Here is a 56,992-nt window from a genome sequence, read left to right as displayed (position 1 = left end):
GTCGGGGTACCCCCGAAACATTGACATGGCTTCGTCGAGACGTGCTTGGACGCACTCGCAATCTGCATACCAGCGCTCGCATCGCTCGGCGTACAAGGCTGCGCTTAGCTTGTCCCGCAACTTTGGCATTATGTTACTCAGTCGGTCACGGGTCATCTCGGCATTGACGATGCGATGATGCACGTCGCCGATATCGGGCATCGAAACAAGATCAAGTGATTCAGATCGGAGATTCGTCGCGGTCGCGTCGGCGGCAGCGGCGGCCGCCTCGACTTCGTCAATCAATTTAGTCCACGCCGCACTGCTGGCGTTTTCATCATTGAGCGCAACCGAAATGCGTTGCTCAAGCGAGCATTCTTCGCTTGTCGGTTCTGGGCGCTCGTTCATTTGTGCCTCCACCTCTGAGCGAGTTCGTGGTCGTAAGCGCCATAGACTTCCTGCATAACACGTGAGTGATCGCGGGTCGCGTCGTTGGCGTTTACCGTCTCGAGACGACGTTGAGTTCGCGGCCCTGGCCCAGTGTCTTTAACAACGATGCCGTCGCGCGTTGACCAATTGCTCCGCTGATCCTCCGGAAAGGTCGGACCGCCGTTTTGGCGTGGGCTGCGCCACGCATTTTCGCGCTCGCTATCATAAGCGGAATAAGCCCTTGCCTTTGCATCCTGTGCCGCCTGATCGCTCGTCGCCAACGCATATCCAGGGCGGTGACCTGCTTGACCACCGAACGCGTCGCGGACACGGGCGCGCCGATCAGCATCGGCCGCTACGGCGCGCTGCAACGGACCTAACGACGAGGAGTCTCGCATCGAGGTTGGTACTGACAAAGTTACGCCATCGCGCAGTATCCCATTTGAAAGGGCTTCGTGCTCGTCGATTTCGACGCCGTCGCGATAGTATCTGATCCCTTGTTTCATTTTCGGACTCCTGTCATTGCGGAAAAGGCTTCACCATGTTCCCAACCTGATCGGGCTGGCGATCCGACGCAATTCCTCGTCGCTCAGTGTCGGGTGTGCTGGCCCAGTACTGTCGCCGTCGATCTCGTCGTTCATGATCGCGAGAATGCGTTGGCGGCGCTGTTCGCGGGCATCGGAAGCGGAGTCGTCGCTGTCACCGTCAACCCACCGGTAGCTGCAATCATATCCGTTATGTTGATTGGCGAGCGAACTCAGTCCGGCGACAACGTTTGCGACGTCGTCATGTGCGCCGGGACTATGATCGATGCTATCTCTACCGCCGCGTGAGGTACGTCTTTCCAGTCCGCAAAGTTGGTTGACGAGCTTGGCGTGATCGAGCAGTTCGACACGAGCCGAGTTAATCAATGGCAGTAGATCGCGATACAATTCGGATTTCGGTAGCGCCGACGGTTCGTAGCGAATGCCAAGCTTGCTAAACTGCTCGCGAGGCCATTCACCGCCGTATCTATCGCCAGTTACGACGGAGACACGATACTCTTTCAACGTTCTGCAAAACTTCTCAGTGACGCTTTCCGGTGAGAACGGCGGTTGGACTTCGCGAAGACAATCGATCACGACGGTTTGTCGCGCGTAATCATGGTGCCCGACAGCGAGACAGAAGGAATCCGCGCTGCCACCTGACGGATCGACGAATGCGAGATATGATTTGGCCGGATCGTAAGGACGTTCATAGATTCCTCGTGAGACACAAGCATTCACAGCCTCGATGGAGACAAACGATTCGATATCATTTCTGAATTGCGCGCCAAATTCGGCTGCTGCCGAAGCGGGATCAGCCTCATAGGCATCAGCTATGATCTTCGCGTCGACAATCGGATTGATTGTTGCGGTATCGGCCTGCACGACGAGAACGGAATCATGATCCTTGCCGAAGTGAGCCTTATGTGCCTCGTACAATGCGCCGCGCTTGGCGTAGGGACTCGAAGCACACAGCAGCATGGCGTTCGGAATCGTTGCCATTGCGGGTCGGAGTGCAGCGAGAATTTCAGTATCTGGATTTGCGCAGCCCTCGCCCTGCCAAAAGGAAATTTCGTCGCATAGCGCCGCGACCAGCGTGAATCCACGGCAGGACCTGTAGGAATTGGTGACGACTTCAATGACAATGTCGTTGGTCAGCGAAATGCTGTCAGCAGTCTCGCTCTCAACCATGCGCGCCAACATCGGCGTTTGCGAAATGAAGGCTTTCACGTATCGCAGAGCGACTTTCGCCTGCCTCCTATCACAGGCAATGATCTGCACCACACCCTTTTCGCCGGGTGCGAGATACGGTTTGTAATCGTGAAATGCGGCTAACCATGTCGCGATCAGTGCAAGGATTCTGCTTTTGCCGCCACGTCTGCCAATGCATAACCAAACTTCCTTAGCGATCTTGTTCTGTGCTTCTGTGCGCCCAGTGAGTTGTTGATAGATCGCGAGTTGCTCGGTTGTCATGGGCAGAGCAAAGATCGCTGCGAGGACTACCAGCCATGCTTTCCATGATCTTGGATTCTTAAAGAACGGTTTGAACAACGCGGGATCACGCATCGCATCGAGGATCGTCAAGGCTCTTTGTGCTTGGCTACCTTGTCGAGATGACATGCGGACGCGTTCAATCATCCGTCCGACTCCTCTTCGGATTCGTGCGGATAGTTCTGCGCTATGTATTGATCCAAGCTAGGCGTGATATCGCGAGCGCGGCGTTCAAGCCCGAGGCTTTCGAGTAGACGCCGCAATGTATTTGAGGTGCGCCCATACACTTCTAGCTGGTTGTCAGTAGCCTCGCCCGCTTCTGCGATCACGGCCTCGCGCCGTTCAAGTTCAACAGCTAAGCAGGCCGCGCGCCTTACAAGCATTCGCCTTGCTTCGGAGGCGTTCTCCTCGCCACCCTGATCGGACAGCAACAGCGAATTGAGGTCGCGATAACGCCTAACCCAAAAAGTACGTCCGTCGACATTTGGTAGTAACGACGCGCCGTTTGTCACGCGCGATCTTGCATTTGATTTATACAAGCGTGCTGAGCGTACACCGTTGCTAGCGGTGTTCTTGCCTTTAATTTTGCTTTTGCTTGTAGGCATCTGAATTCAAGACCCTAAGAGCGGCACCTCGCGAAGTGCCGTTTTCCTAGAGGAAACATAGTCAATGCATAGTCAGAAATCCACTGCTTACATTGTTCATACGTAACGTATTGAAATCACGTATAAATTAAGAGTAGGCACATGATACTAAATCACAAACTGGATATTAAGCGTGGTCAACTGACACCGATGCAAAGGGATTTCACAGCAAGGTTAATTCGAGTATTCGCAAGCAAACAATTAGTCGTCGCAACAGGTTGGATTGGGCAAGGCAAAGATTACCCCCTCCTCAAACACGCCCATGAATCCCCATACCAGACACTCCGCCAGGTGGTAATCGGCCTATCGCGCATCTGTGGTGTGGAATGCATGGCACTGTTCTGAGTCCGCCTCGTCTGATTGTCTTGTGCCCAAGAGTTAAGAGGAGATTGTACGCGCGGGAATGTTGGACGTGCGTTTGATCCTTCCGCTTTAAGCGAGGTCGTTAGCGGTGACGTGGTCGTGACTCTTTGGTTTGCGGATCGTTGGCTAGATAATCCGCCAGAGCCGCGAAGGCGACATGTTGCGCTGCGCGAGATCGCTTCCGTCCAATCGTTTTGAACAATTTCACTACGGTGGAATCGGCTGCGATCTGTCGTTCACCCGTGAGAGGAGGGTGGCGGCGGCGAACGCGTACAATGCGCGGGGTATCGTTGTTTCGGTGAGAACCCATGTGTTTTTGCTCCTCGTTGTAAACTTTCCGCCCTTTCCGACCTTTCCGCCCTCCCAGAGAGATTGAGGAAAGAGAGAGAGAGAGAGAAATTAGAATCTACTGTACCGGAAAGTTCATTCTCATACCCTGGGCCGGAAAGGTCGGAAAGGTCGGAAAGTTTCGAAAATCAACCAAAATAGCGGAATCTGCGACGCAAAAAGTCAGCTTGTTGGCAGTTTCGGATTCACGTCCCACCCTTTTTTGGAGCGACCTTTGGTTTTCTCGCTGTATGGACGCAACCAACCGGCGCGCCGCAGGAATTGCATTACCTTATCCGTGTTGGCAGCATCACACTTCCCAAGCGGATTGCGCCGCACCTCTTCATTACGGACTCGTTCTTTCCCGGTGGCGATCAACCATTGTAGTACCTTGCGCGCATCCGCATGTTGTTCATCGCGACCAATCTGTCGCAACGCCGCGCAAGCGTGCGGCCAGAAGAAGTTAAGCACCATGCTCGCAGCATTCTCGATATCGACGCTTTGTATCTCACTCGACTTCGGGCCGCGTTTATCTTCGAAGGCCCACCACAGGAGGGTCAATGTTCCGGCAAGCCGGAGAACGTGTTTGGGTATCTTCGACCACCACTCACGTTCGCGGCCGAAGACAGCATTCATTTTTTCGCTGACCTCGTGCCGCAGCCCGTTGAATTCATCGCGGGCCTGCTTGGTAAGTTTCAAATCCCCCTCGGGGAAGTCGTCGAGATAGGCCAGCCTTTTCAGCACCTTTACAATTTGCGGGTCGACAAGATCGATCACGTCTTCAAGGTCACGATAGGGAGGCTCTTCCGGCCATGCATACAGAAAGCGAGCGCTCATCCCGTCAGCAGACCCCTTGAAGCTCAGCTTCAATTTGTCCGGTTGCAACCCTCCAATCAACCCAATCAACAGATGGGGAATATCAGGCGCGCAACGCCCGAGGCGTATTTGCCGCCAAGGAAGCCCGTCGTGAGCTTCCAACCAAAATTCCTGATCAGAGCCTTGAGAGTGACGGCTCATGTTCGTAAACAGGCGCGCCAACTCCTCGACAAACAAGATCATACCTTGCGGTCGTGCCTTCAATTGCAGAGTTAGAGCTTCGACGGTTGCATCGGAGACGTAGAGGCGCGGCGTTATGAACGTCTCGTCGTAGGTTGCCTCACTCGGCAGCACCGGGGCCTTACGTCCCTCTTTATGTGCTGCCTTAACGTCTTCTTCCCAATGTTTTTGCGCCTGCTTCGCCATCGCAAGTTTCTGCTTGTGCTGCTGCTCTTGGTCGAAGTTTGAGTCACGCTGATCGCTTTCAACAATGTCGAGGGCGCGTCGTGATACAATCATTCCCGGTGTCTTGCGCGATCCTGAATAGCCAACGAGCGCAATCCAACAGGTCAGTGGCTCCACCCAAGAGCGTATCGGACGCGCGCAACGCGCGGCTCCAATCAAGCCGGAAGCGATTCCAAGGAAGGGCACGATCACATGTTCGAGCGTGGTGCCGCTTCCAATGGCAGCACGCTTTGCCCATTTCCGTAGCTTTTCTGATTGCAACGTTTCGAGAGGGAAGGACGGTAGTTTGCCACGGCGGTCGTCAAGCAAACTCAAATCCGGGTCGTCCCATGTATGGAGTGGGGCTGCTGCGCTATTGTTGCCCCAAGCTCTCTCCAATTGACGGGAGTCGGAGCGCCGTGCCCATTCGCCTGCTCGACCTCGGTCGGCAAGAATGGCCGTACATGCTTCCTCATAGGAATCGCCTGCGGCCTTACGCGCGCCCATGAATTCGAAACCAACGCCCGAACCACTCTGATCGCGGCCCGTCAACTTGGCGTTAGAGGTGGTGACGCCGTTCGCCTCAAGAAACTCTGGTCCGGCCTCCTCGATAAACCATCGAACAGTTTCGACGCTAACTGTGGTTATCGTCTCGGGCCAATCTTCCAGCCATTCGCCGGTGACGGTGTAATATCTCTCGCGATCAATCGCCATTTCGTGGTGCGCGTCTACCACGAATGCTTTTCGTGCTTTCCATTTTCCCTGATCGTTGCGTTCAAACAGAGCGGCGACTGCGTCGGCGTCTTCCTGTGCGACGAGGAAGAACAGCTTGACGCCTTTCCCGGAAGGAGAGACTTCGGCATAGGTGTTGAATCGATCAAGCACCTTGGCCGCACACGATTCAATCTTTCCGGTTTTCGGGTCGAGGCAAGAGTCGAGGTCGATTCCCATCAACCATGATCGGTCCTTGAGTTTGCCAAGGACGATTCCAACACCACCACGGGAGCCGTCGTCTAGGTGGTTACGCCAAGCGGCCTCGGCTTGCTCTCGCGTGCCCCATGTCGACGGATCGGTCGAGCTGCCCTTTCTATCATTAACGGGGTCGTAGGGGACTTTTGTAAGCTTTTCGGACCCTTTGCGCTGCTCCTCGCGCCAAGCAACCCACCGGCGCTTTCCTGCAAAATCGTCAAGGGTGGGGGCGCGTTCGACGGTCTCGTTGTTGCGCCGTGTCATGCGTCACCCCCTGACGCGAGAGCGCGCACTTCGGCGGCGCGGTAAAAGGTGACGCCGTTTCGCGCGCGTATGAGCTTTACGGGACGAAGCCTGCCAGCTTCCTCAAGTCGGATGATTGTGGATCGTGAGCAGGACAAGAGGCGCGCGACCTGCGCGCGGTTAACGAGCAGCGCACCGGCATCAGGTGCGCGATACGCCTTGTGGGTCGAGGTTTTAGTGGTTTTTGGTGGTTTGCTAGCTTTGGCCGATTTCGGCATTTTTTCCCTCCGGAAGGTTTCGGAGGGGGGCGGCCTTTACAATAGGAAAGTAGGCTCGCCCTTCATCAATATACGTGATCCGGGACGCAGCAGCAAGGGGCAGGGCAAACTAAGCTGCAAAGAATCGTCATAAAAGACTTGGTAGCCGGTGCCTGACCTAGTCAAATGTTAGTTAAATCGGTTGGTCTTCGGTCGCCAAAATCGGCTACTAAAGCAAGCTATTGTATTACTTGGGGTTTTGGTGAGCGCGGTGGGACTCGAACCCACGACCCCATGATTAAAAGTCACGTGCTCTACCGCCTGAGCTACGCGCTCACGTGCAGCGCTGTGTAGGGGTACCGCCAGCGCGGGTCAATAGCGCCGGGTTTGGCGGGCGACACTTACAACGCAAATTAACCCACCGGAATCCAAGTCTTACAGGCAAATTTTCCAGCAACCTGCAAGCGGTGCAACGCCGGCCGGATCAGGTTATTTCGCGATGAATCTCGGGGCCGACGGGTGGCGACGCGCTGGTCGGCATCGGCGCCGGCCGCAGCCCGATCAGTTCCGCGCTGCGGATGCGGGCGTTGCGCCAGAACGAAAACTTGTTGATGCGCGAGGTCTCGAGGATGGCGATCGCGACGGCCGACAGGAACGGCAGGCTCTCAAGCACCAGCACGCCCGCGAAGATGTAGATCTCGTGGACCTCCTTGTACTGATTGGACACGATCAGCACCGCGGCTCCGACCAGCAGGAGAACGCCGATCACCGCCTCCCAGAATGCCTGAAACTCGATCGACATCCGCGACAGGCCGCCTTTCGAGGTGCGCGCGAAGGCAAGGTTCTCGGTGATGAGTCCCTGCGCGACGGCCCGGGACACGGTCCACTGCACCGACATGGCGGCCACCATGGCTCCCAGCATCTGTGCGGTTTTGACCGGCACGCGCAGGCGGTACAGCGCCACGAAATGGATCAGCGACACCAGAAACGCGGCGATGATTGGCAAGGTCAGGATCTTATCGGGGATGGCGATGTCGGCGAAGGCCACGATCGGCACCCAGATCAGGTTCAGGATCGCAACGAGGACGCCGAGGCTTTCGGCGCCGAGCCAGTTGAGCCAGCCCAGGGCGAATTCGCGCTTCTGGTCTTTCGACAGCCGGCTCGCGCCCGGCAGAAAGCGGCGCCAGTGCTTCTTGACGATCTGGAAGCCGCCATAGGCCCAGCGGTGGCGCTGCTTCTTGAACGCCTCGTAGGTGTCGGGCAGCAGGCCGTAGCCATAGCGGGTGTTGGTGTAGTGCGTAACCCAGCCATGCTCGATCATCGCGAGCCCGAGATCAGTATCCTCGCAAATGGTATCGCCGGCCCAGCCCCCCGCCATATCCATCGCGGTGCGGCGGATCAGGCACATCGTGCCATGGACGATGATGGCGTTGGCCTCATTGCGCTGGACCATGCCGATGTCGAAGAAGCCGGCATATTCTCCGTTCATGGCGTAGTGCATCAGCGAGCGGTCGCCGTCGCGGTGATCCTGCGGCGCCTGAACCAGGCCGACGCGGGAATCGTTGAAGACCGGCACCAGATCCCTGAGCCAGTCCGGCTGCACCACATAATCGGCATCGATGACGCCGATGATCTCGGCGTCGGCAGCGGTGCGCTCCATGGCGATTCGCAGCGCACCGGCCTTGAAGCCTTCGACCTTCTCGGCGTTGACGAACTTGAAACGCTCGCCAAGCGCACGGCAGTGATCCTGGATCGGCTGCCAGAATGCCGGATCGGGGGTGTTGTTGATGATCACCACGCATTCGAAATTAGGGTAGTCCAGGCGCGCGACCGCATCGAGCGTCTGCTTAAGCATCTCGGGCGGCTCGAAATACGCGGGCACGTGAATCGAGACTTTGGGCAGCGGAGTGCCTGCGGTCGCCTGCGTCGCCGCTGCCTCCCTCGTGACCAGCCGCTGCGGGCGCTGTCCGAATGCCACGGCCGCGATCTCCGCGATGCGCGCCATCGCGATCAGGATCAGCGGCACCAGCAGGATCATGCCGAGCGTCATTGCGAAGGCCGAACCGAAAACGAAGTAATGGCCGGTCCAGTAGGCGAAGACGGTTGCGACCCAGGCGCCGACGCCGTTGGCGGCTGCCGAGAGCAGCAGAGCCTGCATCACCGTCGGACGGACGAGCCGCAGAATGGGCAAGGACAACAGGACCCCGATCAGAAGCGCGATACCTGCGAGCTTCCAGTAGGCTGGATTGACGACAGGGCCGGTCCAGGAAAATTTGGGCTCGCGATCCGCGTCGAGAATGCCCCAGTAGGGGCCGACGCCGCCCTCGAAGAACTTCCATGGCTGGTCGATGGCTTCGACGATGTTGTATTCCATGCCGATCGACTGGGCCTTGGTGACAAAATTGCGAAGCGTGACAGCCTGCTGGAGCGGGCCGGGACTGGCGTTCCTGAGATTGTACCCGGCGCTCGGCCAGCCGAACTCGGCGATCACGATCCGTTTGCCGGGAAAGGCATCGCGCAGCTTTTGATAAATAATGAGGGCCTGATCGACGGCCTGCTTGCTGGAAAAGCCTTCCCAATAGGGCAGGATGTGCGCAGCGATGAAATCGACCGACGATGCAAGCTCGGGGTGCTCAAGCCAGATGTTCCAGATTTCGCCTGTGGTCACAGGTACATTCACGGAACCCTTCACGCGCTGAATGAGCTTGATAAGGTCGGCGACCTTTTGATCGCCGCGAAAGATCGTCTCGTTGCCGACGACGATTCCGTTGACGTTGCTGTTGTGTTTCGCGAGATCGATGGCCGCCAGCATCTCGCGCTCGTTGCGCTCGACATGTTTGTCGATCCACGCGCCGACCATGACCTTGAGGCCGAACTCATTGGCGATCGGCGGCACAAGTTCGACGCCGCCGGTCGACGAATACAGACGGATCGCGCGGGTCAAGTGTACCAGCGCTTTCATGTCGGACCGGATTTTCTCGGCAGTGGGGATATTGTCGACGTCGGGATGCGCCGACCCTTCGAACGGCGCGTAGGATACGCTGTTCAGAACACCCTTGAAGTCGGGAGCCTGCTGTCTTTCCTGAAGAACTCCCCAGAGAGCAGCGTGTGCAGCGGTCACAAACAGCAGAACGGCGGCGACAGCGCGCATCGCGACTAAACCATCAGGGGCGAGCATGGCAAGAACACGGACCCGTCCCCTAGGCCCGACCAACACATCAGCAGAGATAATTCCGCCATGTGGTTTTACAACTCGTATGACGCCATGGCGTTTTAAGGGCGACCTGCCGCTTCAACCATGACAATCAGGAAAGGTTTCGTGGCGGTGGCTGCGGCAGCTATTTTTTGGGCGAGGAGGAGGGCGCAGACGCTGGCTGTGCCGGAGGCGGAGCCGCGGAGGCCGGCGGGGCGTTTGCTGCCGGCGGGGAAGCCGCAGCGGCGGCAGGCTCAACCGGCTGCGCGTCCGGATTGATCCAGCAGGTGTGAACGCGGCCGCTCAGCGCATCGGGGGCCTTGGGGTCGATAGGTCCGAATCGGACCAGGCATCGGAATGCTGCCTGAACGTGGCCGCCCGGGCAGCCGAAGCGATCGTAGAGATCGAGATGACGAAAGGCCGTGTCCAGGTCATCGCGCCACATCAGAACAACCACGCGACGGCCGAGCCAGACGCATTCCGGGTTTCCTGCCGGGCCGTTGATGACGCGTGCGGCTTCGACGAATTCGTCGGTTTTGCGCTGGCTGTCCTTGGCGGTATCGGCGGCATTTGTTGCGTTGGCCGCAGCCGGCTTGTTCTGATCCTTAGCGCGAAGATCGCCGCTTTGCGCAATCGCGCCGCCGATGCCGAACAGCAAGGCGAAGCCGGGAACGGCAAGGCCACGCAAAAACGCTTTGTGGAATCCGAACAGCACTCGACGCATAAAGTCCCCCGACTTTGCTGGCCGCAACCGCCTGGCCGCAACTGCAACCTTCATTCAGGTATCAGATGCCGGTCAAATTGGTCCCCAATGCGGCGGAGACGCTCCTGGTGGTCCGGTTCTAACATTCGCAAGAAGGCTCGCTGAAACGGGACGCGCGGCCGGGTGGGTCGAATGTCAAACTCACTCCACCAGGTTCCCATGACGGAGATTCTGGATTTTGTCCAGCAAGCCAGGCTGCCGCTCTTGGCAGAAGCGCCTCGACCCGCTAATCGACGACTCTCGCGGAGGATGGAGCCGATTTCCTTTCGTACGCCACTGGCGCTTCTCGTCATTTCGCTAGGTCTGATCGCGGCGGCGTGGTGGTGGCTCGGCGCGCCGATCCGGCTTGCGCGCGCGCCGATCGATCCGGCGGCGAAACTGGAATGCGTGTCCTATGCTCCGTTCCGGGGTCAACAGTCTCCGCTGGTCGCGACGACCGAAATCCCGCCCGAGCAGATCGCCGAGGATCTTGCCCAGTTGGCCAAGATCTCGAAATGCGTCAGAACCTACTCGACCGAGAACGGCCTCGATCGGGTGCCGGCTCTGGCAGCGAAGGTCGGTCTCAAGGTCATCCAGGGCATCTGGCTCGGCAACAACCGCCTGAAGAACCTCGCTCAGATCAACATCGCGGTCGGTCTTGCGAAGGACCACCCCGACACCATCATCGCGCTCGTTGTCGGCAATGAGGTTCTGCTGCGCGGGGAAATGACCGCCGCCGATCTCGTCGCCAACATCCGGCTGGTGAAGTCGCAGGTGACGGTGCCGGTGACCTATGCGGATGTCTGGGAATACTGGCTGCGCAACCGCGAGATCTATGACGCGGTCGATTTCGTCACCATCCACATTCTGCCTTACTGGGAGGATGTTCCGATCCGCGCGCGCAACGCTGCCGCGCATGTCGACGCCATCCGCAAGCGGGTCGCCGCGGCCTTTCCCGGCAAGGAAATCCTGATCGGCGAAACCGGGTGGCCGAGCGCCGGACGGATGCGCGAAGGCGCGTTGCCCTCGCGCACCAATCAGGCGCGCGTAGTGTCCGAAATTCTCGATATGGCGAAGCGTGAAAAATTTCGCGTCAACCTGATCGAGGCCTACGACCAGCCCTGGAAGCGCCAGCTCGAGGGCACGGTCGGCGGCAACTGGGGCTTGATCGACGCCACCCGGCGCAAGCTGAAATATCCGGCCGGCGAGCCCATCAGCAACTTCCCGCGCTGGAAAATCCAGATGGGCGCCGGGATGGCATTGTGCGTCCTTGTCTTCGCGGTCGCCATGCTGACGTTGCGGCGCAGGCCCTGGAAGCCGCGGCCGATGTCCTGGATTGCGGTTGCTGTTTCGGCGACGGCGGCGGGGATCCTGCTGGGCGTCGCGGCGGACAAGCTCTGTCACGAGAGTTACGGCTTCGGCAACTCGCTGCGCTGGGGACTGCTGCTGGCAGCCGGAATCATCACGCCGTTGCTGGGCGCGAATGCGCTGATGGCCGGACGCGCGCTGCCGACATTCATCGAATTGATGGGGCCGCGCCCCGGCCGCACCGGCTCGGTGCTGACGGCGCTGCTGGGACTCACGTTGCTGGTGACGACCCTGATCGCGACCGAGACGGCGCTCGGCTTCGTATTCGATCCCCGCTACCGCGATTTTCCTTTTGCCGCGCTGACGATGGCGGTGCTGCCGTGCTGGGCGCTGGCGTGGCTCAATCGCCCGCTCGCCGGCGGCCGCCCGATCGCGGAACAGGTTTTCGCCGGCCTGCTGGTGATCGCGGCTGTCTATGTCGGGTTCAACGAAGGTCCGAAAAACTGGCAGTCGCTCTGGACCTGCGTGGTGTACGCCATGCTCGGCGTCACGCTGTGGCGGGCGCGGGCCGCGCAAACCCCATGACAAGCAGGCCGATCGCAAGACCGGAAAGCCCGACATTGTAGAGTACGATTCCGAAGCCGGCGGCAATCAGGCCCGCGGTCAACAGTACGATCGACGGCCGGATCACGTGCAGCACTGCGATGACCAGCGCGGCGATGCCGAAGACGTGGTTGCGAAACAGGTAGGTCGCGACGCTGCGGCCCGTGCACAGCATGGTTTGCAGGCCGGCGTCACATGCCAGCGCGACCGTGGACAGTTCGACCCCGAGATAGCGGAGATAGAGCGCGTAACCGACACTTAGGAAACCAACGATCAGCAGCCATTGCACCTGGTAAGGTGTCAGCCGGAACGGATCTTTTTTCATAAGGCCAATATGATCCGGATCGATCGACCCGACAACCCGGAACCTGGCCCCGGCGCCGTCGGATGTTTCAGTGTGAAAAGAACGAACTGAACGGCGATGGCTTTGGTGGTGGGGGCGGCGGCGGCGGCGCCGGTTCTTCGGCGTGCGCTGATCTCCGGCTGTGCCGATGCCGTGAGGTGTGCGCCGATCTCGGCTTTTTTGTCGTGACGGCGGCACCGCTCTCTTTGCCGTCTTCGTTCATGGCGAGGCGCTGGCCATCGAACACGGCAGTTTCGCAGGTGCGGCCGTTTTCGGACAGGACGGCGCAAATCTTTGCCGCGGCTGCCGCGTCGGCCAGCGGCCCTGCGACGAGACGCATTTGCGCACTGCCCCCGTTGTTACGTTCCTTCAGCACGATGATCGGGTGCAGCGAAGTCAGTTCTTTTGCCTCCGATTTCAGGACGCTCCGCCACAACGCCCGCAAACCCTTGATCGATCTGGCGCTGCCGAGATCGACGCCGAAATCGGTGTGCGCCACCGGACGAGGGGCAGGGAGTGAGGGTGCCTGTAGAGCATCGACGGTCGCGGGAATGGATGCGACGACGATTGGCGCAGTTTTGCTCTCGGCATTCTTGCTCTTGTGAGGCTTCCCGTCCTTCTTCGGCCCTGGCTTCGCGGGCGTAACGGCTGCTGTTTCGTCCGGCCCGCCGGACCTTGTTGCGGGCATATCCTGTGCGGCGGTCGAAGGTTGCGATGCGGCCTGTGGTGTGACCGGCGTCGCGGTGGCTGCGGATGAGTTCGTTGCAAGCGGGGCCGGTGTGGACGACGAATTTGCGGATGGAGAAATCGTGGACGGTGCTTTCGCGGACAGGGTGTTCGCGGATGAAGAATCCGCGGCCGCGGTGTCGGCGGGTGACGGCTTTGCTGCCGCCGTTTCAGCCCTTGCGGATGCGAGTGGCGGCATCAGGCCCGCCAGCGCTTTATCCGGCTGCTGGAGGAGCGGTGTTGCCGTCGGCGGCGAGCCCAAGGCGGCTTCTTTCTGAGAGGACGCCATCCGAGGTCCATTTTGCGCCGCGTTTGGACTTATGGAGCCGGTGACGGAATCGAGTCCCTGCTCGAGTACGGTGACACGGGCAAACAGCCGGTCGCGATCGCCGTTCAATGTGTCGATGGCAGAGGAAATGCGACTGATTTCATTTTCGTTTTCTTTCGCGATCGACTGAAGCCGCTGCGATTGCCTTGCCAGATCGGTTGCGGCGATTTGTTGGTGTCGGAGCCCAGCCCCGAAGTTGTGCGCCAGAAGTGCGACGATGACGGCTCCGACGGAGCCGGCGCCCCACGATCCGAGCCGCCACAGGGTACGGCGGTCGAACGCGCCCTCGTCGGCCAGAAAGCCGCTCGGCCGGCCGCCGCTTTTATCGGCCGGTGCGCTCCCGGCCAAATCGTTCTGATTCTTCGTCACAATAATGACGCCGGACCCCCGCACCTCCGAATCATGGCCGAATGCTAACAGGAAATCCACCCGATCTCAGAGCGCCGGGCGGTTTCCACTTCAGGCAAAAACGCTTAATGACGGCAGCGGCGTAATGACACGCCGGAGAACGAGGATCTGAATGACCGGCCGGAGCTGTCTGACCATCGTGCTTGCCGCGGGCGAGGGGACGCGGATGCGCTCCTCGCTGCCGAAAGCGCTGCATCCGGTGGCGGGGCAGACGCTGCTGGCGCGTGTGCTGGCGGCCGCGCCGAGCGGCCCGGGAACGTCGCTGACGGTCGTCGTGGGTCCGGGCCATGAGGCTGTCACCGATGAAGCGAAACGCGTGCGGCCGGACGTCATGACGTTCGTCCAGCACGAGCGTCTCGGGACCGCGCACGCCGTGCTCGCGGCGCGTGAGGCCATCGCCCGCGGCGCCGACGATCTGGTGATCGCGTTCGGCGACACGCCGCTGATCTCGGCCGATACGTTCGCGCGGATGCGGGCGCCGTTACAGACCGGCGCGTCGCTCGCGGTCCTCGGCTTTCGTGCCGCCGATCCCACGGGGTACGGCCGGCTGATCGTGGACAATGGCCGGCTGACGGCGATCCGCGAGCAGGCGGATGCCAGCGCAGACGAGCGTCGCATCACGCTCTGCAACGCCGGCGTCATGGCGTTCGACGGCAAGACGGCGCTGCAAATCATTGACAAAATCGGCAACGCCAACAGCAAGGGCGAATACTATCTCACCGACGCGGTCAGCATCGTCCGGGCGTCCGGTCTGACGGCAACGGTGATCGAAACCAGCGAGGACGAAGTGCGCGGCATCAACACCAAGGCTCAACTCGCCGAGGCCGAACAGGTCATGCAGGCGCGGCTGCGCAAGGCGGCGCTCGATGCAGGTGTGACCATGGTGGCTCCCGACACGGTTTTTCTCACGGCCGACACCTCGTTCGGCAGGGACGTGACCATCGAACCATACGTGGTGATCGGACCCGGCGTGACCATCGCCGACGGCGCCGTGATCCACTCGTTCTCCCACATCGTTCAGGCGTCGATCGGCAGGAATGCGTCGGTCGGTCCCTACGCGCGGCTGCGACCGGGAACGTCGCTTGGCGAGGGCGCGCGGGTCGGGAATTTCGTCGAGACCAAGGCCGCCGTTCTCGAAGCGGGGGCCAAGGTCAATCACCTGACCTATGTCGGCGATGCCCATGTCGGCGCTGGCGCCAACATCGGGGCAGGCACCATCACCTGCAACTACGACGGCTTCAACAAATATCGCACCGAGATCGGCGCCGGGGCTTTCGTCGGCTCCAATTCGTCGCTGGTCGCGCCGGTGAAGATCGGCAGTGGTGCCTATGTGGGATCGGGTTCGGTCGTCACAAAAAACGTGCCGGACGACGCGCTTGCGATCGGGCGCAGCCGGCAAACCGTGCGCGACGGCTGGGCCAGCAGATTCCGCGAGATGAAGCTGCTCGCCAAAAAGCCGAAATCCGGTTGAAATAAGGGCAAGGGTTGGCAGGCCGGTGTCGCCGGCCGAAACTACTCTTCCTCGAATTCGGAAAACATCGCCCGCGTCAGGCGCCAGCCGCGCGGCTTTGCCCGCTGCGGCTTCTCGTCGGGTTTATGCCGGATGATCTTCGGCTTCGCGGCGGTGCTGCGGAATGGCGGCGGCCAGTTCGCGAGGCGCGACGGCCTTTGTTCGAGCGATCGCGTCGGTGGCGCGGAAAAGCGGTGCAGCCCGGTGCCTTTGGGATCGCGTGTGTTGCTCACGTTCCATGACCCTCCCGTCATGGAAGCTTTCGGCATAAACGTTGCGCGTTCGTTAAAGTGGCGCGGCAAAGTCGAACGGTGAGCGACAGGCCGTCCAATAGCGACCTCTCCAGGTACGCCTGATCAACCGACGACGAGGCCCGCCGGTCCGCCGGCGGGTTTTCCTTGCAGCAGTCTTAGCGAGCCTTCATGATAGCTCGATCGTTTCAACATGGAGTGCGGACGTGGCGACAGGAACAGTAAAGTGGTTCAACGGGCAGAAGGGGTTCGGTTTCATCCAGCCCGACAGCGGCGGCAAGGATGTTTTCGTGCACATCTCGGCTGTGGAGAAGGCTGGCATCGGTTCGCTCAATGAAGGCGACAAGGTGAGCTATGAGGTTGTCGCGAACCGCGGCAAGGAATCCGCAGAAAACCTACGGGTAGGCTGATCTTTTCCCGCCGGTTCACGCCGGCGGGGTTTCCTCGATTTGTTTTAGGACGCGCTCCATCGCGCTGATCACGTTGCGAATTTGGTTCGCTGAAATGACAATCCAAACGTCCTCTTACTCATCCCAAGCCTGCTTGCGCCGGATCACCAAATCGGGTCGCGTGCTAATCATCCAAAACCGATATCGGTCAAAAAACGAAGCCGCTTTTCCAGTTCTCCGCACATTCTCCCGCACCCACGTTGTTCAGGTAGTGGAGGTATCGATGCTGCTGCAGGTCAAAAGGAATATCGGCGGGCGATTGCGTGATCGGAACAAGATGCCGCCCCAGAGTGTGGCGATGCCCGCCTCATAAAACACATTGGGGGTTCGGCCAGTGAAGTCGCATACGACAACGGCGGAACGATAAATCAAACTGATAAAGGCATCATCGCTTGTGGCCTTAAGGTGGCCCGATGAAAAAAGGGCCTCACTTGGCGCCTTTTCAAAACCGCCTAACAGCTTGATTTTGTTTGGCTCCCCGGGCTGGATTCGAACCAGCGACCATTCGATTAACAGTCGAATGCTCTACCGCTGAGCTACCAGGGAACAGGCGAAAATATCTTCGCAGCCGCAGCCTATAACAAAGCCTCCGACGCTTGCAAAGCGGCAAATGGGCAACCCCTCGACAGGGGCGAGCGGCCGGATCGGATTTCACCCGCTGGATGAGCGCACATTGCCTGCAACCGACGGAAAACACTGCGACAAAATGCGGCGGCGCGATGCTTGCTCCAGCAAACGCTTGCATCGGGGGTGGGGGTGCCCTAGTCCTCCCGGAACCTGTTGCATGGGTGAGGGACGATCTCCGATGTCTGACTTTTCGACCGCTCGCGGAAAAATGGTTGATGGTCAGGTACGCCCCAGCGACGTCACCGATCTTCGAATCATCGACGCCATGCTGGCGCTGCCGCGCGAGGTTTTCGTTCCCGAGGATCGCCGGGCGCTGGCTTATCTGGATCTCGATCTCGACGTCAGCGAGCAAGGGGCGCCGAAGCGGTATCTGATCAAGCCCATGGTCGTCGCAAAGATGATGCAGGCTGCCGACATCAAGAGCACCGACAACGTTCTCGTGGTGGGCTGCGCAACCGGCTACACCGCTGCGCTGGTCGCGAAACTCGCGGATCGGGTGACGGCGACCGAAAGCGACCCGGCCCTGGCGGCGAAGGCGGCCGGCATTCTCGCAACGCTCGGCCTCGGCCATGTGAGCGTCGTCACCGCCGCGGCCTCCAAAGGAGCGCCCGCCAACGCGCCCTATGACGTCATTATTCTGGAGGGTGCGACCGAAGTCGTTCCGGAGCTGCTCTACCGGCAGCTCGCCGCCGAAGGGCGACTGGTTGGCGTGTTCGCCATGAGCCGCGCGCAACGGGCAGTCATCGTCACGCATTCGCATTCCGATTTCGGACACAGAGATCTGTTCGATGCGTCGGTTCCGGTTTTGCCGGGGCTCGAGCGGCCAGCGGCCTTCGTTTTTTAACGAGGGTGGTTCCGGAAATCCGCGACTGTTCCGGCGCGCTCCTGACCAAACTAAAGTCATAAGGCTACCGGGTCCTTTACGATACCCGTTGGGGCCTAAATCCTTGTTTTTGCCGCCCCCCGAGCCTACCTTCCGTATAGCTTCGGCCGGACGCCGGCCGCCGATTTGGAGGATTGCAGGATGGGTTCACTGAGCATCTGGCACTGGATCGTGGTGATCGCGGTGATCCTGCTGCTGTTTGGCCGCGGCAAGATTTCCGATCTGATGGGCGATGTCGCGCAGGGCATCAAGGCCTTCAAGAAGGGCATGCAGGACGATGAGAAGACCGCGGAAAAGCCCGAGCCCGTAAAGACGCTCGATCACAGCGAGCCGGCTCCCGGCGCGAGCCGGTCCGACGTCGGCAGCAAGACAACGGTCTGACGCAGCACGGCCGCGAGGTCGCGAATTCCCGCGGAAATGAAGTGAGGGCGGGACCACGAGACGGCAGGGTTGTCGAAGCGCATTGATCCCGGCGGCGGCTTGCGGCAAACGCTGAAGCTTGGCTTTGATTCCAAAGCTGGCCCGGGTGCGTAGCGGAACGGGCGCAAGCCTCGCGTGAGCGGAAAGTTTCATGTTCGACATCGGGTGGAGTGAACTGGTCGTCATCGCGGTCGTCGCGCTGATCGCCATCGGCCCGAAAGAGCTGCCGGGCGTGCTGCGCATGGTCGGGCGGTGGATCGGCAAAGCGCGCAAGATGGCCGCCGAATTCCAGGGCCAGTTCAACGAGGCGATGCGCGAGGCCGACATGGCCGACCTGAAAAAATCCTTCGACGAGGTGCGCGACGCCACCAGCGGCCTGACCAGTGGCAACCTGATGACCAGGCTGACCGACTCGCTCGGCGAGCCTCCCAAGCTTGAGGATCTCGACAAGCCAGCGGCCGACAAACCCGCAGCCGACAAGCCTGCCGCGTCCATCGACGACGTTCCGGCAAGCGGACCAGTCTCGCCGGAGGCCGCGACCCCCGAGACCGGCGCGGAGGCGGACGCCAAGGCCCTGGCATCCGAGCCGCTGGCGATCGCGCCCGAGTTTCAGAACATCACGCCTGAGCCGGCTCCGGTTACGCACGAGACGCCGCACCAGGCCGTCAAGGACGCCAAAGCGTCATGAGCTCCGAAGACATCGAGGCCAGCAAGGCCCCCCTGATGGATCACTTGATCGAGCTGCGCTCGCGGCTGATCAAGGCGCTGGTCGGCTTCGGTATCGCGTTCATCTTGTGCTTCTTCTTCGCCAAGCAGATCTACAACGTGCTGGTATGGCCGTTCGTTTGGGTCGCGGGGCCGGAGAACTCGAAGTTCATCTACACCGCGCTGCTCGAATATTTCATCACCCAACTGAAGCTGGCGCTGTTCGGCGCCGGCTTCATCTCGTTTCCGATCGTGGCGACGCAAATCTACAAGTTCGTGGCGCCCGGCCTCTACAAGCATGAGCGCAACGCGTTCCTGCCGTACCTGATCGCGACCCCGGCGTTCTTCGTATTTGGCGCGCTGGTGGTCTATTTCGTGGTGCTGCCGATGATCGTGCGGTTCTCGCTCGGCATGCAGCAGATGTCCGGTCCCGAAACCGCGCAAATCCAGTTGCTCCCCAAGGTCGGCGAATATCTGTCGCTGACGATGTCGCTGATCTTCGCCTTCGGCATCGCTTTCCAGTTGCCGGTGATCCTGACGCTGCTCGGGCGGATCGGCGTGGTCACCTCGAAAATGCTGCGCGACAAGCGCCGCTATTTCATCGTCGTCGCCTTCATCATCGCCGCCGTGCTGACGCCGCCCGACGTGCTGAGCCAGTCGTCGCTGGCTCTGCCGCTGCTCTTGCTCTACGAGGGTTCGATCGTCGCGGTATCCATCGTCGAGAAGAACGCCGCCAAGTCAGCCGCTGCAAAGGCAGCCGCCGCCAAGGGCGCGCAGCCACCACCCGACGGCACGCCGCCGCCGGCGGAAAACCCGGCGGAGTAGGGTTGACGTTTGGCGGGGCCATGAATCGCCCAATACGTCATGCCCGGCCTTGTGCCGGGCATCCACGTCTTTTATAGCCATTCATCGTTACATGGAATCAAGCGCCGTCATTGCGAGGCGCATCGCGCCGAAGCAATCCAGAAAACTTCGAAGGAAGGCTACTTCGCTTCGCTCGCAATGACGGCACTTGATTGCGTCTCCGTCTAAACGTGAAACGATCTAGAGACCGACGACACGAAGATGGCCGGGGACATCGGCGAGCGGAAGCGACGCCGTTCTTCGAACGGCTATGCCCGGCCTGACACCGGAATTTTATCATGCACGACATCAAAGCGATCCGCGACAACCCGCAAGCCTTCGACACCGCGCTGAAGCGGCGGGGACTTTCGCCGCTGTCGTCGTCGCTGCTCGCGATCGACGAGAAACGCCGCGCGGCGATTCTGGCGTCTGAGCAGGCGCAGGCGCGGCGCAACGCGGCCTCAAAAGAAATCGGCGAGGCCAAGAAGGCGAAGGATGAGGCGCGCGCCGCGAAGTTGATGGCGGAAGTCGCCGAACTCAAGTCCACCATGCCTGCGATGGACACGGCGGCGAAAGCGGCCGACGAGGGGTTGAAAAAGGCGCTGTCTGAGGTTCCGAACCTGCCGCTCGACGAGGTGACTGACGGCACCGACGAGCACGGCAACGTGCAGCATCATCGGTTCGGCAAGAAGCGCGATTATGCGTTCACGCCGAAGCCGCATGACGATCTCGGCGGCGCGCTCGGCGACATGGATTTCGAGGCAGCGGCGAAACTCTCGGGCGCGCGCTTCGTGGTGCTGAAGCGAGGGCTGGCGCGGCTCGAACGCGCCATCGGGCAATTCTTCCTCGACGTTCACACCGGCGAGCACGGCTATACCGAGGTCAATCCGCCGCTGCTGGTGCGTGATCACGCGATGTTCGGAACAGCGCAATTGCCGAAGTTTCGCGACGATCAATTTGCAACGCAAAAGCGGCCAACGTTGGAGTCTGCGCGTGCGGCAATGGATCTGACGTTGAACGCAATGGGATTGCAGTCAGAAAGAGAGATAACCAACAGCAACCGAGATCAATTTACTGAGTTGGCGTTTGAAAACTTTGCTAAGATTGACCGGCTTTGGCTCATCCCCACCGCCGAAGTCCCGCTAACCAATCTCGTCCGCGACTCCATTCTCGATGAAAAAGAACTGCCGCTGCGCTTCACCGCGCTGACGCCGTGTTTCCGAGCGGAAGCGGGCGCTGCGGGACGCGACACCCGTGGCATGATCCGCCAGCATCAGTTCACCAAGGTCGAACTGGTATCGATCACAACGCCGGAAACATCAAGAGACGAACACGAGCGGATGCTCTCCTGCGCCGAGGAAGTGCTGCGCCGGCTCGACCTGCATTACCGCGTGATGACGCTATGCACCGGCGACATGGGCTTCGCCTCGCAAAAGACCTACGACATCGAGGTGTGGATGCCGGGGCAAGGCGAGGGCGGTGCCTATCGCGAGATTTCGTCCTGCTCGGTGTGCGGCGATTTCCAGGCGCGGCGCATGGACGCGCGTTATCGCGCAAGCGACGGCAAGCCGCGCTTCGTGCATACGCTGAACGGCTCCGGCACGGCGGTCGGCCGCGCCCTGATCGCAGTGATGGAGACCTATCAGCAGGCAGACGGCTCCATCGCCGTGCCCGACGTGCTGCAGCCCTACATGGGCGGCCTCAAGGCGATCGGCCGCGGGGAATAATGCAGAGGCCGCACCTTACCGAAAGGCAATTGCGATCGGTCCGGGTCATCTCAACCCGATGGCAGCGGCGAGTCATTTTCGTCGCTGGCGGTCTTGCCGTCGGCGCTGCTGCGGTTGGGTTAACGCAAGCGTCGGACCTGGCCCAGTTTTTATTCGCGCGCCTACTCGAAAAATGGCGCTACGCTTCGTTTGTCATCACACCGCTCGGATTTGTGCTGTCCGTGTTCCTCACCTTGCGCTTCTTTCCGAATTCGCAAGGCAGCGGCATTCCGCAGGCCATCGCGGCGCGTCAACTCGATGACCACGAGGCGCGGGGCCGGCTGGTCTCCTTTCGCATCGGTGTCGGGAAGGTTTTTCTGACGGTGCTGGGCCTGCTTTGCGGCGCATCTGTAGGGCGCGAAGGGCCGACGGTGCAGATCGGCGCATCCATCATGTTCGCGATCGGGCGGATGTCGCCGCGCCGCCAGCCCGGACTGATCCTTGCGGGAGCCGCCGCCGGCGTCGCGGCGGCTTTCAACACGCCGCTTGCGGGAATCGTCTTCGGCATCGAAGAAATGAGCCGCGCCTTCGAAGTGCGCACCAGCGGCCTGATCATCGGCACCGTGATCGCAGCCGGCCTAACCTCGCTGGCGCTGGTCGGAAATTATGCTTATTTCGGCCACACCGCGACCACGCTGGGCACCGGCGTCGACTGGATGGCGGTGCCGATCTGCGGCGTTGTGGGCGGCCTTGCCGGCGGATCGTTCAGCCGGCTTGTGATCCTGCTGGCGTTTGGGTTTCCGGGACGGCTCGGCTCGCTTATCAAGCGCCATCCGCTTCCGTTTGCGTTCGTATGCGGGCTCGGCGTCGCCGTATGCGGATTCCTGTCGGGCGACACGATCTACGGCACGGGCTATGCGCAGGTGAAACACGCTCTCGAGAGCGGGACGCCGCTGCACGAGAGTTTCGGGCTGCTGAAACTTCTTGCAACGCTGCTTTCGACCGTGAGTGGCATTCCCGGTGGTATCTTTTCGCCTTCGCTCGCGGCCGGCGCCGGACTCGGATCCAACGTTGCGCAGTTCTTTCCGGACGCGCCGCTGGGCGCGATCCTGCTGCTCGGCATGGTCTCGTATTTCGCCGGTGTAGTGCAGGCGCCGATCACCGCCTTTGTGATCGTGACGGAAATGACCGACAATCACGAGATGGTGGTGCCGCTGATGGCGGCGGCGCTGATTGCCTACGGCAGTTCCCGGCTGGTCTGCAAGGAAGGCGTCTATCACGCGCTGGCCAAGGGGTTCTTGCAACGCGCCGGAACGGGCGGCGCTGTCGCGACCGGAAACGCGCGGTGAACGGCATAATGATAGTCCGGGGCGGCGTGTATGACGCCGCCCTCGCAGATCTTTAGGGAATACACGTCCCGCCGTTATGGTGAGCGTAGTCCTTGTCAGCTTCGACGATGATCTCGCCGCCGCTGACGTCACTGAGTTGGCTCGCGGTCAGTTCTCGAATATCGCTGTGCATGTCTTGCTCCTGTCGTCAGGCCGGAAGGAGTCCCGGCGTCACCACATCAAGGGTAAACGCGCCAGTCTGCGGGCGATGTGAGATGCCTCACGCGCGCCGGAAGAGTCCGGCGGCGCAAGCGGAACGTCAGGTTTGCCAGCATCGGCGGAGCCGGATAAGAGGTTGCCTAACGGCACTGGGATCACTAGCAGCAGCCGAAAAGGGCAACCTCACGAATGCGGATTCTCTGTACCAACGACGACGGCATCCACGCGCCTGGCCTCGAGATCGTCGAACAAATCGCAAAGGACCTGTCCGACGATGTCTGGGTGGTCGCGCCCGAGTACGATCAGTCCGGCGTCTCGCATTCGCTGTCGCTCAACGATCCGCTGCGGCTGCGCGAAGTCGCACCCCGCCATTTCGCGGTGAAGGGCACGCCGACCGATTGCGTGATCATGGGATCGCGGCACATCCTCGGCGAAAAGGGGCCGGATCTCGTGCTGTCCGGCGTCAATCGGGGCCGCAACGTCGCCGAGGATGTGGTTTATTCCGGCACCATCGCGGGCGCGCTCGAGGGCACGATGCTCGGGCTGCCGTCGTTCGCGCTGTCGCAGGAATTCAGCATGGAGACCGGCGACAGGCCGGTGTGGGAAACCGCGCGTACGTTCGCGCCGCAGATTCTCCGCAAGGTGATCGACGCCGGCATTCCAAAGAACACGGTGGTCAATGTCAATTTCCCGGCCTGCGCGCCGGAGGAGGTGGTCGGGGTGCTGGTGACGCGGATGGGCAAGCGCAATCTCGGTTTCCTCAAGGTTGACGAGCGCCGCGACGGCCGCGGCAACCCGTATTTCTGGATCGGATTCGAGAAGGCCGACGCCGTCGATACCCCGGCGGCGGGTACCGATCTCGCGGCGATTGCGGCGCGGTGCGTCTCGGTGACGCCGCTGCGGCTGGATCGCACCGACGATGCGTTCGTCGAGATCCTGTCGGGGATCTTGAAGTAGAACGCGCCGTCCCGTTCGCTTCAGCCCCGCTTCTGATTCCATTAGAAGCGAAAAGGCTTTAGGCTACAGCGCTGCCTTTGAGCGTGCGCTCGATCATGGCGGCGAGGCCCTCCATCTGGAACGGCTTCTGCAACGCCGGACGGTCGCGATATTCGGGCGGCAGACCCTGCGTGCCATAGCCGGTTGCGAAGATGAAGGGCCGGTTGCGTGCTTCGATCACCTCGGCCACCGGCGAAATCAGCTTTCCGTTGACGTTGACGTCGAGGATGGCGATGTCGAAGTCCGTGGTCTGCGCGAGCTGGAGCGCTTGCTCGATCTCGCCGGCTTCGGCGGCGATGCTGTAGCCGAGTTCCTCCAGCATATCCGCGACCATCATGCGGATCATGGCCTCGTCCTCGACGAGGAACACCGAGCCGCCGGGCGGCTTCGCTGGTACCATGGTGGAAATCCCGATCCTTGCCCAATTGCCAGCATAGAGTCGCAAATTACACGGACGAACGCAATGCGCGTAGTCGTCGCTGGCTCGAACGATAAGGTATTGCCGGCTCGGTTGCAGCCGGCCAAATGGATGCAATTCGAGGGCTCGGGTTGCCTGAGTCGGTGTGACTGGCCCGTTCCGCCGCCGGAACAAAAGTTTGCTACGCTGGATTGACCCGGCTGGCGATCCGCGCAGATTGCATCAACTTATCTTGATATCCGTTGTGGCCAAACGCCAGCGCTTCAGAGTTCGCCCATGCCCCCCGCCGGTCCGCCGCCGCCCGAGAAGATGATGTTTCAGCTCAGCCTGCGGCGACGCGGCATCAGCGATCAGCGCGTCCTGCGCGCGATGGACAGCGTCCCGCGCGATGTCTTCGTGGAGTCGGACGATCGCGACGATGCCTGGCGGGATACCGCGCTCGGCATCGCCTGCGGCCAGACCATCAGCCAGCCTTTCGTCGTCGCCTACATGACCGAGCGGCTGGAATTGCGCGACGACCACCGGGTGTTGGAGATCGGCACCGGCTCCGGCTATCAGGCCGCGATCCTGTCACGTCTGTGCCGCGAGGTCCTGACCATCGAACGGTTTCGCGAGCTTGCCGATCGAGCCCGCGCCCGGCTGGAGCAACTCGGTTGCGATAACGTCGAGGTCATGCTGGGCGACGGCTTCGACGTTCCAGCCGGAGCGGGGCAGTTCGATCGCATCATGGTGACGGCGGCGATGGAGCAGATTCCGGACGCGCTGACGGCCCGGATCGAGCCTGACGGGCTTCTGATCGCGCCCGTCGGCCCGCACAACGGACGGCAGACGCTGATGCTCCTCCGGCGGACCAACGCCGGACTTGTCCGCAAGGAGTTGATCGACGTCCGCTTCGTACCGGCGCTGCCGGGCATCGCCCGCGAACTTTAGCCACCGGGAATGGCCGTCTCCAAGTTCAGTTGCGGCCGCAACGCCTTGTCGCGTCGGCGTTAATTTTCAAGGCGGCGGCGTGTCACGGTTAAAGGCTTGTTTACTGGGAGCATGTTTACTCAAATTGGTAATTATGTTGCGTACGAGTGAGTAATCATGTCCCGTGTCGTCGAGTTGCTTTGCTCGCGTCGCGTACCGCAAGTCGCGGTGCTGGCGCTGGTATCGATCGGTTTTGCCGGATGTAGTGCGGACATGTCCACGCGCCTGGCGCAGATCGACAGTAATCCGCAGCAGTCAAATCATTTCGGATGGCAGCGCGATGCCACCGGCTCGGTGACCGCAGCGCCCGCGGCTCCGATCGAACGCAGCGAGTTGCCGCGTTATTCGCGGCCGCAATATCAATCCCAGCCGCTGCCGCCGCCGATCTCGACGCCAGGATCCTATCCGGTAGCATCGGGCGTATCGGGAGGCAGGCGCGACGCCCACTCGTATGCGCCTCCCGCCCGTCCGATCGCGTCCACTGGCGCTGTCGCGGCGCGGGACGGCTGGAATCACAGCGGCGGCACCCCGATCGTCGTCGGCACCAGCGACACGCTGGAAGGATTGTCGCACCGCTATGGCGTCTCCACCGCCGAAATCCTCAAGGCCAACGGCTACCGCGGTCCGCGCCGGTTGCAGCCCGGCCAGCGATTGATCATTCCAAAGCGCGCGGCGGCCGCGAACACCCATGCCGCCCCGGCTGAGAAGCCCGCCGCGGTCGCTGCGGCTGCGCCCGGAGGAGTCCACTACGTCAATCGCGGCGACACGTTGATGAGCATCGCGCGCCACAATCACATTTCGGTTGCCGAACTTGCGCGCGCCAACGGCCTGCAACGCAGCACGAAACTGAAGATCGGCATGAAGATCACGGTGCCGTCAAAGACAAAGACCGCCGCGGTGGCCGCGCAGCCTGTTGTCGCTGCGGCCGCGTCTCCCGCCGCGCCTGCATCTGCGCCTGCGGTTCACGTTGCGGCGGCGGCACCCCAAGGTCCGGTGCAGAAGGTCAACCTCGCGGTTGCGACGGCGACGCCCGAAGCGGCCGTGGTCAAACCCGCCGTCAAGGCCGCCGAGGCGACCGGCGCATTGCCAAGATTCCGCTGGCCGGTGCGCGGCCGCGTGATCGCAGCCTATGGCGCCAGGACCAACGGCAAATCAAATGACGGCATCAACGTCTCCGTGCCCGAGGGCACGCCGGTGAAGGCTGCCGGGGATGGCGTCGTTGCTTATGCCGGAAACGAACTCAAGGGCTACGGCAACCTGATCCTGGTTCGGCACCCCAATGGTTACGTGACCGCATATGCCCATGCGAGTGAGCTGTTGGTGAAGCGCGGGGATACCATCAAGCGCGGCCAGGTCATTGCCAAGTCGGGTCAGTCGGGCGAAGCGGCGTCGCCGCAGCTCCACTTCGAGATCCGAAAAGGATCTACACCGGTTGACCCGCTTCAATTCCTCAGTGGGGCGTGAGGCTGTGTGTCCCGGATGTGGTGCGTCGCGCTTGCAATGCTCCGCAAATCCGGGACCGTAACGAACCCCAGCGCTTGTGATTGCCCCGGATCAGCAGCGCATCGCTATCTGCTGCGCAGCATCCGGGGATCAGGCCTTGAGATTACTTCGCAGCGAGCCGCACGCCGAGCCGCCCTGCGAGTTCCTGCGTGAACTGCCAGGCGACGCGGCCGGAACGCGAGCCGCGCGTGGTCGACCATTCAAGCGCCTCCCGCTCCAGCTCGGAGTCGTCGAGCTTGATGCCGAAGTGGGAGCAATAGCCGCGCACCATCGCGAGATATTCATCCTGACTGCAACGATGAAAGCCGAGCCAGAGGCCGAAGCGGTCGGACAGCGAGACCTTTTCCTCGACGGCCTCGCCGGGATTGATCGCGGTCGATCGCTCGTTCTCGATCATCTCGCGCGCCAGCAGGTGGCGGCGGTTCGATGTCGCGTACAGGATGACGTTGTCCGGGCGTCCCTCGATGCCGCCCTCGAGCACCGCCTTTAGCGATTTGTAAGAGGCATCATCGCCGTCGAACGACAGGTCGTCGCAGAACACGATGAAATGGAAGTCCGATGAGCGCAGCAACTCCATCAGGCCCGGCAGGCTCTCGATATCCTCGCGGTGAATTTCGATCAGCTTGAGCCGACCTCCGACCTCGGCGTTGACGCTGGCATGTGCCGCCTTGACCAGCGACGACTTGCCCATGCCGCGCGCGCCCCAGAGCAGGGCGTTGTTCGCAGGCAGCCCCCTGGCGAAGCGTTCGGTGTTCTCGATCAGGATATCGCGCATCCGGTCGATGCCCTTGAGCAGGGCGAGATCGACGCGGCTGACCTGCGGGACCGGCATCAATCGTCCGTCGGGATGCCAGACGAAGGCGTCGGCGCGCGTCAGCGCAGCGCGGTTGTCGGGCCGTTCCGCCGCGGAGGACATGGCGGCGGCAATCGCTTCGAGCGCGCGCGCGATCCGCTCCGCGGCGGCGGGCGCCGCGGCCGTTTCCAGACCTTTTGTCGCGCCGACGCCCCGGTTGCCGGAGCGAGCCCTTGGCGCTGCGCGGGAGCCGGTTTTCAGTGACTTTTTTGTCATCTTTGCCTTTCCTGAGCGCGCAGCCTTAGCGGGGTGCCCCGGCTCCTGCAAGCAGCCGAAATCATGAGCCCCGATCGAGGGTCTGGCGGCGTTGCAATTGGGACCGCGGCCGTTATAGTCCGCGCGAATTTGCCCTCGACCGGCCGACCCTGCTGTCGCGCCGGCCTGTCCCGTTTTCCAAGGAATCGTCCGAATGTTCATTACTCCCGCGTTTGCTCAGGCCGCCACCGGTATGGGCGACACCAACAACTTGCTGATGTCGCTGCTGCCGTTCGCGCTGATCTTTATCGTCATGTATTTCCTGATCATCCGGCCCCAGCAGAAGAAGGCGAAAGAGCACAATGAGCTGGTGAAGAATATCCGTCGCGGTGACGTCGTCATCACGACAGGTGGTCTCGTCGGGAAGGTCACCAAGGTTGTGGATGACGACCAGATCGAGTTCGAGATCGCGGACGGCGTCCGGGTGCGGCAGATGCGGCATATGATTTCGATCGTCCGCGCCAAGGGCGAGCCGGCCAAGGGCGAGCCGGTAAAGGGTGAATCGACAAAGGGAAGTGCCAAAGGCGAGGGCGCCAAGGACGACAGCGCCGCGAGCTAAGTGCCCGGAAGCGGTCATTCCTGGAATCTGACGGGTTATCTCGATGTTGTATTTTACGCGGTGGAAGGCACTGGCGATCATCGTGATTGCCCTCGCGATCTGCCTGTGCGCGGTGCCGAACTTCTTCCCCGAGGCCCAGGTCAAGACCTGGCCGAAATGGGCGCAGCGTCATCTCGTGCTGGGGCTCGATCTTCAGGGCGGCTCGTATCTGCTGCTTGAGGTCGATTCCAACTACGTCAAAAAAGAGAAACTCGATCAAGTCCGCGACGACGCACGCAAGGCGCTGCGCGACGCGCGGATCGCCTATACCGGCCTTGCCGCCAAGAACGGCGTGGTCGAGGTGCGCATCAGCAAGGAGGAGGAATACCAGACGGCGCTCGGCAAGTTGCGCGAGCTGTCGCATCCGCTCGGAGGTCTGCTCGGCTCCAGTGGCCAGCGCAGCCTCGAAGTCAGCAGTGCTGACGGCGGGCTGATTCGCATGACGGTTCCGCAGGCTGCGGTCAGTGACCGCATCCGCCAGTCGGTCGAGCAGTCGATCCAGATTATCGAGAAGCGCGTCAACGAACTCGGTACCGTCGAGCCGCTGATCCAACGCCAGGGCACCGATCGCATTCTGGTGCAGGTGCCCGGATTGCAGGACCCGACGCGGTTGAAGGAAATTATCGGCAAGACCGCCAAGATGGACTTCCGCATGGTCGATTCGAGCGTGTCGCCCGAGCAGGCCCTTCAGGGCCGGGTGCCTGCCGATTCCGAAGTGCTGATGAGTTCGCAGGCGCCCAAGACGCCTTACGTCGTCAAGAAGCAGGTGCTCGTCTCCGGCGGCGACCTGATCGACGCCCAGCCCGGATTCGATTCTCGCACCAGCGAGCCGATCGTGAGCTTCCGATTCAACAGCAACGGCGCGCGCAAGTTCGCGCAGGCGACGTCGGAAAACGTCGGACAGCCATTTGCCATCGTACTCGACAACGAGGTGATCTCGGCGCCGGTCATCCGCGAACCGATCACCGGCGGCTCCGGTCAGATTTCCGGCAACTTCACGGTGCAGGAGGCCAACGACCTTGCGATCCTGCTGCGCGCCGGCGCGCTGCCGGCGCCGCTGACGATCATCGAGGAGCGCACCGTCGGTCCCGGCCTCGGACAGGATTCGATCGAAAAAGGCGAACTCGCCGCCTATGTCGGCTCGATCATGGTGATCGTGTTCATGCTGCTGACCTACCGGCTGTTCGGGGTGTTTGCGAATATTGCGGTCGCCATCAACGTCGCCATGATTTTCGGCGTGCTGTCGTTGCTGAACGCGACGCTGACGCTGCCCGGCATCGCCGGGATCGTGCTGACCGTGGGCATCGCCGTCGATTCCAACGTGCTGATCTATGAGCGTATCCGCGAGGAAATCCGCGGCGGCCGCACCGCGATTTCGGCGATCGACGCCGGCTTCAAGCGGGCGCTGGCGACGATCCTGGATTCCAACATCACGACGTTCATCGCTGCGGCGGTGCTGTTCTATATCGGCAGCGGCCCGGTGCGCGGCTTCGCCGTGACGCTCGGCATCGGCATCATCACCACGGTGTTCACCGCCTTCGAGGTGACCCGGCTGATCGTCGCGACATGGGTGCGCTGGAAGCGGCCGCAAAACGTACCGATCTGATGACGCGGAGCCGGCTGTGACCCACTGGATTTTACTCGGGCTCGGTGCCCTCATCGTCGTGCTGACCATCGTCAGTTGCTTCGGCCTGCTGCCGTCGCTGCGGATCGTTCCCGACGATACGCATTTCGACTTCACGCGTTTCCGCCGCATCAGCTTTCCGATTTCCGCTGTGCTGTCGATCGTCGCCATCACGCTGTTCTTCACGCACGGCCTGAATTTCGGCATCGATTTCAAGGGCGGCACGCTGCTCGAGGTGCAGGCGAAGTCCGGCGACGTGGACATCGCGACGATGCGCGCGACGCTGAACAAGCTCGGTCTTGGCGACGTCCAGATCCAGCAGTTCGGCGGCCCGACCGAAGTGCTGATTCGCGTCGCCGAGCAGCCGGGCGGAGATGCCGCGCAGCAGGTGGCGGTACAGAAGGTGCGCGGCGCGCTGGGCGACAGCGTCAACTATCGCCGCGTCGAGGTGGTCGGACCGCGCGTGTCCGGCGAATTGCTCGCCTACGGCATGATCGGCCTGATGCTGGCGATTCTCGGCATCCTGATCTATCTTTGGTTTCGGTTCGAGTGGCAATTCGCGCTCGGCGCCATGGTCGCCAACGTCCATGACATCGTGCTGACCATCGGCTTCATGTCGATCTCGCAGGTCGACTTCGACCTCACCAGCATCGCGGCGCTTCTGACCATTCTCGGCTACTCGCTGAACGACACCGTCGTCATCTACGACCGGATTCGCGAAATGCTGCGGCGCTACAAGAAGCTGCCGATGCCGGAACTGCTCAACGAATCCATCAATTCGACCTTGTCGCGCTCGATCATCACCCACGTCACGGTCACGCTGGCGCTGCTGGCATTGCTGCTGTTCGGCGGACCGGCCATCCACAGCTTCACCGCGGTGATGATGTTCGGCGTGGTGCTCGTCGGCACTTACACCTCGATCTTCATCGCGGCGCCGATCCTGATCTATCTCGGGGTCGGCGATCACCGCGTCAACGTCGAGGAGAAGTCGGCCAAGTCTGAGGCAGCCAATTCCGACAAGGCGGCTAAGCAGCCCGAGACGGCCAAGCTCGAGAAGACAGCCAAGTCGGAGAAGACGGCTAAACCACAGAAGACGGTCAAACCTGAGAAGTCGGCCAAACCGCAGAAGCCATCGAAGCCGTGAGCGCCGACCCGTCGGATGCGCCGCACCTTCCGCGGCCCGCGCCGATCGAGGCCTATGGCAACGGTGGCTTCCGCTTCGATACCATGTCGCATCGCGGCTCGCTGCTATGCCTGCCGGACGGCATCTGGGCGTGGCCGGTGACGCGGCCGGATGACATCGACCGCCATGCCCTGGCGCGGGTTTTCGCGGGCGCCGCCGGAATCGATACCCTGCTGATCGGCACCGGCACCGAGGTGTGGCTCGCGCCAACCGACCTGCGCGAGGCGCTGCGCCGCGCTCACGTCGGGGTGGACACCATGCTGACCGGACCCGCGATCCGAACCTACAACATCATGCTGGGCGAGCGGCGCCGGGTCGCGGCGGCGCTGATAGCCGTTCCATGATTACCTCACCGCATTGGCAGCGCCTGATGGCGCTGATAGCCGTGCCATGACAAACGCGATGTCGAGGCAGCGCTTGACCGCGCTCATCGCCGTACCATGAGCGGTGCGGCATCGGAGAATTCGTCCGCGGCGTTCTGCGCAGACCTCGTGCGTAACCACGATTTCGAAAGCTATGCGACGACGCTGTTCGCGCCGCTCCGTTGCCGCCGCGCGCTGCTGGCGCTTTATGCCTTTAATGTCGAGATCGTCAGGGTCAGGGAGCAGATCACCCAGCCGTTGCCGGGCGAAATCCGTCTGCAATGGTGGACCGATGTACTCGCTGGTGCGGGACACGGTGGTATTGAAGGCAATCCGGTGGCGGCCGAACTGCTGCTGGCGATCCGGGGCCATGGTCTGCCGGTCGAGCGGTTGTCGCGTCTGATCGAGGCGCATCAGTTCGATCTCTACAACGATCCGATGCCGGACTTGGCGGCGCTGGAGCAATATCTCTTTGATACATCGTGCACGCTGTTTTCGCTTGCCTCGTGTATCGCCGGACACCAATCTGATGAGACGGATCATCTGGCGCGTCACGCGGGTCTCGCGCGCGGTATCGCGCAGGTGATCGCGATGCTGGGTTTTGACGCGTCGCGGCGTCAGTCGTATGTACCGCTGCAATTGCTGGAGCAGCACGGCAGCACTCTGGAACAGGTGTTCGCGGGTCGGGACATGCCGTCGCTTCGCGCAGCCCTCAGTGGACTGGCCGATGAATCACGATCGCATCTCGATGCGGCGCTGGCACTGCTGCCGGACCTGCCGCCGGAGTCGCGGGCGGTGTATCTCCCGCTCGCGCTGGTGCGCTCCGCATTGAATCGCATGGCTCAAGCCGACGTCGATCCCTTCATGCCGCAGGTTGCATTGCGGCTGCGCATCCTGTGGACGTTGTGGCGGGCATCGCGCACGACGACGTTTCGTGCCTGAACAAGGTCAGGATGGCAGCGCCTGGTCGGTTGACTCGAAATTAAATCTGTCGCGCAGGTTTTTGCGGCTCTCGAGGATGCCGCGGAAAAATTCGCGGTCCGCGGGGCTGGTAATGAGCGGTTCAATCAAATCGATCTGGTTCATCGCGATGAGCTGAAGGATTTCCGTGCGCACCTTGCCGCTTGCATCGCGCGGCAGGCGCGGCACGATTTGTATGTGTTCCGGCGGCTTTGGATCGTTTGCCGCAGCGAGCGTGGCCCGCAACTGCGATTCCAGCCCGGCCTGATCGGCCTCGACAAAGGCGTAGAGGCCGACGCCGCTTCGACGGTCCGCGAAGGCGACGATGGCCGCGTCGCGTACCGCCGGGTTGTCCTTGATGCGCGCGATCAGCACGGGGGCGTCGCTGACGAGGCGCCGGCCGCCGCCTTCGCGGTCGGTGAAATTGAACACGCCGCGTGTGACGGCGTTGTAGACCTTCTTGCCCGTCATCAGCCATGTCCGCGCCACCAGCGATTTGCGCGCCAGTATCTTGCGCTCGCGGGGCGTCAGTGCGTCCGGCGCGTAGGTGCGCTTGTGCTTCAGAAGATGACGCAGATCCTCGTAGGCGGCGATGCGAAATAGCCGCGACCGCCGGTTGAAGCACGCCGCAAGCTGGAAGTCGGTCAGGTAGGCGCGGCCATCGCTGCCGCGCAACCAGTTCTGTTCCTTGGCGAGATCGTTGTGGCAGATACCGGCGCGATGCAGCTTGCGCAGCGCCGCTTTGGCAGACTGGAAGTAGGCGCGGTCGCCGTGAGGCCTGGCGAGATGCAGCGCCACGCCATCGATGAAGCCGCGCACCAACGCCTGCCGTCCGGACCATAGCAGATCCGGCCCGACGGAGAGGCCGCCGGCGCGCTGCAAGGCCCGGCGTTCGCGCGCGAACAGGTGACGCGCGACACCATAAGACCACCACGGCACCTGGTCGAGCCGCCGCAGCACCGCATCGACCTCGCCGGAAGCAGCGCGAAAACGTCCGCGCTCCACGGTGGAAAACACGTCGCGTTTCAGCAGGACGCCTTCGGTCCACGTTGCGGACAGGAATGCGGCGTCCTGTTTGGGAAGGGGCATGAACGATCCAGAAGCGGTCTGTTGAACTTATGCAGCGGCCGCAACGCGGAGCGCATCCGCGATCCAGCGATCGAGGTCGGCGAGCGCGCGCGCACTGATAGCCTGCTTTTTCGCGATGGTCTTCTCGTTGCCGCGCAGCCGCGTGCCGTCCGGCTTCTTCGCTGGCGGATTGGCAAGCGGCGGAAACAATCCGAAGTTGATGTTCATCGGCTGGAATGAGCGGGGTCCGGCGTCAATGCTCTCGATGTGACCGCCGGTGATGTGGCCAATCAGCGCGCCGAGCGCCGTGGTCGGCGGCGGAGCGGCGAGGCTCCGCGCCCGCGCGTCCGACGCGGCATAGAGGCCGGCGATCAGGCCGATGGCGGCGGATTCGACGTAACCTTCGCAACCCGTCATCTGCCCGGCAAAGCGCAGCCGCGGCTCGGCGCGCAAACGCAACCGGGTGTCGAGCAGCTTTGGCGAATTCAAAAACGTGTTGCGATGCAGGCCGCCGAGGCGGGCGAACTCCGCTGTCTCAAGGCCCGGAATGGTGCGGAAGACACGGGTTTGCGCGCCGTGCTTCAGCTTGGTCTGGAAGCCCACGATATTGTAAAGCGTGCCAAGCCTGTTGTCCTGACGCAACTGCACAATCGCATAGGGCTTCACCGTCGGATCGTGCGGATTGGTCAAGCCGACCGGCTTCATCGGCCCATGGCGCAGGGTCTCGCGGCCGCGTTCCGCCATCACCTCGATCGGCAGGCAGCCGTCGAAGTAGGGCGTATCGGTCTCCCAGTCCTTGAAGTCGACCTTCTCGCCCTCGATCAGCGCGTCCACGAAGGCGTGATACTGCGCCTCGGTCATCGGGCAATTGATGTAGTCCGCGCCGTTGCCGCCCGGACCGACCTTGTCATAGCGCGACTGGAACCAGGCCTTCGACATATCGATGGAGTCGCGGTGGACGATCGGCGCGATCGCGTCGAAAAAGGCCAGCGCGGATTCGTCGGTCAATGCGCGGATCGCGGCGGCGAGAGGAGCCGAGGTGAGGGGACCCGTGGCGACGATGACGTTGCGCCAATCCGCCGGCGGCAGGCCATCGACCTCAGTTCGGCTGATCTCGATCAGCGGATGATCGTCGAGAGCCTTGGTAACGGCAGACGAAAAACCGTCACGGTCTACCGCGAGCGCGCCGCCGGCCGGAACCTGATTGGCATCGGCGCAGCGCATGATCAGCGATCCCAGCCGGCGCATCTCGGCGTGCAGCAGTCCGACCGCGTTGTTGGCGGCGTCGTCGGAGCGGAACGAATTGGAGCAGACGAGTTCAGCGAGGCCGTCGGTCCGGTGCGCCGCCGTCATCCGGTGCGGCCGCATCTCGTGCAGCACCACCCGAACGCCGTGATTTGCGACCTGCCAGGCGGCTTCCGAGCCGGCAAGGCCGGCGCCGACGACATGGACGTCAGCGCGGGAGAATTCGATCTGTGTCATGGGTGAAGAGGTAGCGCGTTTTTCGATCAAGGGGAATCGCGTTTGCGCCCCGCAACGATCGCAAAGACAGCAGCGCTCGCGTTCCTTACCGTGAGCGATTTGCATGAGACCAAGCGTTAAACACAAGAACACCAATAGTAATGAATATATGTTCATTACTATTGGTGTTCTTGCCGGTCCGGCCCCATCAATTGGCAGCGGTCTGGCCGTCCTTTGCGATCATAAGACCCCGGCTTCGGGAGGGCTTAACGTCTCTTGAAGCCGGGGATTGCGTTCCGTTTCAGGTCGCGACCGAAAAACGGAATACTATAGATCGGTCCGTCTCCAGTAGTGCCACTGGAAGAGCACCGACGGGAAGTCGGCGGCGTAGCGCTTTTCCGTCTCCCTTTCCGGGACTTCGTGCGATGGCGACGTCAAGGGGGTCTCGATCGCCTTCCGATAGAGATGCCACGTCGCATGACCGAGCAGCGGCATCACAATCGTGAGGCCGAGGAAGAAGGGGATCGTCCCAAGAACCAGCAGGACGGCAACGATCAAACCCCATTCCGCGGCTGCGACTGGATTTTTCGCGACCACGCGCATCGACGTCAACATGGCATCGGTCATGTCGGCGTGCTGGTGGAGCATCAGCGGGAACGACACGATGCTGATGCACAAGGCGACGGCTGCAAACAGGAATCCGACGCCGCAACCGACCACGATCAGGCGCCAGCCCTCGGGCGTGGTGAAAACCCGCGTGACGAAATCGGGAATCGCCGATGCGGGTGTATTGCCGAAGGTGGACACATAGATCGCGTGCGCGGTTGCCACCCAGACGGCGAAAATGGCAAGCAGAAGCGCGCCCAGTCCAAGCATCGATCCGAACGACGGTGCCCGCAACACGCGGAGCGCGTGCCAGGCGGAGGCCTCCATGCCGAGTTCGCGCCGATAGCTCAGTTCATAGAGTCCGAGCGCCGCAAACGGCCCGATCAGGGCAAAGCCGGCGGCGACCGGAAACAGCAGCGGAAAGATCGAATAACCAAGCACTGCCCGCGCCAGCAGGAGTCCGAGTATGGGATAGATCACGCAAAGGACGATGGCGTGGCTCGGTACCGCCTTGAAGTCTTCCCAGCCCAGCCGCAACGAATCGAGAAGGTCGGAGAAGCCGATATGACGGATCACCGGTCCGTCTACACCGATCGCCCCTGATTGTAGGCGTGTCGTGATGTCTACAGGGTAAGAGGTGGCCATGTTCCTGTCTCCCTTTTGCGGGGCCAATCCTCCGCCAGAAGGCGCGAGTTGGCCCCTTCGGAAACGATCACGATCAAGCCCAGACGCGAGAGCAAGGAACCTGGTCTTGCCGCGACCTGTCAGGCAATTCTAATTCCTATCGTTGATTTTCGTTGCTCACGGTTCAGTGAATTTTTGCCGCCGCAGAGGAGGGCAGAGGACGACCCTATCGAGGCTTTCGATTGCATGCGAGCGGATGCGTTTGCCGGCGAAGCGCAGAATGCGACATTGTGATGTCGTCCGCGGCGCGCGCGGAGCAGAAGCTCCGTCGGCGGCTTGGCATTGCCGCATTGGCAAGCCGCAACGAGGCGGCTACTCTTTTCGGCAATCCAGCGGAAACAGACGCGAGGTTTCGCTTTTGGATAGGCGCAAGACTTGACGCTATTGGGAGCGGTACAATGAGCATATTTGGAAAGATCATGGGCGCCATCTTCGGTACGCAAGCCGAAGCGGCAACACCGACAGGTGAAACAGGCGGCGGTACAGCCGTTTCATCGGGCGGTGCGGTCGCGAGCGTCGATGTCACTGCCATTCTCGACAAGGCCGTCGCCGCCAAGAAGGAAAAGCTGGAATGGCGGACCTCGATCGTGGATCTGATGAAGGCGCTCGATGTCGATTCCAGTCTGAGTGCCCGCAAGGAACTGGCCAAGGATCTGAAATACCCGGGCGACACCAACGATTCCGCGACGATGAACATCTGGCTGCACAAGCAGATGATGGCTGAGCTCGCAACCAACGGTGGCAAGCTGCCGCCCGACATGAAACACTGATGCGATTGTTGCCAAGCGCGAGTGCGCATTCCCTTTGATAACGGAAGGGCGTTCGCATGTGATGAGATCGCGAACGCGAACGCCTGACGCGCGGCTTCAAACCGCGCGGTCGGCTTCTTCCGGATGCTTGTCGAGATAGACGGCCACGAATCCGCAGCCGGCGACCACCTTCAGACCCTCGGCCCGGATCAGCGCCAGCGCCCCCTTCACCAACGCCGAGGCAATGCCGCGGCCGCGCAGTTCGCGCGGCGTTTCGGTGTGGGTTATGACGACCGTACCCGGCGCGAGGCGGTAGTCCGCGAAAGCAACGCCGCCTTCGGCTTCCAGTTCAAAACGGCTCAGGGCTTTGTTGTCGTGGACGGCGGTCATATCTGCGCTAGAGCCTTTTCGCTTCTGATGGAATCAGAAGCGAGGCTCTATGATTTTGAATTGACGCGTTTTCTTCACGCGAACCGGTACCCACTTCGCTTGAAAACGCTCTAAATCCCTCCGGGAACCGACGCATATCGTGAGCCGCGATGGATAGCTCAAGTCCCACCCTTCGCGACGACGTTGCGCGTATCCTCACAAATTCGGCCTCAGCAGATCGGCATAATCCGGATGCTTCTCGAGCCAGTCCTTCACGAAGGGGCATTGAGCGCGAGCCCTGAATCTATCAGCGCGCACCTGATCCAGCGCACCCTGCACGAGTTCCGAGCCGATGCCCTTGCCTTCGAGCTCGGGCGGCACCTGGGTATGGGTGAAGACGATCACTCCGTCCAGAAATCGGTAGTAGGTTGCGGCAACATGCCCGTCCACTTCGATTTCGTAGCGATGTTTTTCCATGTTGTTGACGACTTCGGACATTTCACAACCTTTATATTTCTTGTTCCTGAAAGCCACATTCAGAGTTTTAGCGAGGCAGTCAACTGCCGTGGGCCAACCACGCTCGTCATGGTTGGCGCTGCGGATGGCGTCGGGTGGGGCATCCAAAACATCCGTGGGGTGGGTTAGCCGAAGGCGTAACCCGCCAATATCCGGAGGCCGCGGTTGCGCTGGACAAGACGGCGGCGGGATGCCATCAAATCAGGGTGTCATGACACTTCCGCGACGGATTCCGACAATGAAGCAGTTTTTCCTCAAACTTTTTACCTGGTGGAATAGCCAGACCTTCGGCACGCAATTCTGGACGTGGCGCTTTGGCGAACTGGTCGGCAAGGACAGCCAGGGCAACTGCTATTACCGGACACGCGGCGGGAAGATCGACCCGACGCTCGGCTTCGAGCGGCGCTGGGTAATCTACAATGGCTATACCGAAGCCAGCCGCATTCCGCCGGAGTGGCATGGCTGGATGCATCACATCGTCGATGTGCCGCCGACCAAAGAGAACTATCAGCCGCGCGAATGGCAGAAACCGCACGTGCCCAACATGACCGGAACGCCCGCGGCCTATCGGCCGCCCGGCTCGACGCTGGCAAGCGGCCGTCGTCCCGCGGCGACCGGCGATTACCAGCCCTGGACACCGGGACAATAGACGGCGCGGGCTCGCGACTTCTATCTGTCTACACCCTGATCGTCGTCTTACGGCGCGCCGCAGTGTGGCGTGATCGCGAGAAGGTTAGTGCTTGACTGAAGCAGCGAAGATTCCACTGCCGAGGTAGTTCTGTCCGGCGATGCCGACCTTACCGCCCATTTCCCCCACGGGGTCGGTGCCGCCTTGGAAAAAACTGCCCTGTAACGCCATCGTTCGGTTGCCGACATTTCCGGCAAGCGTTCCGCCGAAATTGCGCGGGTCGGTGTTGAACGACACATTGCCGGAATAGTTGGTGCTGTCGAGATTGGTCACGCTCACCGCGCCGGATCGCGCACCGAAGTCAACGGTGTTGGAGAAGTTGCCGGCGACGAAGCCCGCGCTCTGCACGTTGGCGATGACGTGGCCGGTATAGGTGGCGGTGCCTGTGATCGGCACGTCACTGATGCTGCCCACCGGACGTCCGGCAACCCAGGTACCGACAATTGTCTCAGTGAAAGGCGAGTTCGGAGTGGTATTGGTTACGTGCCATAAGCCCCACCGCGTGTAATCGCATTGACATACTGTAAGATCGGGTACTCCCGAGGAGACGCCGATTTGCTTGGTAGCGTCGTTGTTGAGGACAGCGATCTCGCCGTTAATTGGAACACCCTGGATTGATTGTCCGCTGTCAGTTGGATGGGTCGTTGCTCCACTTGCAGTCGTAGCGCTAAAATTATTGTAGTTCGTGTAGACGCTGTTCGCCGGTCCGGACGATCCCGTCGATCCGAACTCAAATAATACGTTACTGAACGCATTGAGAGCTACCATAAAGGGCCTCAAGGGATCGTAAACGTAAGTGCTAAGTGTCCCTGCCACACGATTGTTGGTGGCATCGAGCTTGATTTCCGAGGTGCCGGTAAAAGGAGCAGCTTGAGAGCTCAAACCTGGGTACGCGATTACATCTATTCCGCTGGCATATCCAGAAATTGTAACGTTTGGACGGACGTTATCGAGCGGCGTGGGCTGGCGTGAAGCCAGCTGCTGCAGCGCAGTCTCCTGACTGGACGTCTGCACCGACTGGGTGAATGTCGACGAAATCGCGTTGATAAGCCCGGCGACCGGATTGGCCGGCGTCGGCATATTCGAGCCCGTGACCGATCCCCCCGATGACCCGGTCGCCTTTTGCTCGGCAGACGCGATATTTCTTGCCGATGCCGCGCCCCGGCGCGCGCCGCCCGTCTGACCGGCGGTGCTCTGGAACGCCACGATCAACTGCTGCACGAACCCGGGCGGCGGCAGGCCGGGCAGGGTCGGCGGCCCACCGGCCTGGGTCTGGGTGAATTCACCGGCATGGAGCGTTACAGTTTGCCCGCCGGAATTCACGGTCATCGTGCCATAGCCGGAATAGATACCGCCCTTGCCGTCGGTCATCATCACGCCGCCGCGGATGCCGATCAAGGCCGACGCGGTCTTGATCTCGGCATCGCCGTTATGGCTGATCTGGCCACCGACGAAACGCAGCGCGCCCTTGCCAAGCGTCGCCGCCAGCTTGCCGGTGTTGGCGCTGGGGTCATAGACGTATTCATCGATCGTGATGTCGCTGTTCGGACCGATGGTCATTGAGGTCTTGTCGAGGAACAGCAGTTGCACCGAGCCGCTGGCCTTGGTCTGGATGCGCTCCTTGTGGGCGATCGACTGACCGATGGTGATGGTCTTGAGGTTGGCGGTCGCGGCCGGATTGACCGCCGATGCCGTGCCGACCTGTTGCGCCTGCGCCGTCGCGCCGCCGAGCGCCAGCCCAGCCGCCGTCATCGCAATCCGAAGCGCCCCCGTCCGGCTCATGGCAATTCCCCGACACGCAAAAACTGAAAAGCGAGTATAGGCTTAAGTATAGCCCTGAATACCCCGAATGCGCCAACCCCGCACGCTTACCAAATACCGCAGGAGATGCGAATCATCGTATCTGTTGCCTCAAGTCCACTGCCCAAAAAGTTCACCGTCCAAAATCCACTGTTTGCTTCGGCCTCTTGGTGCCGCCGTCGATTTTGATGCCGACTTCGATGCCGATGCGCCGTACGCTTCCCGTGTCTCCAGTTCGAATTGTGCCATGGACGGTTCCGCGGCTGTCGCTATGCGGGCGCAGGGGCAGCCGCCCTTTCCCCGCCGTAATCGGCGTGTTAACCGGGACGCCTGCGAGCGGCTTGGATATCTGTACAATGGTCCGGCCCTGATTCGAGCCTCACAAAGCCGCGCAAAGATGTTTCGAACCATTGTCATAGCCGGTTGTGCGGCTTTCGCAGTTGCCGCCCTGGTCGCGGCTGCATCGCCTGCGCACGCGCAAATAGGCAATATCTTTTCGGATCCCCCGCCGCGTCCGCCGGGCGCCATTCCGCGCGGGCAGGTCGCGCCCGAGGACGACGAGGAAGAAGTGCCGGACCTGCCGCGGCAAGGACGCGTGCTGCCGGCTCCGCTGCATTTGCCGCCCGGGCAGGGCGCCCCACCTCCCGGCCCGGTTCAGGCTCAGCCGCTGCCGCCGCCGCCCGGAACTACGGTGGTTCCGCAGAATGCGCCCGGTGGAGTTGCCGCCGCGCCGCCTTCGCCCAATCATACGCCCGCACAGCATCCGCCGCGCTCGGCCCCGCCCACGCCGGCCACGCTGCAACCGGGCGATGAAGTCGTCACCGAGCCACCGGCCCAGAAGGTCATCAACAAGAAGGCCGTGTTCTCGGGCCTCGACAAGATCACCGGCCGCATCATCCATTTCGACGAGGATGTCGGTGAAACCGTGCAGTTCGGCGCGCTGCGGGTGAAGACCGATGCCTGCTACACGCGCCCCGCGACCGAAGCGGCCAATACCGACGCCTTCGTCGAGGTCGACGAGATCACCCTTCAGGGCGAGGTGAAGCGGATTTTCTCCGGCTGGATGTTCGCGGCGAGCCCCGGCCTGCATGGCGTCGAGCATCCGATCTACGATGTCTGGCTGACCGACTGCAAGGATCCGGAAACAACCGTCGTCAACGCGCAGCCGGATCAGCCGAAACCGGCACCGCCGCCCACCAAGCGCCCGCCGCGACAATCCACGCGCCAGCAGCGTCAGGCAGCGCCGCCGCCGCAACCGGCGCCATCGCCGCCGCAGCAACCACGGAGTAATCCGTTCCTTCCGCCGTTCCAGCGATAGTGCTGGTGGAGTGAATTTGATATTCGCTACCCACTTCGCAGCAAACCCGGCAAGCGAATGTCAAACGCGGCCTGCCTGTGGAAGTAATGGCGGCACTGGCGAAACAGCCGACAAACGGAAGGTCCGTTACCGGCTAACCCCGGCATTGTTCAATGCGCTATTCGCCAGGCTGCGTTAGGTCGCTGTGGAGTCTGATTGACCAATCCTCGCCGGGCGTCTCGACTCGAGAAACCGTTTTCCTTTTTCGGTCACGCACCAGGCGATGTGATTGGAAAAACCCGCTATGATCGACCGGGACTTGATTAAGCCCAGAGCCTCCAGTTTATCCCGGATGACGATCGCGCTCTTTTCGTCAAGTTCGCAATAGTCCGAAATGTGAACGTTCTGCCGGTACCAATATCCAACAAGTTCTCGAACGTATGCCTCCGACGGGTTCTTGAGGAGGTGGTCATATAGTCCGACAAAAAGATCGCTCAATGAGATTGTCCGCGATACGGAGTCTGGAAACCCTTCTTCCGATCGATAGACAAGCAATTCCACGGTAACTGAATCGGCTGATGTTACGAGAGTCGGGTTAGTCGATAACTCGTCGCGATTGAGATCGGCGAGCTTCTGACAAAAGTCCGCGTTCTGGATGCGGAGTCTTTCCAATTCCTGGATGACCTTTGGATCGATGGCCTGATCACCGCGTATCCAGCCAACTCCTGGCTTCAAATTCACGGCGGTCGCGACCGCCAGCACGACTTTCATGCAAAGATCGCTTTCGTTGTTCCAAAATTCGACGATGCGGCTGATGCTCAAACGAGCTTTGAAGGCGTCCAGTTTTTCTTTTAGCCGTGCGTCAGTTTCTGTCTTGCCGACCGCAATGCTGGCTGGGTTTTCAGGAAGGAACGCAAGTATAGGAATGTCTCGTGATCGTGCGTATTCAAGCTCTTCTTCTATAAAGCTTAGCCCATTATCGGAGAGCGAGCCGTAACGGCTGCCCGCGATCGCGACGTAATAGTCGCTGCGATCGATGATCCGCTTGATGTAGGCGAGTTGTTGTTGATCTGTTGCTGGAAACAATTCCAGGCCGGCAGGTATGTATCCCGCTTTTGCCAACGTGTTGCTGACGGCCTGTCGTTCGTCCTGCAAATCAATGGAGGTCGAACTAATGAAAACCTGAAAAACCCGATCCACTTGAATTTTTCCTCATCCTCCCAATCCGGCCAACAGCCGTCCTCCTTTATGACGTCCGGAGCGACGCTGACAGCCGTGGTCGATCAGTCCCTGTCCGACATCTTTCCAGACAGCGCGCGGACCGTACAGGTGCACCGCATCCGACTTCTGGATTCCACAATGCGCTGACATCGTAAACAACCGACGTGCAGGATAGGGCGCGGAATTTCGTCAAGCATTGCTGGATCGGCAAGCGCGGCGCCGGCCGCGCATGGATCATTGAGCACCGATTTCCACCAGCCGTCATCCGTCTCGGCCGGCGATTGCTCCGCCCGTGCCCGACCCATCTCGTCGAATTGCTAAGGGGAGGGCACATGCGCCAATGCGCCGACCGGTTCGCTATGAGATGATATATGGAACATAAAAAGAACATTTCAAACGAAGATCTGCGCGGTGCGGCGGTCAGATCAATTGCCCCCAACGGAAATCGAGTTGGATCTTCAGTGCTTTCTGAATGGAGAGCATGCGCCATGGATAGACTTGAATTGAACGCTTGGGGGTAGCCATCTTGTTTAATGAATGCCGACGAACTGACGCGGATTTTCGCGAAAACTTGCACGCGCATCCGAACGAATTGCCAATGCGGGCGTGGTAGTTTTTTGCAATTCGAGGGAGTTCTCGGTCGGTCCGCGTCAGGGGCGCGAGTCCGGCAACGGTTGTCGGCATCGTCATGTCACTCGACATCTCGACTCTTTATCTCGTAGCGGCACTTGTCGGCGTGATGCTCGGGGTCATGCTGTTGTTCTTCGGACGGCAGCAGAAAATTCCCACGCTTAACTGGTGGGGCGCGGCTTATCTCCTCGGCGCCATCTCGATCGGAGTCTGGACGGTCGCGGGCCCGCTGCTGCGCGATACCGTGGCGCTGGCGCTCAATGCGGTGGGCTTTGTGGCCTGCGGCATGGTGTGGAGCGCAGCGCGTGTGTTCCACGGCCGCAAGCCGAATTGGCTGGCGTTGCCGCTCGGCGCCGCGGTCTGGCTGATCATCATCGTGTGTCCGCCCGATGAATCGTCCACCATGCGACTGACGATCGGTGCGGGCATCGTCGCGGCCTACGCGGTTCTGACCGCGAACGAACTGTGGTCCGAGCAACGCAAAGCCATGCGGAAGCGCTGGCCGGCGCTACTGGTGCCCATCCTGCACGGTTTTGTGCTGATGTTGCCCATACTGCTGGGTTATATGCTGCGCGCCGACGGCAGCAGCTTCCGCAGCGCCAAGTGGGTTCCGATATTCGCCTTCGAACTCGTACTCTATGCGGTCGGCACTGTTTTCGTCATCTTCATGCTGGTGTCGGATCGTACCGTGAAGGCCCACAAGGCCGCAGCTTCGATCGATCCGCTGACCGGCATGTTGAACCGTCGGGGTTTTGCCGAGGCGACCGCACGGGTCATAGAACGTGAGGCCAGTACCGGGCGCCTGGTGACGGCGCTCGTTTTCGACATCGATCATTTCAAGTCGATCAACGACCGCTTCGGCCACGCGGCGGGCGACGAAATTCTCAAGCTGTTCGCGATCGTCGTCACCAATACGCTGCGGACCACTGATCTGTCTGGACGGATTGGTGGCGAGGAATTTGCCGCCTTGCTGCCTTGCTCGATTGAGGAGGCGGCTGTTGCTGCGGAGCGCGTGCGCGAGGCGTTCGCCGTTAGCGGCATTACGGCCGAGGACGCGCCGGTCGAGACGACCGTGAGTATTGGCGCGGCAAGCGGTCCGCCAGGCACTGAACTCGAAGTGCTGCTCGCAGCCGCCGATACGGCGCTCTATCAGGCCAAACGCGGCGGGCGCAATCGCGTTCAGGTCGCCGAGGAGGAGCCGCTGTCGCCCGAGCAGGACCGGCGAAGGCCAGCGGTGTGGCCAGCACCCGCAGTCCGTCAATCCTCTGTCATGTGGCCGGTGTAATTAGAAGCCGTTCCCGGCAGGCGTCGCGATGCACAGCCCATTGATCCGGTCCGGCTTCGCAGCAGAAATCGTTAACCTTTTGTTTACCATGCGATACCTAGGATTTGCTCATGATGATCTCACGCAGCAACACCCAGACCGACATCCGGTCGCTCGAAGCCGCCGCGGCGAGCGCGCGCAGTGGCTTTGCCTGCATCTTTTCATCCTCAGACGAGTACGAGCACGCGCTCATTACGGAACGGCGCGCCCGGGGTCGGTATGCCGCCTCACGAAGCGGCTGGCCGACGATGGCCTTGATTGTTCTGGCGGTCACGATCGCGGGCACGGTTGCTTATTGCTTGTAGCAGCGTCCAGGCTGGCGACGGCGCCGGATTTGGCTTGAGAAGTCGGTGCCGCGGCCGGAATTCCGTTCGAAATCGGAATCGGACACCGGATTTTAACTGTGGCGGCACGGCATGGTGGCAGGCTGCAGCCCGGGTGCTAGACTTGTCCGATGATCCGGCTGGTCACAGTTGCATCGGTGATATCCACCTATCAGAAACCGGCGACCACGGTGGATACGAATGACGATGCCCAAACCGACGTTTGGGCGAGCCGGCTGAACGTGTCGCGCGACCGGCTGCTCGCAGCGGTTGCCGATGTGGGACCGTCGCTGGCCGCGGTGCGCCACTACCTCGCAAAATAAAACCTCAACCAGAGCGTTTACGCCGGCGATCCACCATATATTGCACGAAACTCAGGAAGGAGGCGCAACACCTTGGCCGCCCTGACCCGATGTGCTATCTGGCTGATACCGCTTCGATCGCCTGTTACTGCTGTTCGCACCCGGTGTTTAACGGGCTGTGCCGCCAAGGATATTCTGTAGATGAACTCTCCCGCCAAAGTCGCCTCCGCGCCCGATTCCTTCTTTACGGCCACCCTGGCCGAGGCCGATCCCGAGATCGCCGCCGCGATCAAGGGCGAATTGGGCCGTCAGCGTCACGAGATCGAGCTGATCGCGTCCGAAAACATCGTCAGCCGCGCGGTTCTGGAAGCGCAGGGCTCGGTGATGACCAACAAATACGCCGAGGGTTATCCGGGCGCGCGCTATTACGGCGGGTGCGAGTGGGTCGATGTCGCCGAAACGCTCGCAATCGAGCGGGCCAAAAAGCTGTTTGGCGCGCAGTTCGCCAACGTCCAGCCGAATTCCGGAAGCCAGATGAACCAGGCGGTGTTTCTGGCGCTGCTGCAACCCGGCGATACCTTCATGGGGCTCGACCTCGCCGCTGGCGGCCACCTGACCCATGGCGCGCCGGTCAACATGTCCGGCAAGTGGTTCAAGGCCGCGCACTACACCGTGCGGCGCGATGACCACCTGATCGACATGGATGAGGTCGCGCGCCGTGCAGAGGAGGTCAAGCCGAAGCTGATCATCGCCGGCGGCTCGGCCTATTCGCGACCGTGGGATTTCAAGCGCTTCCGCGAGATTGCCGACAGCGTCGGCGCCTATCTGATGGTGGACATGGCGCACTTCGCCGGCCTCGTCGCCGGTGGCGTCCATGCCTCGCCGGTGCCGCACGCGCATGTGACGACGACCACCACCCACAAGTCGCTGCGCGGTCCACGCGGCGGCCTGATCCTGTGCAACGACGAGGCGCTTGCCAAGAAGTTCAATTCGGCGATCTTCCCCGGCCTGCAGGGCGGCCCGCTGATGCATGTCATCGCTGCAAAGGCCGTGGCGTTCGGCGAGGCACTGCGTCCGGACTTCAAGATCTACGCGAAGAACGTCGTCGAAAACGCCAGGGCGCTGGCCGAAAGTCTGCGCGGCCACGGCTTCGACATCGTCTCCGGCGGCACCGACAACCACCTGATGCTGGTGGACCTGCGGCCCAAAGGGCTGCGAGGCAACGTCTCCGAAAAGGCGCTGGTGCGCGCTGCGATCACCTGCAACAAGAACGGCATCCCTTTCGATCCGGAAAAGCCGTTCGTGACCTCGGGTCTTCGTCTCGGCACGCCGGCCGCCACCACGCGCGGCTTCGGGGTTGCCGAATTCAAGCAGGTCGGCGGCCTGATCGCGGAAGTGCTCAACGCCATCGCGCAGGCTGACGACGGCAAGGCCCCGCTGGTCGAGGCGGCGGTGAAGGAGAAGGTCAAGGCGCTGACCGATCGCTTCCCGATCTATCAGTAATCGAAAGGGTCAACGCGTCGTCATTGCGAGCGAAGCGAAGCAATCAAGCATTCAGAAAGTATGGATTGCTTCGTCGCTATGCTCCTCGCAATGACGGATGAACAGGTGAAGTCATGCGCTGCCCGAGCTGCAACAGTCTTGATACTCAGGTAAAGGATTCCCGGCCGACCGAGGATTCGGCCGTCATCCGCCGCCGGCGCGTCTGCATGGCCTGCAATTTCCGCTTCACGACGTTCGAGCGGGTGCAATTGCGCGAACTCACGGTCATCAAGCGTAACGGGCGGCGGGTGCCGTTCGACCGCGACAAGCTGGTACGTTCGCTGCAAATATCCTTGCGCAAACGGCCGGTTGAGCCCGAGCGCGTCGAAACCATGGTGTCGGGCATCGTCCGCGAACTCGAGGGCGGCGGCGAGGCGGAGATTTCGTCCGAGATCATCGGCGAGATCGTAATGGAACATTTGCGGAGCCTCGACGACGTCGCCTATGTGCGCTTTGCCTCGGTCTACCGCAATTTCCGCGAGGCCAAGGATTTCGAGGCGGTGCTGGGCGAACTCTCCAGCGAGGACGACGCGCGGCCTGTGCCGCTGCGCAAATGATCTTCCGCATTCTGGAAGAGCAGTACGGCGAAAAACTCCGGAACGCCAAGGTCGCCGATTTGCGTTTCATGCAATTGGCGCTGGCCATGGGTCGCCGTAGCCTGGGCGCGAGCGCGCCCAATCCGGCCGTGGGCGCCGTCATCGTGAAGGACGATGTGATCGTCGGCCGCGGCTGGACCCAGCCGGGAGGGCGACCGCACGCCGAGGTCGAGGCGCTGCGGCGCGCGGGCGAGGCGGCGCGCGGCGCGACGCTGTATGTCACGCTGGAGCCGTGTTCGCATGTCGGAAAAACGCCGCCATGCGCCGATGCCGTGATCGCAGCCGGCATCACGCGTGTCGTGTCCGCAATCGAGGATCCTACGCCCGAAGTCGCGGGGCAGGGCCATGCGCGGTTACGGGCAGGGGGAATATCGGTCGAAGTCGGACTTTGCGCAGTCGAGGCGGCGCACCATCATGCCGGACATTTCCGGCGGGTCCGGGACAAACGCCCGCACGTCATCCTCAAGCTCGCAGTTTCCAGCGACGGAAAGATCGCTGCGGCCGGAGGCGCGCCGGTCGCCATCACGGGCGAAGCGGCCAAGGCGCGGGTGCATCTGTTGCGCGCGCAATGCAACGCCATTCTGGTCGGCATCGGCACCGTGCTGGCCGACGATCCTCTCCTGACCTGCCGCCTTCCCGGCATGGAAGCGCGCTCGCCGCTGCGTGTGGTGCTGGATCACGCGCTGCGTATTCCGCACGACAGCCGGCTGGTCCGGTCCGCGTGCGAGACGCCGCTTTGGGTGATGGCGTCGGATCCCGCCCAAGCATCCGCAGCCATGAAGCTCGGCGCCGCAGGCGTGCAGGTCGTGCGCGTTTCGGTCGCGGCTGGCGCGCCCGGGCTTGATCTGGCGGCGGTGCTTCGCGCACTTTCCGAACGGGGCGTCACCCGGCTGATGGTCGAGGGCGGCGCACGCGTTGCATCGTCGTTCGTCGCGGCTGGTCTGGTCGACGAAGCGTGGCTGCTGCGTGGTCCCGATCCGATCGGCGACGACGGCGTGGCGGCGCTTGGTGCCTTGCCGCTGACCGCCATCACCCGCTCGCCGCAGTTCAAGGTTCGTGGTAGCGAAACACTCGATCAGGATACTCTCGCGATCTACGAGCGTGTCTAGATCGAGCTACGCTTGAGGCCGTCATGCCCGGCCATGACGGTCGCAAGCATTGGATTTTGGAAGTTCTGATGTTCACCGGCATAGTGACCGACATCGGCGAGATCGAAAGCCTGACGCAGACGGCGCGGAACCGGCTGCACCGGTTGCGTATCCTCTGCCGTTACGATCAAAACACCATCGCCGACGGCGCGTCGATCGCGTGCAGCGGCGTGTGCCTGACCGTCGTTGCCTCGGGCGTCGCCGGCGGCCGGACCTGGTTCGAGGTCGATGTGGGAGCGGAGACGCTCGACGTGACCACGGCAAAGCACTGGGCGGCGGGAACGCGGCTCAATCTCGAGCGTGCGCTGAAAATCGGCGACGAACTCGGCGGCCACATCGTCGCAGGTCATGCCGACGGACTCGCCGTTATCGTCGCGCGCGACGATCAGCACGGCATGGCGCGCTTTGAATTGCGCACCACCCGGGATTTGGCGCGCTTCATCGCGGCCAAAGGCTCGGTGACGCTGGATGGCGTATCGCTGACGGTAAATACCGTTCGGGACGCAGCGTTCTCGGTGCTCATCATTCCGCACACGCTCGGTTTCACCACGCTGGGCGATTGGCGTGCCGGCAGCGAGGTCAATATCGAGGTCGACATGATGGCGCGTTACGCGGCGCGGCTGAGCGAGATGAAGTAGGCTTTCGATAAATGTGTCATGCGCGGGCTTGACCCGCGTATCCTTCCTCTTAACAAGATGGTTTGCCGGGCAACAGGCGAGCGAAGCGGCGCCGTTCTTTTCGAACTGCTATGCCTCGGCAATGGCGAACCGGAGCATGGTATGGCAGAGGCAAGGCGCGCACCAGTCAAGGATCAGGCCGACGTCTCGGGCGCACGCGCCCTGATCGTCGAGGCGCGGTTTTACGATGATATCCAGGATGCGCTGCTCGAAGGTGCGGTCGCCGAATTGAGCGCTGCCGGCGTCGGCTATGACGTCGTCACCGTTCCCGGTGCTCTGGAAATTCCTGCGGCGATTGCCATAGCGCTCGATGCGGCCGAACGGAGCGGCAAGCCTTACGATGCGGTAATCGCGCTCGGCTGCGTGGTGCGGGGCGACACGATCCATTTTGAGATCGTCTCGATGGAATCCTCCCGCGCGCTGATGGATCTGTCGGTGCAGCGGCGCGTGCCCCTCGGCAACGGCATCATCACGGTCAACACCGATGCGCAGGCGTGGGCGAGGGCGCGCGCGAGCGAGTTGAACAAGGGCGGCGACGCGGCGCGGGCGGCGCTGACGATGGTGCGGATCAAGCGCCGATTGGCGAAGGCATAACGGCGCGATGGCGGACATCAGGCAAAACATCGACAAGAAAGCCAACAGGCGCGGCGCGGCCCGGCTCGCCGCGGTGCAGGCGCTGTATCAGATGGAGATCGGCGGCGCGGGGATCAACGATGTCTTCGCGGAGTTCGAAAGCCACTGGCTCGGCAGCGAGGTCGAAGGCGACAAATATCTTCCCGCAGAAGCCGCATTCTTTCGCGACGTGGTGGCGGGCGTGGTCCGCGACCAGACCAGGCTCGACCCGTTGATCGACGATGCGCTGGCGAGGGGCTGGCCGCTGAAGCGGATCGACGCCATCCTGCGTGCGGTGCTGCGCGCTGGCTCGTACGAATTGGAGCACCGCAAGGATGTTCCGGCGCGGGTCGTGGTGTCCGAATATGTCGATGTCGCGCACGCCTTCGTTGAAAAGGAGGAGGTGGGCATGGTCAATGCGGTGCTCGATCAGATCGCGCGGCGTTTCCGCGCCGACGAGTTTGAGCGGGGGTAGGGTAGCGCCGAAGATAAGATGATGTCGTCATGCCCGGCTTTATGCCGGGTATCCACGTCTTGCTGCGGTTCAGACGGAAAAGACCTGGATGGCCGGGACACAGGCGAGCGGAAGCGACGCCGTTCTTCGAACGGCTTTGCCCGGCCATGACGAGTTTGACTGTGGCGAGAATCACGTTCGCAAGGATCAACCGCATGTCCTCCGGTGAAGACGATCTGATTGCGCGCTATTTCAAGCCGATCGCGACCGATCCCGGCGCGCTGGGGCTCGCCGACGACGCGGCTGTCTTGAAATGCGGCGGCGACGATCTCGTGGTTACGGCCGATGCCATCGTCGAAGGTGTGCATTTCCTCGCCGGCGATCCGCCGGAAACGGTCGCGAAGAAGGCCTTGCGGGTCAATCTCTCCGATCTCGCCGCCAAGGGCGCGACGCCTGCCGGCTTCGTCCTGACGCTGGCATTGCGTGACACCAACGAGAGATGGCTCGCGCCATTCGCGCGCGGGCTCGGCGACGACGCAACCGCGTTTGATTGTCCGCTGCTTGGCGGCGACACCGTCGCGACGCCGGGGCCGCTGACGATTTCCATCACCGCCTTCGGCCGCGTGCCGCCCGGCGGAATGGTCATGCGCGGCAGCGCGGAGCCGGGTGATCGCATCGTCGTCTCAGGCACGATCGGCGACGCAGCGCTGGGGCTCGCCATTCTCAAGGGCAAGCTCACGGTCAGCGATGCCGCGGTCCGAGAGACGCTGCTCGGCCGCTACCGGGTTCCGCAGCCGCGCATCGGCCTCGCTGGCGTGTTGCGGAATTATGCGCGTGCCGCGATGGACGTTTCCGACGGCCTGGCCGGCGATCTCGCAAAACTGTGCGCGGCGTCGGGAGTTTCGGCGGTGATCGATGCCGCGTCCGTTCCGTTGTCCGAGGCCGCACGCGGACTGATGGAGCAGGGCCAGACCAGTCTCGAGAGCGCGGTGAGCGGCGGCGACGATTACGAGATCTTGTGTACGGTTCCGGAGGATCGCTTCGAGGCCTTCGCTCGGGCGGCGCGCGGCTTCGGCGTCGCGGTAGCGCCGATCGGGGTAGTCGTCGCGGGCAAGACGGCGCCGAAATGGCTTGATGCGGAAGGCAAGGAGATCGCGCTACCGCGGCTTTCCTACAGTCATTTCTGAAACCGCGCTTCGTCCGACCGCACGAAAACGCCCGGCCAGGCCGGGCGTTTTGGCATTCGAGGGAGACCGGTTCAGGTGCCGCTGCCGAACCGGCGCGACCACCACCCCGCACGGGGCGGCCGGACTTCGGCCGATGCTTCGGGAGGCTGTTGCGGCTCAGGCGCCGATGGTTCCGGCTGGCTTTGAACGATGGGCGCTTCCGGCGGTGCTTCCGAGGCGAAGCTCACTTTCTCCCGCACCGTCGAGCGACGGCGAACGGCTTTTTCGGATTCTGCCTCATCCCTGGCCTCAACCGGAGGGCTCTTCATTTCCGGCTGCGTCGCGGTGTGCTGCGGCTGAGCTTCGATGTCGGGCGAACCGGCCTGCGGTTCAGGGGCGATCGGTACCGAATCGAAGTCCGCGACGGCTTCAACGACCTCCGGCGCTGAGGGAGGACCGAGTTCGTCGGAAATCGAGCCGACAACGCCGGCGTCAGCGCTGCCGCGGCGCCGACGACCGCCACGACGCCCACGACGACGTGGGCGCGATTCTCCGTCCGGAGATTGATCGGCCCGCGCTTCGCCGTCCTGAACTCCGGCGTCGTCTCCGTTATTTTCGACGTCGCCGGTCATAAAGCGTGCCGCGGCGAAATCGGCGGCAATCTGGACGTTGTCCGAGCCTTCGTTGCCGTGCGCGGTCTGGTCGTCGCTGGCTTCTACGGAACGTTCACGCCGGGGCCGGCGGCGCCTGCGCTTGCGGCCCTCACCCTCGGCTTCGCCACCCGCTTGTTCATCGGCGCGGCTCTCGGTGTCGCTGGTCTCGATCTCGGCTTCGATATCGAGTGGCTGCTCATCGTCATTGGCCTCTTCGGCCTGCGGTGGGGATGCGGCAAGTTGTGCGGCCAGCAGCGCTTTCGCAGCCTCCAGCGTATGCACCTGCTCACCGCGATCAATGATGAAGGATTGCTGGCCGGCGATCGAGGGATCGGCGACCACGGAGAGACCAACCTTGAAGCTGTGTTCGAGGTCCCGCAGATGGCCGCGTTTTTGATTGAGTACATACAACGCGACGTTAGTGCGTGTCCTCACGACAAGGTCGTGCGTCGCGCCTTTCATCAGGACTTCCTCGAGGCTTCGCAGCAACTGCAACGCCACCGATGGAACCGAGCGGACGTGGCCGCTGCCTCCGCAGTGCTGGCAGGGCTCCGTCGAACTTTCCAGCATGCTGGCGCGAATGCGCTGGCGTGACATTTCCAGAAGACCGAAGTGCGAGATGCGTCCGACCTGGATGCGCGCGCGGTCGTGGCGCAGGCAGTCGCTGAGCTTGCGCTCCACCGCGCGGTTGCTGCGCTTCTCGTCCATGTCGATGAAGTCGATGACGATCAGGCCGGCGAGATCGCGCAATCGCAACTGTCGAGAGACTTCCTCGGCGGCCTCGAGGTTGGTCTTGAGCGCCGTATCCTTGATGTGATGTTCGCGGGTCGAACGGCCCGAATTGACATCGATCGACACCAGCGCTTCGGTTTGGTTGATGACGATGTATCCGCCGGAGCGAAGCTGCACCGTCGGCGAGAACATCGCATCGAGCTGGCTTTCGACGCCCATGCGCGAGAACAACGGCTGACAGTCGCGATACTGTTTCACCGCGCGGACGTTGGTCGGCATCAGCATCTTCATGAAATCGCGCGCCTCCTGATAGCCGGCTTCACCGGCGACCTGGATTTCGTCGATTTCCTTGTTGTAGAGATCGCGCAGAGAGCGCTTGATCAGCGAGCCTTCCTCGTAGACGAGTGTCGGGGCCTGCGACTGCAGGGTCATGTCGCGCACGGTTTCCCACATGCGGATCAGATACTCGAAGTCGCGCTTGATCTCCGGCTTAGTGCGCGAGGCGCCGGCGGTGCGCAGGATGACCCCCATGCCCTCGGGCACGTCGAGGTCCTGCACCACGTCCTTCAGCCGCGAACGGTCCTGCGCCGAGGTGATCTTGCGGCTGATGCCGCCGCCGCGCGCGGTATTGGGCATCAGCACGGCATAGCGGCCGGCCAGCGACAGGTAGGTCGTCAGCGCCGCGCCCTTGTTGCCGCGCTCCTCCTTCACCACCTGCACCAGCATCACCTGGCGGCGCTTGATGACTTCCTGAATTTTGTACTGACGGCGCTGCCGGTAGGCGCGCTCGGGCACTTCCTCCATCGCATCATCACCGCCGACGGATTCGACCTGCTCATCTTCCTCGGCGTCGTCCTCACCATCCTCATCCTCGGCGTGAGCCTCCTCGCCATGGAATCCGACATCATGAGGCTGACCGTCGTGGTCGCCCGGCTCGTGATCGTGCGCCTCATCGTGTGTTTCGAGGGCATGATCAGCCTCAGGGGAGACGGCCGGTTCGATATGGTCGTCCGGGGCGCCGCCGTGGGCGGACGGCTCGAAGCCGGCCGCGTGATCCGATGCTGCCGCGACCGGGGTATCATCCGGTGCAGGTGCAGCTGCGACCGGGGCTTCGCCGGTGTCATCATGCGTCTCATCATCTATGAAAGCGTTGTCGTGCGACCCGCCGGGGTGGTCGGCATCGATTTCGTGATGATGATGATCGGAGTCGTACGGATGGCTGTGCCCGATCTCGTCGTGCCCATGCTCGTGCGGGTGATCGTGATCCGCGTCATCCTCGCGGGGATGATCGTGATCCTGCACCCCGTGTTGCTGCCTGATGGAATCGTCCGACGCGGATTCGTCGTGCGCCGGGCTGAACGGCGGCGCGTCCATCCCCGCGTTCTGTTGGGCCGCATCCTCGATAACGGCGCTTTGCACGCGTTCGCCGTGATCGCGTCGACGCGAGTTGCGATGCCGCGAACGGCGGCGGCTGGAGCGATCTTCCGACTCTTCCTCCGCCTCGCGGTGCGCGCGTTCGTCGGCTTCGATCAGCGCCTCACGGTCGGCGACCGGAATTTGATAGTAGTCAGGATGGATTTCGCTGAACGCAAGGAAGCCGTGCCGGTTTCCGCCGTATTCGATAAACGCGGCTTGCAGCGAAGGCTCGACGCGGGTGACCTTGGCCAGATAGATGTTGCCGCGCAGTTGCTTGCGTTGGGCGGATTCGAAATCAAATTCCTCGACGCGATTGCCGCGGACCACCACGACCCGGGTCTCTTCCGGGTGGGTGGCGTCGATCAACATTTTGTTGGGCTTGTTGGACATTTTGGAGCTCTTGGCGGCGGAGGGCGCATGGCACGGCGCGCGCGTTCCGCGCGGCCGGGTGACGCAACGGTCCACCTGATTCGGGGGTGAGGGGAAGGCTGCGACGCGATCCGGGGCGCCATACCGACCCTGCTCCCGGCGCGGCGCGACGCGCGAAGCTCTCACTTCGCGTCGGCGCGGCCTTTGCGGGGATATTGGCCGGCTTTTCAGTTTGGCGCATCAGGCGTCTGCCCGTCTGAACAGGTTGGCGGCAAAAGTACCGCCATGTATCTCGCTGCCGGACCGACGCGGCGCACAAGCGCCCGTCGGCTGTCGTACCTCGTGGCCGCAGGGCCGAGACAATCAGTCGTGACCTTTCTGAAGCCGTCCCGGGCGCAACTATCGTAACCTGAGACCGGACGCCCCTCGAGCTTGAAACTGCCGCTCCAAATCGACCGCGCGACGCGCTGGCTATGGAGGGGTCAGGAACGCCGGAACTTCTAACAATTTGAAGCCCTGCGCTGCACCGGGAGGCTGAACGCGACACAACCGGGAGTTTAACCGTCAGCAACAGCTTACATACGTGGATTGCTTGCCGCTTGCAAGGGACAGCGTCGCAGGCCGGCAACACCGCCAGAATTTTTTGTCATTGGCCGATTAAGGGCCGATTAACCCTGCGGTCCTATTGCGGTAAATTGCGGTAAGGTAAGGCAGCTCGGAGGCATGGGTTCGTTGGCGGGCCGCGCAAACCTTGGGATCATCTGGCTATGCGCCGCAGCGCTATTTGTTCCCGGCGCAGCGTCGCTTGCCACGGGGAACGAACCTGTTCGCCCCGAGGTGGCGGGTGATTTTCCAGTCGCATCCGAGGTCCGGCTCGCAGGCGACATGAAACAGACCCGCTTCATTCTCGATCTCGACAAGAAGATCGACATCCATGCCTTCTTGCTGGCCGATCCTTACCGGGCCGTCATCGATATCCCCCAGGTCAGCTTCCGCCTTGCGCCCCACGCCGGCGATGCCGGACGCGGCCTGATCAAGGCGTTCCGCTACGGGCTGGTGATGCCGGGCGGATCGCGGATCGTGTTCGATCTTGCAGGCCCCGCGAAAATCGAAAAGGCCTATGTGCTCGATGCCGCGAACGGTCAGCCGCCCCGCTTGGTGGTCGAACTGGAGGCCGTCGACCGTGCTGCATTCGATCGCCTGTTGGCAGTTTCGAGCGGCTCTGAACAGTCGAAAGGCATTGATTCCCCGACTCCCGTCGCCGGTGCGACCGGGCCTGTCCCGCCGCCGGACGGGCGACCCGTGGTCGTTATCGATCCCGGCCACGGCGGAATCGATAACGGAACCCAGGCCTCAACGGGAGAGACGGAAAAGGATCTGGTGCTGGCTTTTGCCGTGGCTTTGCGCGATCGCATCGAGCAGGACGGCAAATACCGCGTTGTCATGACGCGAACGGACGACACCTTCATTCCGCTGGCCGAGCGTGTGCACGTCGCCCGAAACAACGACGCCGCACTGTTCTTGTCGATCCATGCGGACGCCCTGCCGCGCCGCGAGGGCAATGCCCGGGGCGCGACGATCTACACGCTGTCGGACAAGGCATCGGACGCCGAGGCAGAGCGGCTGGCAGAGGCCGAAAACAAGGCGGACGCGATCGGGGGTGTCAACCTGACCGAAGAGCCGACCGACGTCGCCGATATCCTGATCGATCTCGCGCAGCGGGAAACACGCACGTTTTCAAACCGCTTTGCCAGGCTGTTGATGAGTGAGATGAAAAATTCCGCGCGGAT

The 56,992-nt window shown here is 61.9% G+C and carries 51 protein-coding genes and 2 tRNA genes (2 of these 53 only partly in view); 31 read left to right on the top strand and 22 right to left on the bottom strand.

What is annotated here, in order from left to right; genetic code table 11:
* The 8 genes from V4R08_RS05100 to V4R08_RS05065 form a co-directional block, all read right to left on the bottom strand.
* Window positions 1-387: the beginning of a hypothetical protein gene (locus V4R08_RS05100; RefSeq protein WP_335578348.1), read on the bottom strand. 477 nt of this gene lie to the left of the window's left edge; 387 of the gene's 864 nt are visible here — the first part of the coding sequence; its start codon is at window positions 385-387; the stop codon falls past the left edge of the window.
* Window positions 384-914, bottom strand: coding sequence for a hypothetical protein (locus tag V4R08_RS05095; RefSeq protein ID WP_335578347.1), 531 nt, complete (start codon window positions 912-914; stop codon window positions 384-386). Before V4R08_RS05095 ends, V4R08_RS05100 begins: the two co-directional genes overlap by 4 nt.
* 30 nt (window positions 915-944) lie before the next feature.
* A complete protein-coding gene (locus tag V4R08_RS05090; protein ID WP_335578346.1) occupies window positions 945-2,570 on the bottom strand; it encodes a terminase large subunit domain-containing protein in 1,626 nt (541 codons plus the stop codon).
* Window positions 2,567-3,028, bottom strand: a complete 462-nt coding sequence (locus V4R08_RS05085; protein WP_335578345.1) for a hypothetical protein — start codon at window positions 3,026-3,028, stop codon at window positions 2,567-2,569. The genes V4R08_RS05090 and V4R08_RS05085 overlap by 4 nt, the downstream gene beginning before the upstream one ends.
* Before the next feature lie 912 nt (window positions 3,029-3,940).
* Window positions 3,941-6,250, bottom strand: a complete 2,310-nt coding sequence (locus V4R08_RS05080) for a DUF3987 domain-containing protein (protein ID WP_335578344.1) — start codon at window positions 6,248-6,250, stop codon at window positions 3,941-3,943.
* A gap of 496 nt (window positions 6,251-6,746) precedes the next feature.
* Window positions 6,747-6,822 (bottom strand) — tRNA-Lys (locus V4R08_RS05075).
* Window positions 6,823-6,970: 148 nt separating this feature from the next.
* Window positions 6,971-9,637 (bottom strand): glycosyltransferase, encoded by a 2,667-nt coding sequence (locus V4R08_RS05070; RefSeq protein ID WP_335580185.1) that lies wholly within the window; start codon window positions 9,635-9,637, stop codon window positions 6,971-6,973.
* Between the two features lie 187 nt (window positions 9,638-9,824).
* The gene (locus tag V4R08_RS05065) at window positions 9,825-10,403 is read right to left on the bottom strand and encodes a beta-1-3, beta-1-6-glucan biosynthesis protein (protein WP_335578343.1); all 579 of its coding nucleotides are present in this window, start codon (window positions 10,401-10,403) and stop codon (window positions 9,825-9,827) included.
* 288 nt (window positions 10,404-10,691) lie between these two features.
* Here V4R08_RS05065 and V4R08_RS05060 point away from each other — a divergent pair, with 288 nt between their 5' ends.
* Window positions 10,692-12,314 (top strand): glycoside hydrolase family 17 protein, encoded by a 1,623-nt coding sequence (locus V4R08_RS05060; protein WP_335578342.1) that lies wholly within the window; start codon window positions 10,692-10,694, stop codon window positions 12,312-12,314.
* On the opposite strand, the gene V4R08_RS05055 is transcribed toward V4R08_RS05060, so the two are convergent.
* Entirely contained in the window at window positions 12,277-12,657 is a 381-nt protein-coding gene (locus V4R08_RS05055; protein ID WP_335578341.1) for a hypothetical protein, read from the bottom strand. The two genes, V4R08_RS05060 and V4R08_RS05055, sit on opposite strands and share 38 nt — an antisense overlap.
* 67 nt (window positions 12,658-12,724) lie before the next feature.
* On the bottom strand, window positions 12,725-14,158 hold the full coding sequence (locus V4R08_RS05050) for a hypothetical protein (RefSeq protein ID WP_335578340.1): 1,434 nt from the start codon (window positions 14,156-14,158) through the stop codon (window positions 12,725-12,727).
* A 91-nt stretch (window positions 14,159-14,249) separates the two neighbouring features.
* On the opposite strand from V4R08_RS05050, the gene glmU reads away from it, so the two are divergent.
* Window positions 14,250-15,608 carry a bifunctional UDP-N-acetylglucosamine diphosphorylase/glucosamine-1-phosphate N-acetyltransferase GlmU gene (glmU, locus tag V4R08_RS05045; RefSeq protein ID WP_335578339.1) on the top strand — a complete coding sequence of 453 codons (1,359 nt, stop codon included), beginning with the start codon at window positions 14,250-14,252 and terminating at the stop codon, window positions 15,606-15,608.
* Between the two features lie 41 nt (window positions 15,609-15,649).
* Here the strand turns inward: glmU and V4R08_RS05040 are convergent, their stop codons facing one another.
* Window positions 15,650-15,880, bottom strand: a complete 231-nt coding sequence (locus V4R08_RS05040) for a hypothetical protein (RefSeq protein ID WP_335578338.1) — start codon at window positions 15,878-15,880, stop codon at window positions 15,650-15,652.
* A 224-nt stretch (window positions 15,881-16,104) separates the two neighbouring features.
* Here V4R08_RS05040 and V4R08_RS05035 point away from each other — a divergent pair, with 224 nt between their 5' ends.
* Window positions 16,105-16,308: a cold-shock protein gene (locus V4R08_RS05035; protein ID WP_335578337.1), complete on the top strand. Its 204-nt coding sequence runs from the start codon at window positions 16,105-16,107 to the stop codon at window positions 16,306-16,308.
* Between the two features lie 510 nt (window positions 16,309-16,818).
* Here V4R08_RS05035 and V4R08_RS05030 read toward each other — a convergent pair.
* Window positions 16,819-16,893: transfer RNA gene (locus V4R08_RS05030), tRNA-Asn, on the bottom strand.
* Window positions 16,894-17,152: 259 nt separating this feature from the next.
* Here V4R08_RS05030 and V4R08_RS05025 point away from each other — a divergent pair.
* The 7 genes from V4R08_RS05025 (at window position 17,153) to surE (ending at window position 24,035) form a co-directional block, all read left to right on the top strand.
* Window positions 17,153-17,818 (top strand): protein-L-isoaspartate O-methyltransferase family protein, encoded by a 666-nt coding sequence (locus V4R08_RS05025; protein ID WP_335578336.1) that lies wholly within the window; start codon window positions 17,153-17,155, stop codon window positions 17,816-17,818.
* A gap of 180 nt (window positions 17,819-17,998) precedes the next feature.
* Window positions 17,999-18,238: a twin-arginine translocase TatA/TatE family subunit gene (locus tag V4R08_RS05020; protein WP_335578335.1), complete on the top strand. Its 240-nt coding sequence runs from the start codon at window positions 17,999-18,001 to the stop codon at window positions 18,236-18,238.
* Between the two features lie 190 nt (window positions 18,239-18,428).
* Entirely contained in the window at window positions 18,429-18,965 is a 537-nt protein-coding gene (tatB, locus tag V4R08_RS05015; RefSeq protein WP_335578334.1) for a Sec-independent protein translocase protein TatB, read from the top strand.
* The gene (gene tatC, locus V4R08_RS05010) at window positions 18,962-19,807 is read left to right on the top strand and encodes a twin-arginine translocase subunit TatC (RefSeq protein WP_335578333.1); all 846 of its coding nucleotides are present in this window, start codon (window positions 18,962-18,964) and stop codon (window positions 19,805-19,807) included. Before tatB ends, tatC begins: the two co-directional genes overlap by 4 nt.
* Window positions 19,808-20,124: 317 nt before the next feature.
* Window positions 20,125-21,552: a serine--tRNA ligase gene (gene serS / locus V4R08_RS05005; protein WP_335578332.1), complete on the top strand. Its 1,428-nt coding sequence runs from the start codon at window positions 20,125-20,127 to the stop codon at window positions 21,550-21,552.
* Window positions 21,552-22,880: a chloride channel protein gene (locus V4R08_RS05000; RefSeq protein ID WP_335578331.1), complete on the top strand. Its 1,329-nt coding sequence runs from the start codon at window positions 21,552-21,554 to the stop codon at window positions 22,878-22,880. The genes serS and V4R08_RS05000 overlap by 1 nt, the downstream gene beginning before the upstream one ends.
* A 387-nt stretch (window positions 22,881-23,267) precedes the next feature.
* The gene (gene surE, locus V4R08_RS04995; RefSeq protein WP_335578330.1) at window positions 23,268-24,035 is read left to right on the top strand and encodes a 5'/3'-nucleotidase SurE; all 768 of its coding nucleotides are present in this window, start codon (window positions 23,268-23,270) and stop codon (window positions 24,033-24,035) included.
* A gap of 58 nt (window positions 24,036-24,093) precedes the next feature.
* On the opposite strand, the gene V4R08_RS04990 is transcribed toward surE, so the two are convergent.
* Entirely contained in the window at window positions 24,094-24,474 is a 381-nt protein-coding gene (locus V4R08_RS04990; protein ID WP_335578329.1) for a response regulator, read from the bottom strand.
* A gap of 294 nt (window positions 24,475-24,768) precedes the next feature.
* Here V4R08_RS04990 and V4R08_RS04985 point away from each other — a divergent pair, with 294 nt between their 5' ends.
* Both V4R08_RS04985 and V4R08_RS04980 read left to right on the top strand, forming a co-directional pair.
* The gene (locus tag V4R08_RS04985) at window positions 24,769-25,422 is read left to right on the top strand and encodes a protein-L-isoaspartate(D-aspartate) O-methyltransferase (RefSeq protein ID WP_335578328.1); all 654 of its coding nucleotides are present in this window, start codon (window positions 24,769-24,771) and stop codon (window positions 25,420-25,422) included.
* A gap of 156 nt (window positions 25,423-25,578) precedes the next feature.
* Window positions 25,579-26,925 (top strand): peptidoglycan DD-metalloendopeptidase family protein, encoded by a 1,347-nt coding sequence (locus V4R08_RS04980; protein ID WP_335578327.1) that lies wholly within the window; start codon window positions 25,579-25,581, stop codon window positions 26,923-26,925.
* A gap of 142 nt (window positions 26,926-27,067) precedes the next feature.
* On the opposite strand, the gene V4R08_RS04975 is transcribed toward V4R08_RS04980, so the two are convergent.
* Complete coding sequence (locus V4R08_RS04975; protein ID WP_335578326.1) at window positions 27,068-28,033, bottom strand: ATP-binding protein; 966 nt, start codon at window positions 28,031-28,033, stop codon at window positions 27,068-27,070.
* 193 nt (window positions 28,034-28,226) lie between these two features.
* Here V4R08_RS04975 and yajC point away from each other — a divergent pair, with 193 nt between their 5' ends.
* The 5 genes from yajC to V4R08_RS04950 all read left to right on the top strand — a co-directional run bounded on the left by yajC (window position 28,227) and on the right by V4R08_RS04950 (window position 32,781).
* Window positions 28,227-28,631, top strand: coding sequence for a preprotein translocase subunit YajC (gene yajC, locus V4R08_RS04970; RefSeq protein WP_335578325.1), 405 nt, complete (start codon window positions 28,227-28,229; stop codon window positions 28,629-28,631).
* A gap of 43 nt (window positions 28,632-28,674) precedes the next feature.
* The gene (gene secD / locus V4R08_RS04965) at window positions 28,675-30,276 is read left to right on the top strand and encodes a protein translocase subunit SecD (RefSeq protein ID WP_335578324.1); all 1,602 of its coding nucleotides are present in this window, start codon (window positions 28,675-28,677) and stop codon (window positions 30,274-30,276) included.
* Window positions 30,277-30,292: 16 nt separating this feature from the next.
* Window positions 30,293-31,438, top strand: a complete 1,146-nt coding sequence (gene secF / locus V4R08_RS04960) for a protein translocase subunit SecF (protein WP_335578323.1) — start codon at window positions 30,293-30,295, stop codon at window positions 31,436-31,438.
* Entirely contained in the window at window positions 31,435-31,821 is a 387-nt protein-coding gene (locus V4R08_RS04955; RefSeq protein WP_335578322.1) for an Mth938-like domain-containing protein, read from the top strand. The genes secF and V4R08_RS04955 overlap by 4 nt, the downstream gene beginning before the upstream one ends.
* A 96-nt stretch (window positions 31,822-31,917) precedes the next feature.
* A complete protein-coding gene (locus V4R08_RS04950) occupies window positions 31,918-32,781 on the top strand; it encodes a phytoene/squalene synthase family protein (protein ID WP_335578321.1) in 864 nt (287 codons plus the stop codon).
* A 6-nt stretch (window positions 32,782-32,787) separates the two neighbouring features.
* On the opposite strand, the gene V4R08_RS04945 is transcribed toward V4R08_RS04950, so the two are convergent.
* The 3 genes from V4R08_RS04945 to V4R08_RS04935 form a co-directional block, all read right to left on the bottom strand.
* Window positions 32,788-33,888: an AMP-binding enzyme gene (locus tag V4R08_RS04945; RefSeq protein WP_335578320.1), complete on the bottom strand. Its 1,101-nt coding sequence runs from the start codon at window positions 33,886-33,888 to the stop codon at window positions 32,788-32,790.
* 27 nt (window positions 33,889-33,915) lie between these two features.
* A complete protein-coding gene (trmFO, locus tag V4R08_RS04940; RefSeq protein WP_335578319.1) occupies window positions 33,916-35,349 on the bottom strand; it encodes a methylenetetrahydrofolate--tRNA-(uracil(54)-C(5))-methyltransferase (FADH(2)-oxidizing) TrmFO in 1,434 nt (477 codons plus the stop codon).
* Between the two features lie 306 nt (window positions 35,350-35,655).
* Window positions 35,656-36,579, bottom strand: a complete 924-nt coding sequence (locus V4R08_RS04935; RefSeq protein ID WP_335578318.1) for a DUF2189 domain-containing protein — start codon at window positions 36,577-36,579, stop codon at window positions 35,656-35,658.
* A 437-nt stretch (window positions 36,580-37,016) separates the two neighbouring features.
* Between V4R08_RS04935 and V4R08_RS04930 the strand changes: the two genes are divergently transcribed.
* Entirely contained in the window at window positions 37,017-37,388 is a 372-nt protein-coding gene (locus V4R08_RS04930; RefSeq protein WP_335578317.1) for a DUF3597 domain-containing protein, read from the top strand.
* Between the two features lie 96 nt (window positions 37,389-37,484).
* Here V4R08_RS04930 and V4R08_RS04925 read toward each other — a convergent pair whose 3' ends face one another.
* Window positions 37,485-37,757, bottom strand: a complete 273-nt coding sequence (locus tag V4R08_RS04925) for a GNAT family N-acetyltransferase (protein ID WP_335578316.1) — start codon at window positions 37,755-37,757, stop codon at window positions 37,485-37,487.
* 195 nt (window positions 37,758-37,952) lie between these two features.
* On the bottom strand, window positions 37,953-38,234 hold the full coding sequence (locus V4R08_RS04920) for a GNAT family N-acetyltransferase (protein ID WP_335580184.1): 282 nt from the start codon (window positions 38,232-38,234) through the stop codon (window positions 37,953-37,955).
* Between the two features lie 256 nt (window positions 38,235-38,490).
* Here V4R08_RS04920 and V4R08_RS04915 point away from each other — a divergent pair, with 256 nt between their 5' ends.
* Complete coding sequence (locus tag V4R08_RS04915; protein ID WP_335578315.1) at window positions 38,491-38,901, top strand: NADH:ubiquinone oxidoreductase subunit NDUFA12; 411 nt, start codon at window positions 38,491-38,493, stop codon at window positions 38,899-38,901.
* Between the two features lie 84 nt (window positions 38,902-38,985).
* Here the strand turns inward: V4R08_RS04915 and V4R08_RS04910 are convergent, their stop codons facing one another.
* Entirely contained in the window at window positions 38,986-40,722 is a 1,737-nt protein-coding gene (locus V4R08_RS04910) for a FecR family protein (protein ID WP_335578314.1), read from the bottom strand.
* A gap of 415 nt (window positions 40,723-41,137) precedes the next feature.
* On the opposite strand from V4R08_RS04910, the gene V4R08_RS04905 reads away from it, so the two are divergent.
* Complete coding sequence (locus V4R08_RS04905; protein WP_335578313.1) at window positions 41,138-42,058, top strand: DUF2155 domain-containing protein; 921 nt, start codon at window positions 41,138-41,140, stop codon at window positions 42,056-42,058.
* 174 nt (window positions 42,059-42,232) lie between these two features.
* Here the strand turns inward: V4R08_RS04905 and V4R08_RS04900 are convergent, their stop codons facing one another.
* The gene (locus tag V4R08_RS04900; protein WP_335578312.1) at window positions 42,233-43,237 is read right to left on the bottom strand and encodes a DUF4062 domain-containing protein; all 1,005 of its coding nucleotides are present in this window, start codon (window positions 43,235-43,237) and stop codon (window positions 42,233-42,235) included.
* Window positions 43,238-43,946: 709 nt separating this feature from the next.
* Here V4R08_RS04900 and V4R08_RS04895 point away from each other — a divergent pair.
* The 10 genes from V4R08_RS04895 (at window position 43,947) to thiL (ending at window position 52,053) form a co-directional block, all read left to right on the top strand.
* Window positions 43,947-45,173, top strand: a complete 1,227-nt coding sequence (locus tag V4R08_RS04895) for a GGDEF domain-containing protein (protein WP_335578311.1) — start codon at window positions 43,947-43,949, stop codon at window positions 45,171-45,173.
* Between the two features lie 110 nt (window positions 45,174-45,283).
* The gene (locus tag V4R08_RS04890; protein ID WP_335578310.1) at window positions 45,284-45,517 is read left to right on the top strand and encodes a hypothetical protein; all 234 of its coding nucleotides are present in this window, start codon (window positions 45,284-45,286) and stop codon (window positions 45,515-45,517) included.
* A 149-nt stretch (window positions 45,518-45,666) separates the two neighbouring features.
* Entirely contained in the window at window positions 45,667-45,858 is a 192-nt protein-coding gene (locus V4R08_RS04885) for a DUF3606 domain-containing protein (RefSeq protein ID WP_335578309.1), read from the top strand.
* A gap of 180 nt (window positions 45,859-46,038) precedes the next feature.
* A complete protein-coding gene (glyA, locus tag V4R08_RS04880; RefSeq protein ID WP_335578308.1) occupies window positions 46,039-47,340 on the top strand; it encodes a serine hydroxymethyltransferase in 1,302 nt (433 codons plus the stop codon).
* A gap of 113 nt (window positions 47,341-47,453) precedes the next feature.
* Window positions 47,454-47,936 (top strand): transcriptional regulator NrdR, encoded by a 483-nt coding sequence (gene nrdR / locus V4R08_RS04875; protein WP_335578307.1) that lies wholly within the window; start codon window positions 47,454-47,456, stop codon window positions 47,934-47,936.
* Window positions 47,933-49,084: a bifunctional diaminohydroxyphosphoribosylaminopyrimidine deaminase/5-amino-6-(5-phosphoribosylamino)uracil reductase RibD gene (gene ribD, locus V4R08_RS04870; protein ID WP_335578306.1), complete on the top strand. Its 1,152-nt coding sequence runs from the start codon at window positions 47,933-47,935 to the stop codon at window positions 49,082-49,084. Before nrdR ends, ribD begins: the two co-directional genes overlap by 4 nt.
* Before the next feature lie 68 nt (window positions 49,085-49,152).
* Entirely contained in the window at window positions 49,153-49,761 is a 609-nt protein-coding gene (locus tag V4R08_RS04865; protein WP_335578305.1) for a riboflavin synthase, read from the top strand.
* Window positions 49,762-49,902: 141 nt separating this feature from the next.
* Window positions 49,903-50,394 (top strand): 6,7-dimethyl-8-ribityllumazine synthase, encoded by a 492-nt coding sequence (ribH, locus tag V4R08_RS04860; protein WP_335578304.1) that lies wholly within the window; start codon window positions 49,903-49,905, stop codon window positions 50,392-50,394.
* A 7-nt stretch (window positions 50,395-50,401) separates the two neighbouring features.
* A complete protein-coding gene (gene nusB, locus V4R08_RS04855) occupies window positions 50,402-50,887 on the top strand; it encodes a transcription antitermination factor NusB (RefSeq protein WP_335578303.1) in 486 nt (161 codons plus the stop codon).
* Window positions 50,888-51,081: 194 nt separating this feature from the next.
* On the top strand, window positions 51,082-52,053 hold the full coding sequence (thiL, locus tag V4R08_RS04850) for a thiamine-phosphate kinase (RefSeq protein ID WP_335578302.1): 972 nt from the start codon (window positions 51,082-51,084) through the stop codon (window positions 52,051-52,053).
* A gap of 71 nt (window positions 52,054-52,124) precedes the next feature.
* On the opposite strand, the gene V4R08_RS04845 is transcribed toward thiL, so the two are convergent.
* Window positions 52,125-55,223, bottom strand: a complete 3,099-nt coding sequence (locus V4R08_RS04845) for an Rne/Rng family ribonuclease (RefSeq protein ID WP_335578301.1) — start codon at window positions 55,221-55,223, stop codon at window positions 52,125-52,127.
* Window positions 55,224-55,934: 711 nt separating this feature from the next.
* Here V4R08_RS04845 and V4R08_RS04840 point away from each other — a divergent pair.
* Window positions 55,935-56,992 carry the 5' portion of an N-acetylmuramoyl-L-alanine amidase gene (locus tag V4R08_RS04840; RefSeq protein ID WP_335580183.1) on the top strand. It continues 211 nt past the right edge of the window, so 1,058 of the gene's 1,269 nt are visible here — the first part of the coding sequence; its start codon is at window positions 55,935-55,937; its stop codon lies beyond the right edge, outside the window.

This window comes from Nitrobacter sp. NHB1, from assembly GCF_036964665.1.
Classification (GTDB): Bacteria; Pseudomonadota; Alphaproteobacteria; order Rhizobiales; family Xanthobacteraceae; genus Nitrobacter.
Note: the sequence above shows the minus strand (reverse complement) of the source record. Positions and strands in the feature narration are given on the sequence as shown.

What these genes read in the sequence shown, in the direction of transcription:
- nusB (WP_335578303.1), top strand. Translation starts at nt 50,402, where the DNA reads ATGGCGGACATCAGGCAAAACATCGACAAGAAAGCCAACAGGCGCGGC.
- V4R08_RS05065 (WP_335578343.1), bottom strand. Translation starts at nt 10,403, where the DNA reads ATGCGTCGAGTGCTGTTCGGATTCCACAAAGCGTTTTTGCGTGGCCTT.
- tatB (WP_335578334.1), top strand. Translation starts at nt 18,429, where the DNA reads ATGTTCGACATCGGGTGGAGTGAACTGGTCGTCATCGCGGTCGTCGCG.
- V4R08_RS04905 (WP_335578313.1), top strand. Translation starts at nt 41,138, where the DNA reads ATGTTTCGAACCATTGTCATAGCCGGTTGTGCGGCTTTCGCAGTTGCC.
- V4R08_RS04925 (WP_335578316.1), bottom strand. Translation starts at nt 37,757, where the DNA reads ATGACCGCCGTCCACGACAACAAAGCCCTGAGCCGTTTTGAACTGGAA.
- V4R08_RS04890 (WP_335578310.1), top strand. Translation starts at nt 45,284, where the DNA reads ATGATGATCTCACGCAGCAACACCCAGACCGACATCCGGTCGCTCGAA.
- V4R08_RS05090 (WP_335578346.1), bottom strand. Translation starts at nt 2,570, where the DNA reads ATGATTGAACGCGTCCGCATGTCATCTCGACAAGGTAGCCAAGCACAA.
- V4R08_RS05070 (WP_335580185.1), bottom strand. Translation starts at nt 9,637, where the DNA reads ATGCGCGCTGTCGCCGCCGTTCTGCTGTTTGTGACCGCTGCACACGCT.
- V4R08_RS04975 (WP_335578326.1), bottom strand. Translation starts at nt 28,033, where the DNA reads ATGACAAAAAAGTCACTGAAAACCGGCTCCCGCGCAGCGCCAAGGGCT.
- V4R08_RS04980 (WP_335578327.1), top strand. Translation starts at nt 25,579, where the DNA reads ATGTCCCGTGTCGTCGAGTTGCTTTGCTCGCGTCGCGTACCGCAAGTC.
- ribD (WP_335578306.1), top strand. Translation starts at nt 47,933, where the DNA reads ATGATCTTCCGCATTCTGGAAGAGCAGTACGGCGAAAAACTCCGGAAC.
- V4R08_RS04990 (WP_335578329.1), bottom strand. Translation starts at nt 24,474, where the DNA reads ATGGTACCAGCGAAGCCGCCCGGCGGCTCGGTGTTCCTCGTCGAGGAC.
- V4R08_RS04910 (WP_335578314.1), bottom strand. Translation starts at nt 40,722, where the DNA reads ATGAGCCGGACGGGGGCGCTTCGGATTGCGATGACGGCGGCTGGGCTG.
- V4R08_RS04935 (WP_335578318.1), bottom strand. Translation starts at nt 36,579, where the DNA reads ATGGCCACCTCTTACCCTGTAGACATCACGACACGCCTACAATCAGGG.
- V4R08_RS05095 (WP_335578347.1), bottom strand. Translation starts at nt 914, where the DNA reads ATGAAACAAGGGATCAGATACTATCGCGACGGCGTCGAAATCGACGAG.
- V4R08_RS05000 (WP_335578331.1), top strand. Translation starts at nt 21,552, where the DNA reads ATGCAGAGGCCGCACCTTACCGAAAGGCAATTGCGATCGGTCCGGGTC.
- V4R08_RS05085 (WP_335578345.1), bottom strand. Translation starts at nt 3,028, where the DNA reads ATGCCTACAAGCAAAAGCAAAATTAAAGGCAAGAACACCGCTAGCAAC.
- V4R08_RS05080 (WP_335578344.1), bottom strand. Translation starts at nt 6,250, where the DNA reads ATGACACGGCGCAACAACGAGACCGTCGAACGCGCCCCCACCCTTGAC.
- secD (WP_335578324.1), top strand. Translation starts at nt 28,675, where the DNA reads ATGTTGTATTTTACGCGGTGGAAGGCACTGGCGATCATCGTGATTGCC.
- thiL (WP_335578302.1), top strand. Translation starts at nt 51,082, where the DNA reads ATGTCCTCCGGTGAAGACGATCTGATTGCGCGCTATTTCAAGCCGATC.
- serS (WP_335578332.1), top strand. Translation starts at nt 20,125, where the DNA reads ATGCACGACATCAAAGCGATCCGCGACAACCCGCAAGCCTTCGACACC.
- V4R08_RS04950 (WP_335578321.1), top strand. Translation starts at nt 31,918, where the DNA reads ATGAGCGGTGCGGCATCGGAGAATTCGTCCGCGGCGTTCTGCGCAGAC.
- glmU (WP_335578339.1), top strand. Translation starts at nt 14,250, where the DNA reads ATGACCGGCCGGAGCTGTCTGACCATCGTGCTTGCCGCGGGCGAGGGG.
- V4R08_RS05060 (WP_335578342.1), top strand. Translation starts at nt 10,692, where the DNA reads ATGGAGCCGATTTCCTTTCGTACGCCACTGGCGCTTCTCGTCATTTCG.
- tatC (WP_335578333.1), top strand. Translation starts at nt 18,962, where the DNA reads ATGAGCTCCGAAGACATCGAGGCCAGCAAGGCCCCCCTGATGGATCAC.
- V4R08_RS04885 (WP_335578309.1), top strand. Translation starts at nt 45,667, where the DNA reads ATGATCCGGCTGGTCACAGTTGCATCGGTGATATCCACCTATCAGAAA.
- V4R08_RS04865 (WP_335578305.1), top strand. Translation starts at nt 49,153, where the DNA reads ATGTTCACCGGCATAGTGACCGACATCGGCGAGATCGAAAGCCTGACG.
- V4R08_RS04920 (WP_335580184.1), bottom strand. Translation starts at nt 38,234, where the DNA reads ATGTCCGAAGTCGTCAACAACATGGAAAAACATCGCTACGAAATCGAA.
- V4R08_RS04945 (WP_335578320.1), bottom strand. Translation starts at nt 33,888, where the DNA reads ATGCCCCTTCCCAAACAGGACGCCGCATTCCTGTCCGCAACGTGGACC.
- nrdR (WP_335578307.1), top strand. Translation starts at nt 47,454, where the DNA reads ATGCGCTGCCCGAGCTGCAACAGTCTTGATACTCAGGTAAAGGATTCC.
- trmFO (WP_335578319.1), bottom strand. Translation starts at nt 35,349, where the DNA reads ATGACACAGATCGAATTCTCCCGCGCTGACGTCCATGTCGTCGGCGCC.
- V4R08_RS05025 (WP_335578336.1), top strand. Translation starts at nt 17,153, where the DNA reads ATGTCTGACTTTTCGACCGCTCGCGGAAAAATGGTTGATGGTCAGGTA.
- ribH (WP_335578304.1), top strand. Translation starts at nt 49,903, where the DNA reads ATGGCAGAGGCAAGGCGCGCACCAGTCAAGGATCAGGCCGACGTCTCG.
- V4R08_RS04985 (WP_335578328.1), top strand. Translation starts at nt 24,769, where the DNA reads ATGCCCCCCGCCGGTCCGCCGCCGCCCGAGAAGATGATGTTTCAGCTC.
- V4R08_RS04930 (WP_335578317.1), top strand. Translation starts at nt 37,017, where the DNA reads ATGAGCATATTTGGAAAGATCATGGGCGCCATCTTCGGTACGCAAGCC.
- glyA (WP_335578308.1), top strand. Translation starts at nt 46,039, where the DNA reads ATGAACTCTCCCGCCAAAGTCGCCTCCGCGCCCGATTCCTTCTTTACG.
- surE (WP_335578330.1), top strand. Translation starts at nt 23,268, where the DNA reads ATGCGGATTCTCTGTACCAACGACGACGGCATCCACGCGCCTGGCCTC.
- yajC (WP_335578325.1), top strand. Translation starts at nt 28,227, where the DNA reads ATGTTCATTACTCCCGCGTTTGCTCAGGCCGCCACCGGTATGGGCGAC.
- V4R08_RS04845 (WP_335578301.1), bottom strand. Translation starts at nt 55,223, where the DNA reads ATGTCCAACAAGCCCAACAAAATGTTGATCGACGCCACCCACCCGGAA.
- V4R08_RS04915 (WP_335578315.1), top strand. Translation starts at nt 38,491, where the DNA reads ATGAAGCAGTTTTTCCTCAAACTTTTTACCTGGTGGAATAGCCAGACC.
- V4R08_RS04895 (WP_335578311.1), top strand. Translation starts at nt 43,947, where the DNA reads ATGTCACTCGACATCTCGACTCTTTATCTCGTAGCGGCACTTGTCGGC.
- V4R08_RS05020 (WP_335578335.1), top strand. Translation starts at nt 17,999, where the DNA reads ATGGGTTCACTGAGCATCTGGCACTGGATCGTGGTGATCGCGGTGATC.
- V4R08_RS05055 (WP_335578341.1), bottom strand. Translation starts at nt 12,657, where the DNA reads ATGAAAAAAGATCCGTTCCGGCTGACACCTTACCAGGTGCAATGGCTG.